Source organism: Mesorhizobium sp. L2C084A000 (genome assembly GCF_000502875.1).
Taxonomy (GTDB): Bacteria; Pseudomonadota; Alphaproteobacteria; order Rhizobiales; family Rhizobiaceae; genus Mesorhizobium.
Genome location: NZ_AYWX01000018.1, coordinates 1 through 57,671 on the forward strand (window position 1 = coordinate 1; position 57,671 = coordinate 57,671).

49 protein-coding genes and 1 pseudogene (1 of these 50 running past the window's edge) are annotated in these 57,671 nt (G+C 59.3%); 26 read left to right on the forward strand and 24 right to left on the reverse strand.

The features are described 5' to 3' along the window. Positions 1–282: 282 nt before the first annotated feature. From X735_RS1000000166895 to vsr, 6 genes are all read left to right on the forward strand, one after another. Entirely contained in the window at positions 283–1,656 is a 1,374-nt protein-coding gene (locus tag X735_RS1000000166895; RefSeq protein WP_023813671.1) for a hypothetical protein, read from the forward strand. Between the two features lie 266 nt (positions 1,657–1,922). Then, entirely contained in the window at positions 1,923–3,191 is a 1,269-nt protein-coding gene (locus X735_RS139365; RefSeq protein ID WP_023813672.1) for a DNA cytosine methyltransferase, read from the forward strand. A gap of 10 nt (positions 3,192–3,201) precedes the next feature. Continuing rightward, the gene (locus X735_RS139360) at positions 3,202–5,325 is read left to right on the forward strand and encodes an ATP-binding protein (RefSeq protein WP_023813673.1); all 2,124 of its coding nucleotides are present in this window, start codon (positions 3,202–3,204) and stop codon (positions 5,323–5,325) included. Continuing rightward, a complete protein-coding gene (locus tag X735_RS139355; protein WP_031213711.1) occupies positions 5,322–6,872 on the forward strand; it encodes a hypothetical protein in 1,551 nt (516 codons plus the stop codon). The genes X735_RS139360 and X735_RS139355 overlap by 4 nt, the downstream gene beginning before the upstream one ends. Then, positions 6,869–12,337, forward strand: coding sequence for a hypothetical protein (locus X735_RS139350; RefSeq protein WP_023813675.1), 5,469 nt, complete (start codon positions 6,869–6,871; stop codon positions 12,335–12,337). Before X735_RS139355 ends, X735_RS139350 begins: the two co-directional genes overlap by 4 nt. Positions 12,338–12,348: 11 nt before the next feature. Then, positions 12,349–12,876, forward strand: coding sequence for a DNA mismatch endonuclease Vsr (gene vsr / locus X735_RS1000000168155; RefSeq protein ID WP_081734971.1), 528 nt, complete (start codon positions 12,349–12,351; stop codon positions 12,874–12,876). A 325-nt stretch (positions 12,877–13,201) separates the two neighbouring features. Here vsr and X735_RS1000000166900 read toward each other — a convergent pair whose 3' ends face one another. From X735_RS1000000166900 to X735_RS139325, 10 genes and pseudogenes are all read right to left on the reverse strand, one after another. Then, positions 13,202–14,152, reverse strand: coding sequence for an HNH endonuclease signature motif containing protein (locus X735_RS1000000166900; RefSeq protein ID WP_023813677.1), 951 nt, complete (start codon positions 14,150–14,152; stop codon positions 13,202–13,204). Between the two features lie 472 nt (positions 14,153–14,624). Beyond that, positions 14,625–16,367, reverse strand: a complete 1,743-nt coding sequence (locus X735_RS139345; RefSeq protein ID WP_023813678.1) for a hypothetical protein — start codon at positions 16,365–16,367, stop codon at positions 14,625–14,627. Between the two features lie 97 nt (positions 16,368–16,464). After that, complete coding sequence (locus tag X735_RS139340) at positions 16,465–17,733, reverse strand: hypothetical protein (RefSeq protein WP_023813679.1); 1,269 nt, start codon at positions 17,731–17,733, stop codon at positions 16,465–16,467. Further along, entirely contained in the window at positions 17,700–17,963 is a 264-nt protein-coding gene (locus X735_RS1000000169410) for a hypothetical protein (RefSeq protein WP_196815353.1), read from the reverse strand. Before X735_RS1000000169410 ends, X735_RS139340 begins: the two co-directional genes overlap by 34 nt. Positions 17,964–17,997: 34 nt before the next feature. Continuing rightward, a pseudogene (locus X735_RS1000000170025) lies at positions 17,998–18,146 on the reverse strand (SOS response-associated peptidase); the annotation flags it as partial. A 70-nt stretch (positions 18,147–18,216) separates the two neighbouring features. After that, the gene (locus X735_RS1000000170030; RefSeq protein ID WP_023813680.1) at positions 18,217–18,381 is read right to left on the reverse strand and encodes a DUF982 domain-containing protein; all 165 of its coding nucleotides are present in this window, start codon (positions 18,379–18,381) and stop codon (positions 18,217–18,219) included. A 246-nt stretch (positions 18,382–18,627) separates the two neighbouring features. Then, entirely contained in the window at positions 18,628–19,155 is a 528-nt protein-coding gene (locus X735_RS139335; protein ID WP_023813682.1) for an AAA family ATPase, read from the reverse strand. A gap of 11 nt (positions 19,156–19,166) precedes the next feature. Beyond that, the gene (locus tag X735_RS1000000169010; protein WP_155930608.1) at positions 19,167–19,472 is read right to left on the reverse strand and encodes a hypothetical protein; all 306 of its coding nucleotides are present in this window, start codon (positions 19,470–19,472) and stop codon (positions 19,167–19,169) included. A 34-nt stretch (positions 19,473–19,506) separates the two neighbouring features. Further along, complete coding sequence (locus X735_RS139330) at positions 19,507–20,490, reverse strand: phosphoribosylaminoimidazolesuccinocarboxamide synthase (protein WP_155930609.1); 984 nt, start codon at positions 20,488–20,490, stop codon at positions 19,507–19,509. Between the two features lie 9 nt (positions 20,491–20,499). Continuing rightward, on the reverse strand, positions 20,500–21,798 hold the full coding sequence (locus tag X735_RS139325; protein WP_023813686.1) for a hypothetical protein: 1,299 nt from the start codon (positions 21,796–21,798) through the stop codon (positions 20,500–20,502). Positions 21,799–22,108: 310 nt separating this feature from the next. Between X735_RS139325 and X735_RS139320 the strand changes: the two genes are divergently transcribed. Beyond that, positions 22,109–23,389 (forward strand): hypothetical protein, encoded by a 1,281-nt coding sequence (locus X735_RS139320; protein ID WP_155930610.1) that lies wholly within the window; start codon positions 22,109–22,111, stop codon positions 23,387–23,389. Positions 23,390–23,406: 17 nt separating this feature from the next. Here X735_RS139320 and X735_RS139315 read toward each other — a convergent pair whose 3' ends face one another. Genes X735_RS139315 through X735_RS139305 form a run of 3 tightly spaced genes read right to left on the reverse strand, consistent with a single transcriptional unit; the run spans position 23,407 to position 26,873 of the window. Next, positions 23,407–24,600: a ferritin-like domain-containing protein gene (locus X735_RS139315; protein WP_023813688.1), complete on the reverse strand. Its 1,194-nt coding sequence runs from the start codon at positions 24,598–24,600 to the stop codon at positions 23,407–23,409. Between the two features lie 4 nt (positions 24,601–24,604). Continuing rightward, positions 24,605–26,287: a GMC family oxidoreductase gene (locus tag X735_RS139310; RefSeq protein WP_023813689.1), complete on the reverse strand. Its 1,683-nt coding sequence runs from the start codon at positions 26,285–26,287 to the stop codon at positions 24,605–24,607. Further along, positions 26,280–26,873, reverse strand: a complete 594-nt coding sequence (locus X735_RS139305) for a sugar dehydrogenase complex small subunit (protein ID WP_348625604.1) — start codon at positions 26,871–26,873, stop codon at positions 26,280–26,282. Before X735_RS139305 ends, X735_RS139310 begins: the two co-directional genes overlap by 8 nt. 89 nt (positions 26,874–26,962) lie before the next feature. Here X735_RS139305 and X735_RS139300 point away from each other — a divergent pair, with 89 nt between their 5' ends. Further along, the gene (locus X735_RS139300) at positions 26,963–27,850 is read left to right on the forward strand and encodes a carbon-nitrogen hydrolase family protein (protein ID WP_081734972.1); all 888 of its coding nucleotides are present in this window, start codon (positions 26,963–26,965) and stop codon (positions 27,848–27,850) included. Between the two features lie 218 nt (positions 27,851–28,068). Here X735_RS139300 and X735_RS1000000168165 read toward each other — a convergent pair whose 3' ends face one another. From X735_RS1000000168165 to X735_RS0135110, 6 genes are all read right to left on the reverse strand, one after another. Further along, entirely contained in the window at positions 28,069–29,055 is a 987-nt protein-coding gene (locus X735_RS1000000168165; RefSeq protein WP_023813692.1) for an SAM-dependent methyltransferase, read from the reverse strand. 7 nt (positions 29,056–29,062) lie between these two features. After that, positions 29,063–29,836 carry a class I SAM-dependent methyltransferase gene (locus X735_RS139295; RefSeq protein ID WP_023813693.1) on the reverse strand — a complete coding sequence of 258 codons (774 nt, stop codon included), beginning with the start codon at positions 29,834–29,836 and terminating at the stop codon, positions 29,063–29,065. Then, positions 29,833–30,600, reverse strand: a complete 768-nt coding sequence (locus X735_RS139290; protein WP_155930611.1) for a hypothetical protein — start codon at positions 30,598–30,600, stop codon at positions 29,833–29,835. The genes X735_RS139295 and X735_RS139290 overlap by 4 nt, the downstream gene beginning before the upstream one ends. Before the next feature lie 11 nt (positions 30,601–30,611). After that, positions 30,612–32,138, reverse strand: a complete 1,527-nt coding sequence (locus tag X735_RS139285) for a radical SAM protein (RefSeq protein ID WP_023813695.1) — start codon at positions 32,136–32,138, stop codon at positions 30,612–30,614. Between the two features lie 70 nt (positions 32,139–32,208). Further along, positions 32,209–32,442, reverse strand: a complete 234-nt coding sequence (locus X735_RS139280; protein ID WP_155930612.1) for a hypothetical protein — start codon at positions 32,440–32,442, stop codon at positions 32,209–32,211. Between the two features lie 47 nt (positions 32,443–32,489). Next, positions 32,490–33,872 carry a radical SAM protein gene (locus tag X735_RS0135110; RefSeq protein WP_081734979.1) on the reverse strand — a complete coding sequence of 461 codons (1,383 nt, stop codon included), beginning with the start codon at positions 33,870–33,872 and terminating at the stop codon, positions 32,490–32,492. A gap of 512 nt (positions 33,873–34,384) precedes the next feature. Here X735_RS0135110 and X735_RS139275 point away from each other — a divergent pair. After that, positions 34,385–35,221 carry a BTAD domain-containing putative transcriptional regulator gene (locus X735_RS139275; protein WP_196815354.1) on the forward strand — a complete coding sequence of 279 codons (837 nt, stop codon included), beginning with the start codon at positions 34,385–34,387 and terminating at the stop codon, positions 35,219–35,221. A 392-nt stretch (positions 35,222–35,613) separates the two neighbouring features. Here the strand turns inward: X735_RS139275 and X735_RS1000000169015 are convergent, their stop codons facing one another. The 4 genes from X735_RS1000000169015 to X735_RS139260 form a co-directional block, all read right to left on the reverse strand. Then, complete coding sequence (locus X735_RS1000000169015) at positions 35,614–35,988, reverse strand: hypothetical protein (protein ID WP_155930613.1); 375 nt, start codon at positions 35,986–35,988, stop codon at positions 35,614–35,616. Positions 35,989–36,105: 117 nt separating this feature from the next. After that, entirely contained in the window at positions 36,106–36,678 is a 573-nt protein-coding gene (locus X735_RS139265) for a nitrogen fixation protein NifQ (protein WP_245273297.1), read from the reverse strand. A 337-nt stretch (positions 36,679–37,015) separates the two neighbouring features. Then, on the reverse strand, positions 37,016–37,207 hold the full coding sequence (locus tag X735_RS1000000168170) for a ferredoxin (protein ID WP_023813701.1): 192 nt from the start codon (positions 37,205–37,207) through the stop codon (positions 37,016–37,018). A gap of 40 nt (positions 37,208–37,247) precedes the next feature. After that, complete coding sequence (locus tag X735_RS139260) at positions 37,248–38,465, reverse strand: cytochrome P450 (protein WP_031213718.1); 1,218 nt, start codon at positions 38,463–38,465, stop codon at positions 37,248–37,250. A 413-nt stretch (positions 38,466–38,878) separates the two neighbouring features. Here X735_RS139260 and X735_RS01000000166385 point away from each other — a divergent pair, with 413 nt between their 5' ends. Then, positions 38,879–39,268 carry a hypothetical protein gene (locus X735_RS01000000166385; RefSeq protein WP_023813703.1) on the forward strand — a complete coding sequence of 130 codons (390 nt, stop codon included), beginning with the start codon at positions 38,879–38,881 and terminating at the stop codon, positions 39,266–39,268. 52 nt (positions 39,269–39,320) lie between these two features. Here the strand turns inward: X735_RS01000000166385 and X735_RS139255 are convergent, their stop codons facing one another. Then, entirely contained in the window at positions 39,321–40,403 is a 1,083-nt protein-coding gene (locus tag X735_RS139255; RefSeq protein WP_023813704.1) for a hemin-degrading factor, read from the reverse strand. Positions 40,404–41,082: 679 nt separating this feature from the next. Between X735_RS139255 and X735_RS139250 the strand changes: the two genes are divergently transcribed. The 16 genes from X735_RS139250 to X735_RS139175 all read left to right on the forward strand — a co-directional run. Beyond that, on the forward strand, positions 41,083–41,403 hold the full coding sequence (locus tag X735_RS139250; protein WP_023766895.1) for an iron-sulfur cluster assembly accessory protein: 321 nt from the start codon (positions 41,083–41,085) through the stop codon (positions 41,401–41,403). A gap of 442 nt (positions 41,404–41,845) precedes the next feature. After that, positions 41,846–43,012 carry a cysteine desulfurase NifS gene (gene nifS / locus X735_RS139245; RefSeq protein WP_023813705.1) on the forward strand — a complete coding sequence of 389 codons (1,167 nt, stop codon included), beginning with the start codon at positions 41,846–41,848 and terminating at the stop codon, positions 43,010–43,012. Between the two features lie 25 nt (positions 43,013–43,037). Beyond that, positions 43,038–44,246 (forward strand): homocitrate synthase, encoded by a 1,209-nt coding sequence (nifV, locus tag X735_RS139240; protein WP_050592752.1) that lies wholly within the window; start codon positions 43,038–43,040, stop codon positions 44,244–44,246. Further along, positions 44,243–44,623 carry a nitrogenase stabilizing/protective protein NifW gene (gene nifW, locus X735_RS139235; RefSeq protein ID WP_023813707.1) on the forward strand — a complete coding sequence of 127 codons (381 nt, stop codon included), beginning with the start codon at positions 44,243–44,245 and terminating at the stop codon, positions 44,621–44,623. Before nifV ends, nifW begins: the two co-directional genes overlap by 4 nt. A 187-nt stretch (positions 44,624–44,810) precedes the next feature. Then, on the forward strand, positions 44,811–45,662 hold the full coding sequence (locus X735_RS139230; RefSeq protein ID WP_023813708.1) for an electron transfer flavoprotein subunit beta/FixA family protein: 852 nt from the start codon (positions 44,811–44,813) through the stop codon (positions 45,660–45,662). A gap of 17 nt (positions 45,663–45,679) precedes the next feature. Then, a complete protein-coding gene (locus X735_RS139225) occupies positions 45,680–46,789 on the forward strand; it encodes an electron transfer flavoprotein subunit alpha/FixB family protein (protein WP_023766900.1) in 1,110 nt (369 codons plus the stop codon). Positions 46,790–46,798: 9 nt separating this feature from the next. Further along, on the forward strand, positions 46,799–48,106 hold the full coding sequence (locus X735_RS139220; protein WP_023813709.1) for an FAD-binding protein: 1,308 nt from the start codon (positions 46,799–46,801) through the stop codon (positions 48,104–48,106). Between the two features lie 11 nt (positions 48,107–48,117). Continuing rightward, complete coding sequence (locus X735_RS139215; protein ID WP_031213720.1) at positions 48,118–48,417, forward strand: ferredoxin family protein; 300 nt, start codon at positions 48,118–48,120, stop codon at positions 48,415–48,417. A gap of 254 nt (positions 48,418–48,671) precedes the next feature. Beyond that, positions 48,672–50,360 (forward strand): nif-specific transcriptional activator NifA, encoded by a 1,689-nt coding sequence (gene nifA, locus X735_RS139210; protein ID WP_023813711.1) that lies wholly within the window; start codon positions 48,672–48,674, stop codon positions 50,358–50,360. Between the two features lie 239 nt (positions 50,361–50,599). Beyond that, positions 50,600–52,075, forward strand: coding sequence for a nitrogenase cofactor biosynthesis protein NifB (nifB, locus tag X735_RS139205; protein ID WP_023813713.1), 1,476 nt, complete (start codon positions 50,600–50,602; stop codon positions 52,073–52,075). A gap of 32 nt (positions 52,076–52,107) precedes the next feature. Further along, positions 52,108–52,302: a 4Fe-4S dicluster domain-containing protein gene (locus X735_RS139200; RefSeq protein WP_023672218.1), complete on the forward strand. Its 195-nt coding sequence runs from the start codon at positions 52,108–52,110 to the stop codon at positions 52,300–52,302. A gap of 95 nt (positions 52,303–52,397) precedes the next feature. Beyond that, positions 52,398–52,715, forward strand: coding sequence for a nitrogen fixation protein NifZ (locus tag X735_RS139195; RefSeq protein ID WP_023813714.1), 318 nt, complete (start codon positions 52,398–52,400; stop codon positions 52,713–52,715). After that, positions 52,712–52,924 carry a putative nitrogen fixation protein NifT gene (nifT, locus tag X735_RS139190; RefSeq protein WP_023813715.1) on the forward strand — a complete coding sequence of 71 codons (213 nt, stop codon included), beginning with the start codon at positions 52,712–52,714 and terminating at the stop codon, positions 52,922–52,924. The genes X735_RS139195 and nifT overlap by 4 nt, the downstream gene beginning before the upstream one ends. A gap of 33 nt (positions 52,925–52,957) precedes the next feature. After that, a complete protein-coding gene (locus X735_RS139185; protein ID WP_031213722.1) occupies positions 52,958–53,863 on the forward strand; it encodes an SIR2 family protein in 906 nt (301 codons plus the stop codon). A gap of 72 nt (positions 53,864–53,935) precedes the next feature. Beyond that, positions 53,936–55,780: an ABC transporter ATP-binding protein gene (locus tag X735_RS139180; RefSeq protein WP_031213724.1), complete on the forward strand. Its 1,845-nt coding sequence runs from the start codon at positions 53,936–53,938 to the stop codon at positions 55,778–55,780. A gap of 22 nt (positions 55,781–55,802) precedes the next feature. Then, positions 55,803–57,671, forward strand: the 5' portion of a protein-coding gene (locus tag X735_RS139175; protein WP_023813718.1) for an ABC transporter ATP-binding protein. The gene runs 24 nt beyond the window's last position; only the first 1,869 of its 1,893 coding nucleotides appear in the window; its start codon is at positions 55,803–55,805; its stop codon lies beyond the right edge, outside the window.

Genomic DNA, 57,671 nt, shown 5'->3' on the forward strand with positions numbered 1-57,671 from the left:
TCTCTTCATCAGTCCGTCCTTCAATCAAGGGCCGGACTCTAATCTCAGATGGAGGAAAAACTCAGTGGCAGGTCACAGGAAATCAGTGCCTGCTACACCCAGCGGTTTCGTTATTTCTGCACCGAGAGCGATGCACATGGCTCTAGAACTAATCATAAACGATCCGGCGTTAGTTGCGGCGTTCAGTGTGGAGCGCCGGCCCGCTGCTGGGTGCTATTGCTATGGTTGCTATAGGCAGATAGTCGAACGGGCGAGCCTGGCTTTTCACTGCAAGAGAAACAAATGGATGGACGCCTGACTGATCTCGATGCCCTGGCCTTGACGGTCCGCAATCCGTTCTCGCGAACCTATATCGACGAGGCTGTGAAGGCCTACCGGGCGGGAAGCTGCAAGGCCGCAATCGTCGCGGTCTGGGTGGCCGTGACCTTCGACATCATCGCCAAGATACGCGAGCTGGCGGGACAGGGCGACGCCCAGGCGATATCCTTCGTGAACGCCTGGGACACCAATGTACAAGCCAACAATGTGGAGAGGCTATTGGCTATGGAGCGCGAGCTTCTAACCAAGGCCGATACTGACTTCGGGTTCATCGACTCCATTGCAAGGAGACACTTTGAGCGCCTGCAAGCAGACCGGCATCTCTGCGCCCATCCCGCCTTTACCTCGGAGGGCGAGCTGTTTTCGCCAGAGCCAGAGCTGGTTCGCCTATATCTGGTGGAGGCGATCCGCAATTTACTGTCTCAGAGACCTGTGCAAGGGCGGACCCTGCTCGCGCTGTTCGATACCGAGTTCAGAAGCCTGGCATTCCCGACGCAACCCGTGGCGATTACTAGGTTTGTAAGGGAACGGTATCTCCAGCACGCGCGGCGCGGCGCGCCCGCCACATTGGCGACGGTGCTCGGCAAGGCGATGCTTCGTGCGGCCCCTGCGGGATGGGAGTCCAAGATCGGCCTTTTGCCGCACGCCCTGCAGGCAGTCCGCGAGGTTGATCGTGCAGCTTGGCTCGATTCGGTCGTGCCAGCGCTAGTGAACTTGATCGATACCGCTGACGATACGCAAATCTCCAACAGCTATGCGCTTCTCGCGGTTTTCACCGAGCTCCAAGCTGCGCTGCCGGGTCCAACGTTGGAGAAACTCTCAGCGTACCTTCAGAATCTAGCTCCCGGGGAAGCCGATGTCCGTCCCTTTGACGCAGTGCGGCTCCCCCGCTTTCGAGATCTAATGGTCGAGAAATTCGTCAGGAGCAGCGAGGCAGTTCAGGGCGCCGTCCTAACTCGGCTAGCCGCACCGGAGTTTTGGCCCACGGCCCTCGCTGTCTTTTCTAACTCGGGCTCCTATCGCGGCGCGGAGGCTCGATTCGAGCGCTACATTGCCCCTTATCAAGACACTGCAACGCCAGAGCAGATGGAGCAGGTCTTCGCGGCCGTGGGTATCAACCTCCATATCTATCATGCTGCAGAAGTGCCTTTTCAACTGGCAGACTTCGTCGGTCGCGTAGGGCGTCGGGAGTCTCTCTCGCAACAAAACCTCACAGCCCTGGTTGCCATGACCGACGCGAGCCCACGAAATCGCCGTGCTCCTTTTCGGCCGGTTTTCGAAATCTTCGAAACCGCGGGGTTGAGTGCGCCGCCGTTTACGCCCCAGGACGATGACTAGGGCGTAGCGGCCGGTGCAGTAGTTGGGATCTTGCGCGAACGGCGAGCTACGCACGCTTGCACCGAGGTAGAGCGGGAAACGGCGGGACGAGCGACACTTAAGGGTGCCAATGCCCTGGCTAGAGCCGCTTGTCATGGTTGTGGTGGGCCGGACCAGGCTTTTCTGATGGCAGCCGGCTTGCCTCTTGTGGTTACGTTTGGCAGAACGTCCCGCGAACGTTATTATACTTCCCAGGTCGAATCGGCGTTGGGGCTAGCGGGGGAAGTGTGCAGACCAACGTCAGAAGGCCGATCTTCATCGATGCCTTTGCCGGATGCGGCGGCCTCAGCCTTGGGCTGCTGAAGGCGGGCTGGAAGGGCTTGTTTGCGATCGAGAAGGACGCGTTCGCCTTCGAGACTTTGAAAACCAATCTGGCTAGCCCGGGCGCGCGCTACGCGTTTGCCTGGCCCGTCTGGCTTGAGACAAAACCGTGGACAATTGAATCACTGATGGATGCTCACGGTGAGCAACTCGCTGCCCTGCGTGGTCAAGTCGACCTTCTTGCCGGTGGCCCGCCTTGCCAGGGCTTTTCGAGCGCCGGCCGACGCAAGCCGGCGGACCCGCGGAACCAAATGGTCGAGCGATACATGGAGTTCGTAGACCTCGTCAGACCGCGGTTGGTGCTCATCGAGAACGTGCGTGGCATTACCTACGATTTTGTTGGGAGCGAGCCGGGTGAACGACGGAATTTCGCGGAGGAACTCGTCGCACGCCTGGAGAAGTCCTACCACGTTTACTCCGACACCATCCGCTGCTCCGCTTTCGGCGTGCCGCAGGAGCGCCCGCGCTTTTTCCTAGTCGGGATGCTCAAGTCCCAGTTTAAGCGGTTGGCCAAAGGGGAGGACCCTTTCGCACGGCTTCGCGCTTCGAAGGCGCACTTCCTTGGCGCACGGTCGCTTGCCTCGAAAGTTACCTCTCGGCAAGCCATATCGGATCTCGAGACAGTCAGCGCGGGGTTAAGCCCAAGCCCAGATAGCAAGGGGTACTTGGCAATTCGGACGTCCAAGCCACGGACGAGCTTCCAACGACTGATGAGGGATGGGCACGCCGGCCCACTGAGCGACACGCGGCTTGCGCGTCACCGGGATCATATAGTTGAGCGATTCGCGACGATAATCAAAGATTGCAAGGCGGCTGGCCGGCTTGGAGTACAGTTGAACCGGGCGATGCGCGAGAAGCATGGCATCAAGAAGATGGCCACACGAGTGCTGGATCCGTCATTGCCAGCGCCCACCATCACCAGCATGCCAGACGACCTCCTGCACTATTCCGAGCCGCGCACATTGACGGTGCGGGAGAATGCTCGGCTACAGACCTTCCCCGACTGGTTTGTCTTCAAGGGAAAATACACCACAGGCGGAGAACGGCGAGCCCGGGAGGTGCCCCGTTTCACGCAGGTGGCAAACGCGGTTCCCCCACTGGTCGCCGAGATGTGGGGAGAAGTCCTGCTTAAGTATGTCGGGGCCAAAGCCCGTGCAGAAAGGATGGCGGCGTAGCCGCTGATCTATGGACCTTGATTCAACCGCGGCGGCCGAAAGCGGACCGCCACCCTTCCCGGATGGGCTGCTGGACTGGGCGGGCAATCGCGGCGGCGGCGTCCGCCGCCTGTTCGATGCACGCAGCGGGCGACCAGGCGAAGAGGTCTTTGAGACGAACCTGCTCCACAGGCTTCGCGATTGGGTCAGCCGGCTATCGGCGGGGGAGGAGGGAGTTCCGCGCGTGGTGCTCCTGGTCGGCGGTCCCGGAAACGGCAAGACAGAGGCGGTCGAGGCTACGGTTGGGCAACTAGATGTCGCGCTTGGCTGCGCGGGGCGCCTAGCTGCTTCGCTCTCGGAATCCTATCACCCAAAATCAGGCATCGTGCCGCGCCTCATCACCGTCGACGCGGGCGCGCTTGCGTCGCCGCAGCGGGTGCTTCAGCTCGGCGTCGTGCAGGACGCCTCTGTCGGAGGGCATTCGGGCCGCACGGCCGCGATGCTGTTGGTAGAGGAGCTTGACCAAGCCATTTCAGCCACCGATTCCGCCTACCTTTGCTGTGTCAACCGGGGTGTGCTCGACGACGCGATGATCCACGCGATCGACACCAGCCTCGGTCGCTCCCAGGATCTTCTGGAGGAAATCGCCCGTGCCGTCAGCCTGGCACCTGACGCCCCGGCTTGCTGGCCGCTAGGTGGATTCCCGTCAGTTGCGGTCTGGCCAATGGATGCTGAATCTCTCATCGAGCCAACTGACAAAGGGGAGGAAGCGCCAGCTCGAAAGATACTTCGTCGAGCAGTCGAGCCCACCCTTTGGAGGGAAGAGGGAGCCTGCGCAGCTGGACCTGCCTGCCCGTTCTGCTCAAGCCGCCGGCTACTCGCGAGCCCCAGGGAAGCCGATTCTCTCCTCACAATGCTGCGTTGGTTCGAGCTCGGCACCAGTAAGCGTTGGACGTTTCGCGATCTGTTCTCTCTGGTCTCTTATTTGCTGGCGGGTAGCGGGTCGGGGCATGGAACACAGTCATCCGACCCCTGCACCTGGGCTGCAAGGATGATCGAGAGAGACATGGAGGCAGCGGTTGGGGGACGGCCAAAGCGCGAAAGCTCCGGCGCAATCTTCTGGCTCGTCGCCGCCCAATACCAACATGCCTTGTTCAACCGGTGGGACAAGCGGGCGGCCGCGTCATTACTCCGCGATATCCGTGAGCTCGGTCTGCACGATCAGAGTCCTACCGCCATGGGCCTCTACTATTTTCTGCAATCGCGCTCTGGCGGTCATGTCCCGGCGATGATCGCGCCCCTTCTCGATGGTCTAGTAGACTTGCTGGATCCTGCAATGGCGTCACCGGACGCTGAGGTTGCACTCTGGGGTGGCGCTGTCCGGTTCGGAGAGTTGGACACTCGCTTCAGCCGCTCCGTTCGCGAAGGCCTAGAGTTCGCTATCTCGCGGCGGGCTCTTTCGACCAACGAACGGCTGCTTCTAGAGCGCTTGGCCGCACTCGACGAACTCCTCTCCAATCCGAAGCTACGCCTGAAGAAGCCGACTGCCGCAACGCGGATCCAGCGACTTGTCCGTGACTTTTCTTGCCGGCTAGCCCGCCGGAGCATCGGCGCGCGCCAGGCCATCGTCCCTTCAGCGGTGACGCTGGAAACCTTCCAGAGGGTGGTTGCCGATGCCGATGGACACGGCCACGACCTGCGGGAGATTGCAAATCAGGTCGAGGACCTTCTGAACAATGGTCACAACTTCGATGTCTCGTTGACAACAACCTTCGGTCAGCCACTGCCGCCTGCCCGCCGAAGGGCAACGCTCGTCGTTGCGCGGCGGCGCGTGGCTCCGAGGTATGCGGCGCATGAAGGCCGACCACGGCCATCGATTTGTTTCTTGGATGTCGAACTGGGCGCGACTGCCCAGCCGGTCGCGCTCACTTACGAATTGTTTAAGGCCGTGAGTGAACTCGATGCTGGCTTGTCCCCAGCGTCCCTACCACGGGGTGTTCTTGCACTGCTTGACACGACTCGCGCCCGAATGTCCGGTTGGATCGTCCGGGATCGCGAGGTTCGCGAACGGCCACTGATCCTGCTCGGCGACGCGATGTCTATTGAGAGCCATCGCGGGCACTTCGTATCCACCAAGCGCGGAGCCCGTCGGTGAGCCTTTCAGAATTCAAGAGTTCGCCGTGGGCCCGATCACACCCTTCCTATCGCGGTGCGGCCTTGGCGATGAACCCGGCTCCGGAGTATGCAAACTCGGAAGTCTTGGTCGCGAGTCTCTATCGAACCATTAGTTCGTTCAGTGCTGAGGAAGAGATATCTATCAGCGAAGGCCGCGTCCCTATTCGCGGGCGCGAGCTCGAACGGTCGATCGTTCATTACAGGGACCACCGGGACCGGGGACGCAAGCCGAACAATGCCGCCCTAGACGGGGACAGCGTGCACGCGCTCCTTCACAATGTGCTTGAAAGCCCCAAACTTCCCAACCAATCTACGAAGAGGTTCCTGCAGGTTACACCTCTTGTGGGCGAGACGGCGTCCTTCTCTGGCTCGGCGCGGCTCGCGGGCAATCCATGGCCAGCGGGCGCCCTGGTGCGCCAGATGGTTTGGCTGGGTTCGGCCGATAGTGCGGCCGCGCAGGACATCTGGTCCCGTCTCTTTCATGCCCTGGGCGTTCACGACGACGACGACGTTTTCGCCCGGTTCCTGCGCGACGAGGTCTCCGCCTGGACCAGCGCCTCCTGGGGGATCAAACTCGCGATCCCCGATGGCGAGGAGGCCGCCTGCCTGCCGCATGGCGAGCTCGACGGCCTTGCCTCTCCGGCAAGACAGTTTTGCGAGGACCTGGACGCTGTCCTGGCGGCGAAATCTGTCATGACGCGCCGGCAGTGGACCAGCTTGCTCGAGGCCCTAATCCGAATCGCTGCGGTCGGCCATGTCGCGTGGGTGTGTGAGGTGCACCGCCAGATGTGGGAATGCGTACGGCAGGCCCTTGCCGGCGTCGACTTACCGGACGACCTCCGCGCTACGATCTACCCCCGCAGTTTTGGTTACCTGACCTATGGTATGGGGGCGGTCTCAGAACTCAAGGACCGAACATCTACCTACCTCGCCGCAAGGCTCGGCCTCAACGCCGTGCTGTGGAGCCTGGACGAGTGCGGTGTGGCGTTCCCGGACAAGCTGTCTTCCGCGGAAAGCGTGGCGGCGCTCTGCGCGCTCGTGAAGAAGAACCGCGGCACTCTGGCCGGGGTCAGCGACGACCTCGACGACCTCTCTGACCGCGAGGCGCGGACCCTGCTTTGCCGGAAGGGTGTTGGCTCGAACGTCATGGAGTTTGCTCGACACGTGCTCTACCAGCGCCAAGTAGCGAACTCCATTCTGCGCGGATATGATCAGGGATATGTCCTGCGCAAGCGCAGCGCTGCCAAGTCTAGCCCCTGGATCTGCGCTCCTGGCCCGGTGGCAATCCTGGTGCTCGTACACTGCTCGCTGGCAAAACTAGCGGGACCGCGGTCGGTCCACCGCTTGGCACAGCACATGGCTGCGTACGGCATAGTGGTCGACCATCGGAAGATCGATTCAAACGAGCTGGGAGCGCAGCTTCGGATGCTCGGCCTCGTACTGGACAGTCCCGACGCCGAGAGCGGAATGCTCCTTGTCCCACCGTTCCCGCAGGCGCGCCCACTTCGAGAAAGCCCCGGACGATGAGCCGTCTTGAAGCATGGTTGGCTTCTGTCGTGCAGGCTCGGCTGCAGGAAGCATCGGCCAGCGGACCGGCGACAGAGACGCGAGTCATCTTTCACGGGCCGCCCCTAGAGATCCTTGAGGGGGTTTTCTCGCTCCTGACCACGCCTGACGGGGGGCCAGGTCTTCCTGTGCTGCTCCAAGTGGCAGAGCTAGCGCTCGGCACGGGGAACCCGCCGAGCGGGGCCTCCGGCCCCTGCGACGAGGGCCACCTCCTGGACCTTCGCAACTCGCCGCAGGCCTCGAGCTACCTTGCGCTTGTCCCGCCAGGTCAGCATGCGATTCGCTCTGTCACCTCGACAACCGACGAATTCGGAATGTCGTCCGCAAGCAATGGTGCAAATGTTGCATTCGAAGACTGGTGGTCAGACCCATTCCTCCAGGCCGGCCTCGAGTACGCCTTCGCAGAATCAAAGCTTGATGGCAAACAACTCGAGGAGGGTCGGGAGATTGTCGCGCGTGCGTGTCGCGCCTTCGACGATGTCGACATGGAGCCCGGGAGTCGTCTCGCCGCGTGGCGCCTAGTGGCCCGCGTATTCGAGGCCTCGACGGATCCGCGTAACGCCGCTAGCCGCATCAGCTTGGCTTGCGGCGTGCCGCCTAGCGCTACTGGCCGGCTTGTCGCAGGTCAGCAGCACGCTAGCCTCGATGGCGTGGCGGCCGCCCTGTCGGATGGCTTTGCGACTGGCCTCTCTGTCGCGCGTGAGCAAGCCGACGACGTGCAGCGTGAGTGGATCGATGCCTTCCTCCTACACATCCGGTCTATATGCCATGTGCGAACCGCGCTCGATCGGTCACCGGAGGCGTTCTACGCGCCGCAGAGCAGCGGCGACCTACCCGCGCCACCGCCCTGGTGGGAAGGACTCACCGCCGAGGTGTGGGCGGAGCTCCTTGAAGATGAGCCCGAGATCGTGGGTGACATTCGCATCGAGTGTGCCAACCCCCTGCTTCCTCCGTCACGCGGCGTGCCGCTGGTCGTCGCGGAGCATGTAGGTATTGCGATCAGCGCGACCCGGGAGAATGGCGAAACTGTCGAGGTTGTGATCGAGCGCTCGCCGGGCCGTTCCAGCAACGGGTTCCCCATCAACGTGCCGGTCAACGGTCGTGAAGACCTTACCGACGCGACACCGCCGAGCCACCGGTCTCCCATACAGTACAAAGCCAGCGCCGAGGGCTTCCGCACAGCGTCGCTCAAAGTAATTTCTCTGGCGACGTGGGCGCCGGGCATCTTTGTTGCCTGCCGGAGCGCCCGAAAGGTGACCCCACCGAAGGCGCCTTCCCGGCGCACAAAAGGGGCCAACTGGGAGACGTCAATCACACTACCTGGCCCCGGTCGATACGAGCTTTTGGCCTTTCTCTCGCCAGATACATCGATTGAAGGTGCAGCCACAGGCTTGGCGGGGGGTGAGAGCACTGGAGATGAGAAGCAGTCCTTGCCGGCTCGGGAAGTCCAGGCCGGCCTGTATCAGGTCGAAGTGGAGGTCGACGGCTCATACCAGATAGACCTTCCCTTCAAGCGGACGGCGGTGGGAGGGCGCGAAGCGATTGAGACGTGCCGCATCTTCCTTTCCTGTGATGACGTGGTGGAAGAAGGCTGCAGCAGCGAGTTCGAGCGACTTATAATGGTCAATCGGCGGCAAATTGAGCCCTCCGGCGCCAAACCCGTGGTCCAGCTCAACCGAAACGCACGAACGAGCACCTTGCAAGGATGGCTCTTGCAGGGTGAGCATGTCGCGCAATCCTACCTGCCGATTGTGCTCGCCGAGGATTATGGCGACCACTGGGTGCAGCCAGCCTGGACCGAGGAGACCGGCCGGATCCTATCCGCCGGCCGCTACCACAAAGACCCCCGCCCGCCTGCCAGCCAGTTCAATCCGCCGCCAGCTTTCGTCGCCGCCCGCGTGGAGATCGCAAAACTAATTCGTGGCGGCGACGACCAGTCGCGCTTGATCGAGGCTGCGCCGCTCGGGGAATGGCTTCGTCACGATACTGCATTCCAAGCCGTCGTCGAGGACTACCTCGATGCTTATTCCCTGTGGCTGCGGGGTAGCCCTGAGGTTGCCCCCTGGAGCGACGTTGTGGCGATCGCGTCCCTCGAGCCGGGCGGACGGACCATCGCGCGGTCTCCTGACGCGGTGCTCCTATCGCCGCTTCATCCGCTCCGGCTGGCGTGGCATGCGCTCGCCCAGCGAGTCCTGGACGACGCGGCCCTGAGCGCAGAACCATGCCCAGCTGCCGGCATACTGGACCCAGGAGTCGTGCCAGACATCCTGCGGATGCCGCTGGTGTCGCCGGAAGGCGTCGACCTGATACCCTTCCTCGCGGTGGAATCCAACACTGACTACTGGTCTGTCCTTTGGAACGGGCGGCGCCTTCGGGAGCTCGCGGACCGCTCGAGGATGGATCCCTTCGGCGCGACGTTCGGCATCACGATCGGTGGAATATCTGCGGGGTTCAGTGCTGCGCAGGTTAGCAGGGCGCTTGACGACGTGTCTAACATCCTCTGCGCAAAGCCAGCTCTGAGCGTGGCGGTCAGCAGCGCTGGCGGTGCAACCGACGCTTGCAACGATGGCCTCGTGCAGTGGTCTTCCGAGCGGTACGCAGAATCCGACAAGCCGGCGCGGCTGGGCACGTCGGGGCCGCGCCGACTCGATGTCTATGACATGCGGGACGCTCCATCTCGTCCAGACGACGCTACGATCGCTAATCTCTCCGAGGACACGCTCAACAACGTGCGCTGGTTCTCCAACCCCTCTACGGCGATGAACCTGGATCTTGGTATCATCGCCCAGCTCGATTCCTCGGAGCCAGACACGGCAGAAACCCCAAGCCTGTCGGCGCTCGGTGCGGGTGGCCTGATCCGGCACCGTATCCGTCGCCAGCTCCCCGACGCGTTCCTGAGCGAGTCTCGACAATCGCGGCCCGCAGATCCTGTCGGGGATCCGCTTGCCGATAAGGTGTCTTCGTGCATTGCCCAACTCGAGAGCTCACTCACGCAGCCCGTGGGCTTACGCTTTGCGCCTAACATCCATGCGATTGGTGAGATGCTGGAGGAGCGGCAGGCGGACTTCGTTGCGGTGTCGTCGTCGGCGATCGACCCGGCCTGCTTCCTCGGGGGGTGGCTGCCACAATCCTACCTCTGGGACTACGACCTGCCCTCGTACTCGCAACGTGCCGGAGACACGAACGGCTACTACCTACTGTCGCGGGTCAAGCCTTCTGACCGGGATGCCCTGAAGCGAGTCCTTTCAAGGCTTCCTGGATGCGCAAGCTTGTCTGATAAGCAGGTCGAGGCCATCCTCCTCGAGGTCGCATGCCGTGGCATCCCCACCATCCGTGGGCTGTCAGGTGACGACACTGGCGCCACCGGCGATCTTGGACTCTTCATAGCCGCGCGAATGCTACAGGATCGATTTCGGACGGGACCGAATTCGGACAGCTTGGTCCCTGTCATTAGTGGATCAGTTGATGAGCCTTCCATCGCTCTTGTGGTGCCAGTCGACCCATTCCGCGGCTATCTTGACGACCTTTCGCGTGCGCTGAATCGTGATCGCTTGGAAGGCGGCTTCTCGCGACCAGACTTGTTGGTGGTGGGCATTACGCTCAGTCCAAACGGCGCACGTGTCCACCTCACGCCCGTCGAGGTCAAGTGCAGGTTGGGAACGGTCTTTCCGATCGGCGACGCTCGAGAAGCGCTAGGCCAGGCTAAGTCGCTTTCCAACCTGCTTGCCAGACTTGCAGCCCATGAGGGCAAGCTCTCTGCTTGGCGGCTAACCTACCAGCATCTACTCCTCTCAGTCATCGGCTTTGCGATGCGCGTCTACAGCCAGCATGAAGACCTTGCGGGATCCGGTGCAAATTGGTCCGCCCTTCACGAGCGCATTGCCTCTTCGATCCTCACAGACAGCAGCTGCGTCACAGTCGATATGCGGGGCCGGTTAATTGTTGTCGACGACTCGCCGATGAGCGATGCCGTCGACCGGGATGGCGATGGCTTCGAAGAGACAATTGTCATCGGAATCGGCGACGCTGGCCGCATTGTCGGCCTAGATGCACAGTCGCTTTACGAAAGTGTTCGGGCGAAAGTCGGCGACTGGGAACTTTCAGCGCGGGCACACGAGGACGTGCTGGCTGCGGGGCAAATCTCCGCAGATGCTGCGCCGCAGACAGCCTTAGCGCATACAGGGCCCGACCTAGACCTCGGTCTATCAAGCGACGGCGTTGGCGAAGACCCGATTAGTTCGCGCGGTCCTGAGGGGCGTGGCCTCGATACCAAGGCGACGGGCGGGGACTTGGTTGAGCCTGTCGATCGCGGTATTCAACTGCGAATTGGAACAACGGTTGATGGCTTCGAGAAGCGAGAGCTCTCGCTTTCCCTGTCCGACACAAGATTGAATCAGCTCAACATTGGCGTCGTCGGTGACCTTGGCACCGGGAAGACTCAATTGCTGAAGTCGCTTGTGCATCAGATCGCATCGTCTGCGCCAGCTAACCGAGGCATCCGGCCCCGATTGTTGATTTTCGACTACAAGAAGGATTACAGCAGCCCGGACTTTGTTGCAGCCACCGGCGCGATTGTCGTGAAGCCACAGCGGCTCCCTCTGAATCTTTTCGACGTGAGCAACATGGAGGATTCAATCGCGCCGTGGCTCGATCGTTTCAGGTTCTTTGCCGATGTCCTGGATAAGATCTATTCGGGTATCGGTCCAGTCCAGCGCGACAAGCTCAAGCGTGCTGTCCGTACCGCCTACGAGTCGTCGGCCGGGACCGCTCCCACTATCTACGATGTCCACGCGGCCTATTCAGACCTGCTGGAAGGCAAATCTGACTCGCCGATGGCAATTATCGACGACCTTGTAGACATGGAGGTCTTCGAGCGAGACCCCGCCAAGTGCATGCCCTTCGACCGCTTCCTCAACGGTATTGTAGTGGTGTCGCTCGACGCTTTCGGACAGGACGATCGCAGCAAGAACATGCTCGTGGCGGTGATGCTTAACATGTTCTATGAGAACATGTTAAAAACCCCCAAGCGGCCATTTTTGGGTAGCGATCCCCAGTTGCGAGCCATCGACTCGTACCTTCTGGTCGATGAGGCGGACAACATCATGCGGTACGAGTTCGACGTGCTGCGAAAGTTGCTGCTTCAGGGGCGCGAGTTTGGGTGCGGTGTTATTCTAGCATCGCAGTATCTCCGTCACTTCAAGGTGAACGCGACCGACTACCGGGAGCCGCTGCTCACCTGGTTCGTGCATAAGGTGCCCAATGTCACCGTCTCGGAGTTGTCCGCCCTGGGTCTCTCAAGTACGGCTGCGGAAATCGCCGAGCGAGTGAAGGGGTTGGCGAACCACCAGTGTCTCTATAAATCATTTGATTCCCCCGGGCACATCGTGCGTGGCTTGCCGTTCTACGAGCTGTTAGCCGACAAATAGCGGACAGAAGAATGGTGGACTTCCTATCGCCAGATGAGCGGTCCAAGAGAATGGCGCAGATACGTTCGTCGAACACATCGCCAGAACTGATCTTGCGCCGCGAGCTACACAGGCTCGGGCTACGATTCACGCTAGACAATAAGAGGTTGCCCGGGAAGCCAGATCTCGTCTTCCCTCGACATCGCGCAATCGTCTTTGTTCACGGGTGTTTCTGGCATCGCCATCCAGGGTGCAGCATCGCCACGACCCCGAAGTCCAACACATCCTTCTGGCAAGAGAAGTTTGACCGAAACGTCGCCAGGGACGACCGAGTAGCAGCCCGGCTTGAGGAACTTGGATGGCGGGTGTTCGTCGCTTGGGAATGCGGTGTCCAGTCGAGGGTGCGGGCGCGGGAAACGGCCGAGCGGTTAGTCCGACTAATTCGGACAGGTGACACGCAGGAATCCCAAGGGCGAGTCCTTGGCTTGAATCTTTTGGCTGAGAGTGCGGGTGCTGCCGATCTGCCACCTAAGGGCGCCAATGAAACGTCCGCTGGTTGATCAGTTCAAGCTAGAAGCTGACCGTCAGTTCGCGGCCATAGGAGCCGTCCAACACTTTTGGCACAGAATGCCGGCTGTTGGCGCAATCCGTCATCTCCACGCCTTGAAGCGACAAAACCGCCCCGAATGTTCTTATGAAAAGGAATGTCGACTAATTTTTCATGACAAGGTGATGCCCGTTTTTTTACTCCTTTTCGGAAGGGGCGCTACGGCGGGCCATCGTCGGGCACCGCAGTACCGGGGAAAATCGGGAAAGCCTCCAGCAGGCACTGGCCGTGGCCATTATTGCGTTGCCGGTGGTTGAAGCGGTCTGCGAACCGAATGATTACCGGATCACCGTTGCGGCTGAAGTCACCATACCGGGCGCTGCCATCAACGGATAGTCCCTGAGACGTGTTATCGACGCGATCGCATTTTGGCGAAGCGTTTCCCTGTTCGGATCATGATGGAGCTGCCGGTGGCAGTTCGGGCAGCAAGCAGCGGCATTGTCCACCGTATCGGGTCCGCCTTCTCCCAGAGGGCGGACGTGATGTACCTCGAGAAAGGGTTCCCCACCAGCACGGAGGAAAGGCGCAGCGTGGCTGCAGATTTCACAATGCCCATCCGCTTCGTTCAGCACCCATGCGATGACGTTTGGGTCGCGGACGAAACGAGACAGTGTGCTGCTGGCTTTCGGCGGTGCGGGCTGGCCTGCTGGTGGCTGAACGGTTCCCAGCTTTGCCGCCGCCCGAATGCGGGCCGTTGCCTGCGCTACCCGTTTCTGAAGCTCGTGAGGATCATCCGTGGGTTGTTCGTCCGTCGCCGGGGCTGTCGGTCGCCAGAGCACCCGCTCAATGGCGTTTACCGTCATTCCAGCTGCGCCGTGCCACTGCATGCGCAGCCGCATGCGCTTTGTCCGATTGCCCCGGTCGCTGCCGTCCGTCCGGCCAAATGCCGCGGAGGCGCGTCCGATCGAATGACGCAGTTCCCGCACATCTGTTGCAGATGACAAGGCAAGGGGCAGTGGGAACCTGTCGAGACTCACCCTACGATCCAGGTCTGGCAGTTTCATGGCTATGCTGCTGGCTACCTGCAGGTCGTCAAGCACCATGCCCAGTGCACCCATTCTGACCAAATGCAGCTCCAACGCCGGCGCATACTCGCTATTTCGAGCCGCATTCGGCCCGTGGTCAGATCCGCCACGGGATTCCACAATCAGGTCAAAACCATCCGAACGAAGTTCCACGGAATAAAGCGCGTCCAACTCCCGAGCGCTGTCATCAAAAGGCTTTAGCACTCTAGAATATCTCCTCTGCGGTCTCTGGCGCTAGTAGCGTCAGGCAAGGATACGCCTACTGCCGGTTTAAGTCGTGAAGCCGGGTTCCGTTTCATTTCCTCTTCGTTGTGATAGGCGGGCTCAGGCAGAGTTTTCGGTCCCACGTCCGAAATGTGGCACAATCTAGCCACCCCCCGGCCTTGAAGCGCAAAAAAACGCTCCGGTTAGACCGGGACGGTTATTGATTTATGATAGAATTGGTTGCGGGGATAGGATTTGGGTTTTTGTCCCGCGGCGTCGGCTCGCCTCCTTATCGATCTAACGATCGAGCGTCGCCGGTTTGGGATTGCGCTCGAGAACGACCGTGAGCATTTCCAAGAGGCCGTTCTGGAGAATAGTTCCTCCGTTGTTAGCGACGACGATCGAGCTCGCGGAAGCTGCGGCGGGGGCGCGGGTACATTGCAGGAAAAATCCAACGTGCTTGCTCGGCTCGCTACCGAACACGTGCGCTATGACCCCGCTTGCTCCGGAAAACTGGCCAGGAGAGCTTTGCACTGACGCCACCGCTAGTACGACTCGTGAAATCGAACTCGCCGCCGAAATGGCGCACGGCGTGGCTGCACATGGCAAGTGTTTTTGACGTGGCGGTCATTAGGGGAAGATCCTTATCGGCGCTATCGGTGAAGACGCGCATGATCATCACATCGTTTTCCAGCGTGGTCTCAATTCCGACATCACCGCCACTTGGCGTCATTTCTGCAATCCCGGTCACCGCTTGGAGCATCACTCCTCGTAGAGCCCGCTCATTCGTCTCAATCGTCTCTGTTGGGCCTTTCTCGTGTGAGAACGAAAGGTGAGCATGCCGCGAGGTATAAGCGAGGTGCCCTAAGACCTCTTCCAGCAACGAGTTTGGCTGAACCTTATCGGACCTCAAACGTGAGACATCTAGCAGTTCGCCGACATTAACAATGTCCCGAAGCAATGTCCTGAGCTGAGTCGACTGACCAAGTATGCCATCCAGCAGTTCTCCAAAAGGCGACTTGTTTTTTGGCTGATTGGACGCCTGCGAGAGGAGAAGTGCGATGCTGTTGATTGAGTTTATTGGGACAAGAAGATCGTTCCGAAGAGTGCCAATCATTCCCCAACTGGCTTCCTTGGCCCAGTATAGCGAGGTATCTACATTGTAGATCGGCATAGCATGCCCCCGCCAGGTATCCTTGGGAGATATGGCGTTCTTAGTAGATCGGGCGTACTCCGCCCTTCCGATCTCTGCAATCAGAGATCGTTCTCGCCGCTTGTAATCTTCCAAGAGCCTTTTGTACGGCGTCACGTCTTGGCTCAACCACAGTGATTGACGACCCGCCTGAAATTCAGTTACTCGCAAAGTGCGCCCGTCAGGAAGCGCAACTTCGTCAGGTACGACCTCGTCAGGCCCGTCGACCCTTGCCGAGAGGTTCTTCCGCAAAGCCGTGATATCCGCTCCAACCAACAGCTCAGGCGAATCGAGACCAAAGATCGACGCGAACGTCGTGTCGCAAGACACTACGCCTCGTTGGCTGTCAGAGACAGCGACCGAGCATCCGGTGCTGCTCCAAAGCGTTGTGACGACCTCGAGAGACGCAGGATCGGTAAATGGGGTTACTCTGGAGGGGGCGAGGTCCTTTGATAGCGCTTTGCGAGCCTGGGCGGCTCCTTCTTCAGTCAACGTGATGACAACTTCCCGACCCTCGTTATGCCGTCTGATCCATCCGGCAGAACCAAGATTCGCGAGGATTCGGGACAAATTGGCATCGCGCAACTTCGTTGCTTGAGCAATCGTTGTGCGCGTAGTCTTTCGGTTATGCTGAAGGAGCCCTGCTAGGATTGCACGGACGTGCTTGCGCCCCAGCAGCTCGTCGGCCGGGTGGAAGTTAGCAAAACGGTTCGACTGCTCCAAAAAATCGGCGAGGACGGTAAAGCGCTCGGCAAACGGCACGGAGCGGCTTCGGAGTAGCTGCCGTATTTTCAAAATGACGTCAGACCACGCGTTGAGGCTCTCTCCAGCTTCCCGGTTGGACACCGTGCCCCACACCAGGCTGCGAAAGGCTTCGTAGACCCGTTCTGGAAACGCCACATCGGCAGGCGAAAGTAGGTGCTCTCGAAGGCTCGCGAACGCCGCACTGGGCAGAACCGAGTTCGTCGCGATAGCCTCTAGGATCGAATTCGTCAAACTGGCGACTGTTGCGTTGCGGGTCATGGGTAAGCAAATCTCGGAAAGTGCAAAAAATCGCATGCAAACATTTCACAACCCTTTACATCGGAAACCTCCTCGTCATGTCAAGGTATGAAACAACCTAAAGTGAACAGACCGTCCATGGAACTGTTTTTTCCAGGTCCGCCAACGTTGGTACGGCGGGGTCGACCCTAGCCAGAACATACCCCAAGGGGTCGCTTGCCGTCGGTTTTGCGGCATAGAACTGTTGGACGACCATCGTTCGACTCTTCAGTTTTTCGAGAAGCTCGGTCGACCGTCGGATGTGGCCTTTCATCGTGCTCGCGCCACCGCAGGACGGCACGATGACGTAGTCCACATCGAGATTCGGGTACGGGGGGTCTTCCGCCAAGTTACAAAAATCCAGACAGATGCCGAACGCGACGACTGCCTGTTCGAGGACCAAGACAGGAAGATAGGTTCCATGTTCAATCGCTTCATGGGGGCCCTCGCCGTCAAGAAACTGAAACAACTTGCGGTGGGGCGGCTCTAGGGCATTGCCGTAGCCGTCCATGATCGCGGCGACATTGAACCAGCCGTCGTCGGTTTTCTCGTGGTGGCTTCCGACCACGAGAAAGCTCAACTCGCATTTCCAGCTACTGTCGCCAATACATCTCGCCACCTCATGCGCCGTCGGTTTGCTGACCGTCAATTCGGGATAAACGACGCCGATGCAGTCGACCGCCGATGCCATCGCGATTTGATCGCGTATGACATCGAGCTGTGACGGAGCTATCGCGTTCGTAACAATAAAACCGCCGTTAACATCCTCGATCGTCATCTGGAGATCCTTGAAAAGGCCGGCGCCCGACGACAAAGGCACGGCGCGGGCAGCCCGCGTTCGGCCGCGAGGGTCGTCGGCGAACACTAGGACCACCTCCAAATCGTCGACTTTTGTTGGGATGACGCGAGCATGTCTCAGCCCGCGCCGCCGAAATGAATCGCCAGTCTTGGCCGCGCGATGCAGAGGGTCACGCATCAGGATAAAGGCGGACTGTTTTGCATGACTCGCCATGCAATCGGATGCTCGGCGCACGGGCGAGCCGTCAGCGATGTCGTAGAGGAGATTTTCAAGAGCGCGCAACCGAACAGCGAGCCACCAAAGAAGCTTTTCCTTGTCCGCGCGCGTGCGCAGGGCGGCCGGTGGATCTGCGAAAATCTGATGCTGCTCCAATTCTGCAGCTTCACTCTGAAGCTTCGACTCGGGAAAGCCTCGGTACATGTCACGGACAAGCTTGGGTGCGGCATCAATTGCCAACCATAATCCATAGACCGCATTCCGGGTGCCTTCCAAGCCGTCCATCTGTCTGATGCTCTTCAGCATCTTGCGAACAACAGCAATCCAAGCCATTCACTTACGCCCATTTTTTTAGACAATTCTTCCCAGATTCTGTGAATAGTCGATCGCGTTGCCGCCGTCACGCGACGTTGCAGTTTCTGAATAGCTTTTCTGCCATTGATGATAGTCGAGCGCACCTGAATATTGCAGCCGGACAGATCGCGACCAGAGTGAAGCGCCACTTCTACAGGATTCCCTGGGCTCTGTGGCATCTCGTGCTCTTGCGAGGCTTGCGCTTGCATACGGTTTCCGCGATCCTGACATCATGCAACGTTCGCCTCTTGCGCGCATTATGGGCGCCGGATCACTGATGCGGACGTCGTCCGCCTGAGGCAGATCAAGTTCGGTTTGGTGGCTGGGGATTTTGAGCGCCAGCGACGCCATCATCCGACCCAGAGCACATGCTGTTCATAATCGTTGCACACCGGAGCCTCCGGAGCTGGGCGACCTGTTTACAGTAAGGCTATCGTGGGCACGATGAAAGCGGATCGGCGCTCAACCGAACGGATCCCGCTCGACGAGGATGTCTGCCTCCTTTGCGGCCTCAACGAAGGCTTTGCGGGCGTCGCGCGTTTCTTTCAGGCCCTCGAGCACGCCAAGGCAGGCTCTGCGGGCAGCGACATGTTTCTGGCCGGTTATCGCCGGCCATCGGTTCAGCAAGATGTCCGCCGCCTGGCTACTCGGTCTACGGTGTAGACGGTGTTCCTCGACCTGCCGAGCGCCACATGTAAAGGCTTTTCAAATCGCTGGTCTTGCACGCAACCCTCCCGAACCCGAACGCGACCCAATTCGAGATGAACCAATAGGTTCCCGAGCCTAGAGCGATCAGAAGAACCGAGGCGCGTCTGCGCGCGTCGGCCTCAACCTTCCCCATGTCCCTGTCATCGCCTCCGCTAACATATCGCATTAGCTTCCACGGCCGATTTCCCCGAAATACGACCTGAGTTTGTCAAGGCAATGATTGAGGTCGTTCATATCCGTTCGTATAGTCGGCCCCTCGCAAAGAAGCCTCCGATCCTTGTAGCGCACCAGGAAATCTTCATGCCATGCGGTGGCTTCAGGCTTTTCGTCTTTGCGCTGAGCCAGGCGTTGGAGTGTTGTCGGTAGATCGCACCAGAGCAGTGCCGTTGGCGTCCAGAGCCGCCAGCGGGCCCTGAAGAAATCGGCAGGTACCAGCGTAGCGATTGTCAGCCACCCCCGGTCCAATACTACCGGCCTGCCTGCGGCGCGATCCAGCGCTTCAGCAATGCCGCGCAATCCTGCATTCAGGACGCCTTCGCTGTCGCCGCTATTGTAAGCAAGCATCAGCGCCGCGCCATGCGAGTTGCCGAAAGGGCGCAAATATTGCGCCCCCACGCTGTCCGCCAGAAGCCTCGCCAAGGTCGTCTTGCCGGCTCCATCATGTCCGTCCAGCGCAATTACCCGATCAGTCAACCTGGAAGTCCCTAATAGGGCAACAGACGCACCAATTGCTGCTCGTCGTCGAGCTCGAGCCAGTAATGTCGGTGCGACGCCTTCTCAAGCACCGCTCGTGGTTCGCCAAGCAGTTCCATTTGCCCTTTTGGTGATACCCGCGATCCCGAATTACTGGGATCGGGCTGGAGCAGAACACTATCCTTTTGCATGGTCACAGCCACACGCGTTCCTTTGCCGGGTTCCATCCGCAAAGTTTTTCGCGCTGAGAGCGGAAGCGTCAGCACTCCACCGGGAGATATTTTCGAACTCCGGTTCTTAACGGTCATGATGGGCATCGCCAGCCTCCTCCTTCTCTTGTACGAATACTGACTATGAAGCGAATATGATCTGATACAGCTTCTCATATCGATCCAGAACGGCGGCCGGCTCTCCGCCCGACCGCCACTGGTCTTTGTCCAACGCCTCGCTATCGTCGGCGGCGCGGCTTCGCACCCGCATACAATCGGGACTAATCTCCCCGAAAATGACCGAGCCCGTGCGGTCGATGAAAAAACAAATGTCGATGAGTTGAAGCCCGCGTTCTGCAAACAACTCTTCTATCCACCCGAACGTGTCGCGCGCCAGTTGCTTGGCGCGCGCGCAATCGTCGATCCAGATGCTGGCATAGTCATCGGACAGCGGCTCGTCTGCCAAGCGTTTGCCATGTTCGTCTTCAAGCGGATTGCGCCAGTCAAAGCATACGACAGGCGTCTCGAAACGGCTCCAGCGCGCCAGCGGAGTTCCACCGAAAGCCGTCTCATGGGCCTCGGTGTAACGATAGCGATGCAGCGGGGAACCGATGTGGTATCGCTTGACGCGAACCTCGAGATTTCCAGGCGTCACGACATGCTCCGCGAGAAGAAGTCCTTGGTCACTGTCGACCAGGCCAAGGAATGCATTGGACAAATGCCGCGGGCCAGGTCGTCGGGTCATTGCGCGAAAAAGCTCGGCACAGAACTTCGTGCGTACGCGCTCGGTCCCCGGAACGATCCCGTATCGATTGTTGGTGAATGAATATACGGACGGCAGAAGCTTGGCGACGGCAATTCTGGGTGTGAGAAGGCGCACTTCCTTGCTCTCTCCGACCGCTAGAAGCTTCAGTTCGTTGAAGGTAACGGAAAGACTGCACAGAACCTGTTCGAGCATTGAGCAGGTACTGCCAACCAAGCATATGGGAATGACTTCGCCGGACGGGCCCTCGATGGTGAAACCATCCGGCACTCCATCTAGAAATCTGATGGGGAGTTCTAGATCCGCGCACTGATCGAGGAGCACCTCATATGCGTATCGAAAGGACGTTGCGGCTTTTGCCACGTTTGCTTCTCACTCACTTGGGCGCAGTATCCGAAAATCTTCGTCAAGGCGCCTCAGCGTCTGTTCTGTTGCAGTGGCGGCCGCAGCCAGAGCGTTTGCCGGACGCTCCGTCGCACGCTGCTGCTCATATGCAGTATCAAACCCGCATAGCTCAACCAACCACTGCTGAACCTTTTCTTTTGGCCAATACCTGCCAGCCGCACCGAAGGTTCCCTTTGCGATATTGGCAGGAATTTTCACAAAGTAACTATATAAATTTCGGCGATCGTTGCCATCTGAATTATTTTCCTTCAACGCGTGTCCGACCATGCCAAGTTGCTGGCGCAGGCGGACCATGCCGAAGCTGAGATTGCGCGCTAGAAGCAGTGGAGTCTGCTTGTGCGGCAATTCCACCTCGCCGAACAGGCAAAGGCCATAATCGGCGAGATTATCGCCCGAGAGGAGTTGCATATTCCACAGCTGCCGAGGAGTGTACACGCCAACGTTCAACTCCTTCCCGCCCCAGGTTGGGCAAGTGTTGGCCAGCTTTTGCAGGGTCACCGTTTCGTTGTCGACCACCAGCACCACGTCATAGTCGGCAAATTTCTCACTTAAGACGCTGGAGCCATACACGATGATCGCCTGCAATCCTTTCACGCTGTCCCGCAGATCAGCGAGGAAGCCGAAACGTTTCGTGCGCGGGTCCGAAGTATCGATTTGTTTGATGCTGGCTCGCTCAGCGGTCACAGAAGCGCCAAGTCGCTCGACCACCTGATCGAACAATTGCCGCAGGTCGAGCAGCCTTTGGACCTTTGAACGATCCGTTCGGGATGCCAACGCTGTTACAGCGTCGCAAAGCCCAATTTCCGCCAATTGCGGCATCTGCGCCTGAAGCAGGCCGGCTTGCCAAAGCTTGTCATACTTGCTCCCGATCGTTCCATCGGACGCCCTGTCTTGCACGATGGCGGCCGACATTGTGACGGACGCTAGGAACAGGACTGACTGAATCCAGAATCGTGTTTGTTCGCCGGTGTCTGCCATCAAACCATCTGAGCCGGGATAAGCCATTCTCATGCTGGCGGCGGCTGGGCGCGGATGCACGGCCTCGAAGAAGCGAGGCTGAAACAGAGATGACCAGGACAGCGTCTGAGGTGAAATGCAGCGAGAATTTGCCAGACCCTGTTGCCAGGCCCATCGATGGATGTCGATCAGATCGGCCTCGCAATAGTCGTTGCCGAGGAGAATAAAATCAACAGTGAATGGCTGCGCCCTCCAGGACGGCGGATGCTCCACACGATGCACGTCCACTACCGCTTTAGGAGTCGGCATCTGCACTCAATTGGTTGGGTACCAGTTGTCAACGGCGGAAGCGTAGGCGTTTCCGCCGCTGAAAGCCAGCCGACACGCGCGGCAATCGGATGTAGAGGACCCAAGAATCCAAGTATCGAGACATAGGCCAATCACGCCGTCTCAGCGCAGCCAAATCTGATGCCTGCATATCCTTGGGTCACCGTTGCCGGCTCTAACCGACGTCATCTGTTGGAAGCTAGTTGCTCTCTGAATGCTCTGCAGCCATCTGCAGATTCCCTCTCGAGTATCAATTACTAATTTCAGCCGTAGGAGGTTGCGGCTCTTCCGATTGCTGGCCGAACAACATGAGAGTGACGACCTCCCTTTGCTTGCCAAAATTTCAGCCTTGAAATTAAGACTCATTCTCCGAGAGAAACGACTTGAAAATCAAGCATATTGGTCTCACTCTCCTTTCGTGTTTATGGGGGTGGCGATGGGCTATGTTGAGATACAAGGAGAGGTCGATGTTTTTCAATATTGGCCTCATGGAGTATCTGACGTCGACACTTTGAAATTTATCCCAGATTTGACAACCGCGAGGTACTTTTCGGATAGCGCGCCAGCTAAGGTTGGAACGTACTTCGAACACGGCGGCACCTTCCAGCCGGACGACAACGAGCCGGGTGTAGAACGATTCAAGCCAATTCTTCGCAGAAGCGGCGGAGGTTCATTGTCAGTTCGTCTGCAAGGCATCGACGCGCCGGAGACTCACTATGCCCCAAACTTTCGCGAGGGTATGTTCGATGGCGACTACGCCAAATGGATCGCCAAACACATGTCGCGGCAGATGTCGTACCGGCAACCCTACGGCAAGCTGTGTACGGATTTCTTTGCGAACGGATTGCGTTCGAAGCTCGGCATAGGTCCGTATGATCCCGCGAACGCTGAAGTCAAGGTCACAGCAAAGCTCAAGATACTGGCCGACAGCATCAACGGTGCTGCAGATGTTTTCGGTAGGGTTGTTGGATATGTAGCGATTTCGCACAACGGGCAGGACGTCGTCTTGAACGATGCTGCTCTGTCGGAGGGGTTCGCATTCTGCTCTTTCTACGGAACCATGACGTTGCACGAGATGCAGCGTCTCGCCGATCTTTTCTCCGCCCACGGATCGGACGGTGCACGAAGATCCCAGTTGAGGAGCAATGTTTCAAACCATTTGCGTGACTTCGAGCCAGGGCTGTGCACGACAAAATCCATGCGTGACACCGATCTAGACGATAACGGTGTCAATTCAATTCGAGGAACGGATTCCTTCCGCTCGAAGTGCTTCGATCCGAAGCTGTTTCGGCGCTGCGTAGATTGGATCGGACGACGAGAAGCGCTTAACGATGCCAGCTCATTGCTCGACTACATGCGCACCAACGACGAGGAGGTGGTGCTGTTAAGTGACTTCGCCGCCGCGAATGGCGACTGGACCCAAGCGCGAAAGTTCTCAATGGGCTCTCTTATCGGCCGCGACGGCGCCTTTCGCTACAAGCCAGGCGACGTCGTCTTCGAAGCCCGTCCGATCACTATCGTCGACGATCAGCGGCGGCCTCTGCCTGACAGCTTCCTGGCGCCTTATCCTTAAGTCGGGTTTGCCGGAGGTCATCTAGCTGACGCTAAGGCACCCGCAATCTGCTTCAGGTTTGCCTCGGCTACCCCGAGTTGGCCAGGCGCATGTCCCGAGGTGGCGAGCTCTGCCGCAGTTTCGGCGAGCTCGTGAGCGCACTCAGCCGCAACGGCAAGTGCAATACTTTCGGCAGCGGGAAGCGTGACATGACGTGTCAGCCCGAAGGCAGCGCCCGCATGCGAGCCGTCGCCTCGGCCCGATGAAAGCTTGGCGAGCGCTTCGCCAAGTGGCTTGATTACCGTCGTCATCGCGTTGATTGCAGTATCGCAAAACAACTCCGCGACCTTGCTCGCCGGGCCCGACGCAAAGGCATGCTGCAGCAATCGCAGCATCAGCGAGTAAACGTCGTCGAACAGATCACCGAGTTGGCTCGCGAATGGGTCTCTGATCAGATTGATCTTTCCATGGGCGTTCCAGTCGCCCCGGATTCGGGGCACCGGATTTTCAAGGACCGGTCGCGCAGGTTCGAAGGCGGGGTCGCGTTCTTTCTCTGTTACAAGCGAAGCCAATGTCCGTTGAAAGACAGCAAAATGGGAGTCTCCTCGGTCGTAGTCAGTCCCCTCACCTTGCTCCGTAATCATGTCTATCGCAGCGAGGGCCGAGACCCTGTCTTTGATCGGAATGATGTTGGGGAAGTGGGTGATGTCAGGCCCCATCTCGCCTTGGGTGCCTTGAAAGAAAAGCTGGTCCTCCGGCAAGTTAAGAATCTGCTCGCGGATGAGCGCATAAAGCTCGCCGACCGATCGATATTCTGTCGGCTCGTCATCGTCGGTTCGCGCATCGACAGGAAGGATGAGTTGGTCGGCCGGCGTTTCGTATGACACAAAGCGACGGAGCGCGGACGGGCCAAAGCGCTCCAGAGCAAGCGGCAGATGGAAGCCGTAGTACGAACGGCGTTGCGGGAAATTCGGTCGCAGATAGTACGGCGATCCGCCCACGGCCGCTAGGATGTTCCACGCTTGGGCAAGATGGAGCATCTCTTCTGCTGCGACCATGTAAATTTCTGAGGCCCAAAGCCTTACGGCCTGAAGCTGCTTCCAGCTCAACCCACCCTCGTCGAGGTCTTGCTTGATCGAGAACGCGGCGAACAGATAGGAGCATGCTAGGCCGTGTTCTAGTTCGCATGCCTCGGTGAGCAGGCTTAAGAGGCGTGATCGGCTTGCCTGCATGAATCTACGATCCCCTTTGCAGCAACGAGGAAATCTTCGATGCCGCCCGCAGCGCCAAGGCTGCGACGGTCAAGGTTGGGTTGGCTGTTCCACCAGTGGGAAAGGTGGAAGCGCCGACGATAAAGAGGTTGTCGTGTTCATGAGCGCGGCAGTGCTGGTTTACGACCGAGCTACCTGCATCAGTTCCCATCCGCGTTGTACCGATGATGTGACCTGCGCCGGAATAGGTATCTTTGGGTTGAGGTTTGCGATCAGAATCTGGGATCTCGAGGCGATCGAAAATGCTCGAGATTAGTGCCGCGGCCTTTTCGAAGGCCAAGCGGTTGTAATCTTCCAGGTGCAGGGAAAGCTGAGCGCGTGGCATGCCAAACGAATCGGATACTGCGTCAGCAAGTGTCACTCGATTGTGGGCGGAAGGCAGCATCTCGGTGGAATAGCTTATTCGGAACTGCCGGATCAGCCGATCACCTAACGCGACCCTCAATCGAGATCCGATCAAGCCTTCCACAAGCTTTTGTTCAAGAGCCGCAAACGGAGTCTCCACCCGGCCCATTCCGTCGTTACCGATCGAGAGCCGGAAGGCGGCGTGCGACGCCCGAAACGTACCGTCGCGAAACGTATCGACGCCGACTGTGGTTGGTGGCCCGCGATAGGGGAAAAGCGGCTGCGGAACGACAGCAGCCATCTGGCCCTGGAGGTGATCCATTAGGTTGCGGCCGACCTGACCGCTACCGTTTGCCACGCCGGTGGGCGCCGCGTCACTGTCGCTCGAGATCAACAGGAGGCGGGGTGTTTCGATTGAGTGAGCTGCAATGACGTAAATGTCGGCCCGGAGACGTCTCTCGTCCCGCCGTCCCTGTTCGTCCCACCGGGTATAGCGCAAAGCACTGACGCGTCTGGTCATGCTATCCAGCTCGATCCGCGTCACGACCGCCTGTGTGCGCAGAACCGCACCAGCGGTCGTTGCCTTGCTGACATGCACAGTGGCATCGTACTTCGCGCCAATTGGACATATGGGAACGCAGGACGAATTTCCGGCGCAGGCCGGCCGGCCGTCATACGGTCGTGAGTTTCGGGCCTGGGGCGTGGTCAACACGCGGACATCGGCTCCCTCGAAGGTCAAACCCTCGACGGCCTTCGCAACGAAGATATCGCCGTAAGCCGGCCATATCTTGCTCATTGGGAAGGCTCGGCTACGGTATGCTCCGTGCAGGCCATTGAGCTCCGCATGATCACCGGCAACACCGAGTTCGGTCTCGGCTTCACAATACCACGGCTCCAGGTCGTCGTAATCGATCGGCCAATCGACACCCACCCCATAGGAGGTCGCCAATCGGAAATCCGCCGGCACATGACGCGGCATGTTTCCAAGCATGTGCCACGTCGAACCGCCGACCCGGCGCAGATACGTACTTTTGAAAGGCGAAGGCCCCAACTGGATGTAGTCCTTTTCAGAATCGGGGCTCCAGACCGGAGACGAAGGCTGGTTGTCGGCATATGGGGAACGTGGCGTTTTGATTGCCGCAAGCGAATAGTCGGCCACGAGATCCTGCCGGTTCCTGCCCGCCGGCCCGGCCTCGAGCATCACGACGCGGTAGTTGGCGGCGGCCAAACGGTAGGCAATGAGGGCGCCAGCAACACCGGCGCCCACAACGGCGACGTCGCAGCGGTCAAGATCATCAGACATCTGGAGCGTACCTCCAGTGGCCAAAATAGCCGCCGGAGAGGCCAGGCGGATGGGCTCGCGCCGCGCGCCAGATCAATCCTCCGAAATACGCCTCTTCACTAACAAATGCGGCATCGACGCCATTCTCGGCTGAAAGGCGCCCGGCATACCAGACATGTGCGAGCCGTCGTGCCGCATGGCCGACCTCCGGCTGTTGCTTGATCGTGGCCATCAAGGCCGCCTCTGGATCGGCATTGGCCTTCGCTTCATCGACAGCGATCGCGAGGCTGGCGAGTTCTGAAGCCCAATCAGGCTTCGAGGACATGATCGTGGCGTAGAGCTGTTCAAGCTCCCCGCCGATATCGGAGTAGCCGGTCACAAACTTCGACATTTCTAGAAATGTCGCCACGCTCTTTCTATCTCCCAGATACCATAATTTCCTACTCCCTACCTTTTGCCTCAAGCAAGCCGTACGCTCCGATTGTCGGTCCTCATCTATGACATAGAGGCACGGTCTAGATGGCACTAGCCACCGCGGCAGGCACTCCAAGTGCTGAACCGAACGAGCTAAGACTGACGCGGTTTTGTTACTTCTGATATTACGCACTCCTACAGCCAAGTCTACTGGATAGGCGGGCGTTCCCTTGATATCCTAGGAGACAAAATAGAAAAAGACGCTGTCTCAGAGGGGAACTGATGACACGAATTGCATTTTTCTTCCTTGTCTATCTCTGCCTTTTGGGTAGCCAGCTCCGGGCCGACGAGCCACGCCCGCCGGTGCGAGTGGCCGTGGTTCAGCTCAACTCTTCCAAGGTGGGAGACTTCGGCGCGATGTTAGGTTACGCGAAGGCTGCGAAGGACCAGGGTGCCGAGATTGTAGTCTATCCGGAAGAGGCGGTTTTTGGCTGGCTCAACCCAAAGGTTTTTTATGAAGCGCAGCCAATTCCCGGTCAGGCGCAGGCCGCCTTCGCGGCCATTGCGAAGCAAGCAGGTGTTTGGGTTGCGACTGGCCTCGCAGAGAGAGGCCCACAGATCGCCTCCAATCCGACCATCTACGAAGTCTTTGATTCCGGCATACTAATAGATTCGGAGGGCCGGTTAGTCCTGCATTACCGCCAGCACAATGTTATCAAAAATGCCTTCAGTGAGTGTCCGATCAAGTATGGATCACAAGGATGCAGCTACACACCGGGTCCGCTCAGCGATGTTGAAGTCGTAGAGACCCCGTTTGGTCGCATAAGCATGCTAGTATGTGCCGATGCATATACCTTCGACACGTCGACGTTAGATGCCCTGAAATCGCTGAGGCCAAAACTCGTCATTATTCCTTGGGGCGTTACGGCGGGATCGGCGGCAGAGTGCGGCAAGACTGGGTTCAATGCGACTGGCTTCGCAGCGCAGGCGGCGGCATATCTCGGATCGGCCTACGTTGTCGGTGCAAATTCAGTGGGATCACGTCCCTACGGCCGGTTTCTTCCTTCCTGGTACTGCGGGACCAGTGGCTATGCGACCCCCCGGGGAAAGGTGGGGGGCGTTGCCGACGACGAGCAAGAAATGGCAATTTTTGATATCCCGCTTCAATAGAGCGAGATCAGCAGACCCGATTTCCCTGACGTGGGCGAATTCGAGCGTAGAGGGATGAGGTTGTTCCTGATCATCGCCGTTCGGCGATCTTGTCCAGAAGCGAACTCACCAGGCGACGCCGGCAGGTGGCTCCAGGGAAATCTTTCCCTTCGTCGACCGTAGTCAAGGGCGATTTTTCAACGGCACCGGCGCCTGGCATGGACCGGAGTGGCCCAGCGTCACAAAATGTGGGGGGTGCGTAGCAATATCTCAACATCTTCCTTGCTATAGGCGGGCCAGCGAAACGGGAGGGTGCCGAAAAACCGGCGGAGCATTCCTAAGGACCTGGAAGTCCCCACACCTTCACCCGAGGGACGAGCCACTCCGTAGTAATCTTGCATGACTTCGGACACCCAAGAAGGTTCGATTGTCTTTTGTCGGGGGCCAAAAGCGTCCATCCATGGTTTGATGTCCAAAACGGGCGAGCCGTCGATGGCGTCGAGCCCTCGCACCGTAAGCGAGGTGCCATTCCGCGCCAATATCTCACAACGTGAGACGCCCAACCAGTTGGGGCGATCCTTCACCCTCTGGGAGAGCACGCCAATTGGAGGCAGGTGGGCGAGGCCGCGTGGCGACCGCAGGTTGAGGCTCAGCGGCTTGCCAGCCACCCTGTGGAAGGAAAAGACCACCTCTGCATGCGAGAAGCCTTCTAGCCCTTCGAGGCTGTGGCTGGGGACGACTGAGGTATTAAGTTCCAATTCCGATACTACATCGCCCCAAAAATCATCCGAAAGGTCTGCGCGGTCATTACGCACAAAGGCAACGGGTGTAAGTGTAATGGGCACTGCGCCCTTTTCGTTCCCGGGCCAAATATTGCCCCGTGCGAGAAGTTGGCCCGCCTCGACCCGGTCGAGTACGATGAAATTGCTGTCGGAGGGACATTCCAGACCGCGCGCCAGTTCGTTGGAAACGAGTTGGATCAGCGCCTTGGCCTGCGCTTCGCTATAGGAAGATTTGCAGCGAATTCGCACCAGCGGACCGGCAAGGTCGTTCGCTGGCACGTCTTGCCACCCGGGGCGCCAATAGTTGCCTTGAGCGACGGGGTGCCACATGGCCCAGCAATGATCTTTCGGAATCTCGAGGAGTTCGGTGACGGCGGCGCAGAGGGACGCGAGAAGGCCATTGGGTGGGGTCTGTCTCGGGTGGTGGATGTCGATAATGGGCATAGCGGCCTCATGGTTTGAAGGCGACATAGAGTGCCGTGCGGATGGGCATCCGGAAGCCAGACGTGTCATGCCAAATCCCGAGCGCGGCAAGTTCCCGAGCGGTAGCTTTTGCGAGCATACTTTCGATCTCACGGCGGGCGCCGTCATCGGTTTCGGCAATCTGACACCAGCGTTCAATTGTGACGCCCGTTTCGCTTTCACTGAGCCCGCCCTGCACCTCTTCGATTGAAAGGCCTGCTGCCCGTAGAAAGCGGCACCATTCGATCTGGGTATAGCTTCGACCATGCGTGGGATCGTGCAGTACTTCGAGGCTGTGGTTGAGTGCGTCCGCGGTTGGATAGAACGCGCCTTCGAGATCAACGATCGCGCAATGACCGCCTGGGGCCAACACGCGGGCGATTTCGGCAACTGCCTTCGCGGGATCGGAGAAATGATGCGGAGCGAGACGCGACAGGACAAGGTCAAAGCTACTGTCCTCGAAGGGCAGGTCCTCTGCACTTCCGTCTACCGTTGCGATCTCCAGGCCCAAGCTCCCGGCGCGATCGGCAACGGCCACTAGCATAGAAGGCGATGGATCGCAGAAAGTCACGTGCGAGGCATGCGGCGAAAGAGTAAAACCGAAATGGCCGGCGCCGCATGCAAGATCGAGCAGTCTGAGATCCGAGCGATCCGCGAACCGCTCCTTGACATAGGCCATGGAGGCGCTAGCGCGATGCACTTCGCTAGTGACGTAGTTCGATGCAATTCCGTCAAAGCGTTTGGCCGCAGCTTGCGGATTCATAAACGTATCTCCTCAGTGTTGCGTGCTTCTGAATCGGGAGGGGTCGCGAGCCCGAGTCGGTGGAGCACGATTGGCAACAATAGTGCGACCGCCTCGCGGTGGTTCGGGCCGATGCTGCCCGCCATTTCGAGGCCGTGGCCGGCGCCAGCCAAAATGTGAAGCGCACTGAGCGTACTTGGCCCGGTGACCAGATTATTTCGCGAACGCGGCCCATATTCGCGAGGGCCCTCGATATCGCGGAGTGTCTCGCCATCTTGCCCAAGATAGCCTACGTGATCTCGACCTCCGTAAATTAGATCCACGCTGCGGATGCGGCCTACCGGGGCGACGGGATTCTCAATGACACCGCTGATCAGAAAGAGAGCGTCGATTTGACTCGCCGTGTGGCGCTGGGCAGCGAGCGCCAGTGCGCTCTGTGTGCCGAGCGAGATTGCCAAGACGGCGACAGGACGAGTGTGTTCCTCTAGTAGAGCCTTGCTCGCCAGATCTGTCCGAAGTGCGATCAGAGCCTCATCGGTGTTGGTCAGGCCATCTTCACGTAGGGGGAGCCGGGGATTAATACAGACGACTCCGTGCACCGCCAGCGCCTCTGTTAGCGCGCGCATTAGCCACGCGTCAGGAGTAGTCCCGTTCATATCGCGTGTTTTGCCCGATGACAGCAGGACAACCATTGCGCGGGCTTCACAATCCAGTGCGCTTTTCAGCACTGGCCAGTCTGCCAGCCAGCCAAGTCCTTGCTGATGTGAACTGACAGATTTCCCCATCAGGCCATGCCTCAACGCTTGCATGCCACAGCGTCGGCATCGCCAATCGTCTTGTGCAGGTAGTGACTGATGATTTCCTCATGAACTGTCTCACCATCAAGCGTTGGGCGGACGGAGCGGCCATCAGCAGACATTTCCAGAAACCCGGTTTGGAGGAGGTGCCCGAGCACAGTTGAATAGGGCTCCACGTGCAGTAGATCGACTGCATATTGGGACTTGAAGCGCGCCAGCTCAATCGGTTGATTCGCCTTGAAGGCAAAGCCCAGGACGGTAGCAACCGTCTGACGCGCATCAAGGTGCCGTCCGAAAGACAGAGGAGGTTCCGTAGCCCCGTCGCGCATATGCTGAAGATAGGCCGCAATATCCTGAATGTTATGTGTCTGGACTACCTCGTGGCGGCTTCCCGAAAGCCAGCCATAAGCTCCGGGCCCGAAGGCAATCATGGTGTCGAAATGCTGCCATTTGTTGCGTGAGACCTGTGGGATATTGCCATCGGGATAGGTCCCCAACTTGCTCCACCAGCCGCAGGGGCTTGGGTGATAGTTATTAGCAAGGAGAACGTCAGTGATCGCGTCGCGCATCGCGTAAGTCTGGGCCAGAGTGGGGAAGAGGCCCTCGCTGGCCATGTGAGTGATAACCTGCGCGTTATTCCAAGCCGATTTGTTACCGATGCCCATTTCATGACGGAGCGCATTGCGAAAACGATAGATCGTGATGGTTGGCACACCGCGCGCGACGAGTTCCTCGATATCGGTGACCACGGTTTCGACGTCCTGGTGCGGCAGGCCGAACATCATATCGACGTTGAACGGCTTCCCGGTGGCGGCGAGCTTATCGATGGCGCGAAGTGAATCTGCAGCATCGTGCTTGCGGCCAGTGAAACTTGTTACTCGGTCGTTGAGTGACTGGACGCCGAGGCTGAATCGGTTGAACCCAATACGCGCTGCATCTGCAGCCTCAGCCTCGAGAAAGTTGTCCGGATTCCCCTCGAGCGTGATTTCCGCGTTTGGGGCAAGCGCGTAATGTTCGCGAACATGAGTCAGGACACGCTCAAGATGCCATACTCGCAGGAGAGACGCAGTACCTCCACCTAGATATAGCGACTGGATATCGGCCCGGCCAAGCCAATCACATCGGTCAAGATAGAGAGTGGATTCTGCGATTAGAAGGTTGGTCCAGAGATTGAGTGCCGCACCGCCGTCGTCGCGTGGGGCCAGTCTCTTCACATAATTGCAGAACTTGCATACGTAGTCGCAGAGGGGCACGTGGAAGTAGAGGTGCGCGGGCTTGTCCGCGCCATCATGGGTCCTTATCTCGCGAAGCGTCCGTTCCGCCGAGAGTTTGTTCCCCGTTTGAGAAGTAACGTTGATGTTGTATTCTTCTTGACCCTGCCGGAGTTCCGGGTGTGCGTCTAGAATTTCAAGTGCGCCGTGTCGTGGCCTACTCAGTGCGCGGGCACGGCGGGGTGCCTTGTGCTCATCCCATCGTAAATCGCGGTCCAACGACTGAATGTCGATGGATATGGCCTCGTTCATCATGTCGCTCTCCTGAACTCTGGTTGATGAGCAGGCTCCCCCCGAACACCATGGCTCGGGGGGAGGAAAGGCGCTAACGTGCGGCGGTCGCGGCCCCTACGACTGAGAGGACGATTCCCTCCTTACCTGGACTGAGCGTGAGTGTGTGAAGGTTGCCCGCCTTCAGGGCGCTGGCCGCACCCACCATAGCGAGCGTGATACCATCCTCGGCCATGTCGAGGTTGATCCGGGAGATGCGATTGCCTTTTGATGCACTCACTCTTACGCCTTCGGCCGGAAGCGTTTTGAAGACTTGTTTTTCAGTCATGGTCTCGTTCTCCATTCTGAGTGTCGGGATGCACGAACCGATTCCGCTTAGGCATTCTCGGCATGTGCGACTTGGCCCTGGGAGGGGTCGACCGGACGTCGCGCCGCTTTCAGCGAGAGCTTGTAGCCACTACGGCGGCGCTCCTCCCAGTAGGCATTCGAGCGGAGCATGAACTCGCGCAGGTATTCGGTCGCGCCGCAGCCGGTCTCGGAACCTGAAACGTTCAGCGCGAGGGGCGGGCAGCGGAACTGGCACCAGATGCCGTTTGCCTTGACCGCGCATGTTGAGCAGGATTCGTAGTCGTCAAAGGTGATTTTTCGGAAGTTATCGAAGTCCTCTTCCCAGATCTGGTGGAATGGCTTTTCGGTGATGCTCGACCCCTGGTGGATACCGTTGCTCATGCAGTTGGAGCATGGATAGACCTTGCCTTGGCTGTTAACGTAAACCACTGAACGTCCGCACTTCTCTTGGTTGGTCGCGCGTTCTAGGCGCTGACAGAACTTGATGGTTTCAACCCCACGAATCTCGGCCGTCGATTGCAAACCACCAGGTTCCCCAGATATGTCGCGCGCTTTGTGAACTTGCCCGGGCGTGATCGTGGCCGGTGACAGCTGATACTTGTCCATACAACGTCGATAAATGTCGAAAACTTGGTCGATAGCTTCCCTCTCAAGAAGGATATGAGGATTGAGAAGGGCGCGTCCGATCGGGTGCGTTTCGAGCCATTGGGGGCGCGGAAATTCATTTTCGGCGCACCAGTCGAAGATCTCTTCGACATCTTCCAGGTTTCGTCGATGGACAGAAATTGCAGTGCGCAACACATGGCCACACTCGGTCATCCAGCCATAGATGTCGCGCAGCTTTGGGAAGTCCATCTTGCCTCTGATCGTGCGCTCCGGGTGCGCAGTGTCGAAACTGATGAAGAAGGATTGTCCCGACGGAATCGCTTGCAGCTTTTCGCGGGTGATGAGGGTTCCATTCGTGAAAATCTGCGTCGAGAAGGACTTGGTCCGGGCGTGTTGGATGATGCGCACGGCATCCTTGTGGGCGAAGACCTCGCCTCCCGTGAGAAATACTTGGAGTACTCCCATTTCGTCGAAGGTATCAAGGATGCCGAGAATTGCGTCGGTGCCGATCTCGGCTTGGCGCTTCGGGCCGGACCATGCGTAACAGTGTTCGCATGTCAGATTGCAAAGGTTGGTGATCTCAACAAAGGCGATAGCTGGAGCGGACAGATGGAATTGTTCGATATCGACCCAAGGCTCGCGCAATAGGTAAGCGTTAAAGTCCACGCTTTCCGCGTCGGTCACTCCAGCGTTGATGTCGTGGATGATGTCAGCCAGCTGCGGGTGAAAGAAATCCACGCGACCATCAGGCAAGAGCGCGACAACGCTCGCGAGATTTTCTTGGAACGGTATCCTATTTCCCATCGAGTCCTCCTTTCGGACGCGGCGCATAGTAATCGCCTCTACGACGCAGGCTGGCTCAGCTCTTCGACATTAAATGCCGTGTCTTGGAGCTCTATGGCCACGGCCACGGCCTGAGCTGAGCAGGCGATGGGGCAATCACTAAGCGCTGTCAGGGATTTCGAGCGAAATTGCTTCGGCTTCAAAGGCAGGGATGATGTGTACATGGACGGCCTTCAAACGCACACAGCTTGCGAGGAACGGCGGAAAACTCAGTGCTTTCAAAGGCAGACGAATAATCGGATGTGATGCCGACGTCCTGAGAGTTCGCTGATTGTTTGCGAATGGGACACTTAGGGGAGGGCCGATACCCCCTGCACACTGAGGAGTCCGTTGCTTTTTCGTGTGCGTTGGGTGATGATGAGGAGACTATTAGAAGTAGTCTAAACGAGCACAGAATACTTCTTCCAGAATAATGACCTATCAACGACGTCAATGCCGACACGAGTTCATTCCTAGCGATGGATTTGAGCGTAATGGTTTCGCTGATCGCACTCGGTGGTCTTGTAGTTGGCGATGTCGACTTAGGTCACAGAATTTCTCTCAGCCCCAAGGAGGGAGAGCTTTTTGCCTTCATTCTGACCCGCAACGGGCATCGAGTTAAGAAGGCACGGATTTTTTCTGATTTCTGGCCCGACAGAACGGACGGTGATGCTCGACAGGTCCTCAATACTTGCATTTGCGAAATTCGAAAGAAGCTGAGCCGCTTCGAGGAGAAGGTGAAGATCGGAAGTCTGGACGTCACTCGCGACGAGGTGACCTTTGTCGGCGAGGCGTGGGTAGATTCTGTGACGTTTTCCGCTGCCGTCACGTCCTTTTTGTCGAAGGCCAACGCGTCAGTCTTCGATGAATTGGGCGATCTCGAGCTTAGTAGAGCATACGACGTGCTCTCATCATATAAAGGCTCCTTCTTGGAGGGGTACGACACGGGATGGATCAGCCCGGAGCGGACAAGACTTGAAGAGTTGTACTTGCAAGGCAACCGGATGTGCACGCGCCTTTTCGCGAAACTTGCGAGAATAGAGCCGGCGATCGAGAGCGCGCGAAAGATATTGGAGGTTGACCAATTCCACGAAGGTGCGCATTGCGACCTAATCCGCCTTCTCGCGCTTAATGGGCAGCGCGCTGCGGCACTTCGGCAATACAACTACTATTCCGATATCCTCCACGATGAACTTGGTATCGAACCCCTGAAAGAGGCAGCGATCCTAAGGGAAAAGATTGTGACTGGTCGCCTATTCGCCGATTTCGACACAGAATTGCGCAAGGTGGGAGAAGCCTTGTGTCCGTCAAATGCCGTGGCGGAAGCTTGAGTGGAGCTCCGAATTAGGACACGCAAGGTCATAAAGGTTGGCGTCTTGACGGAACGGCGGTCGGCGATTCGAACGTGTGGCCTTGGCCCTCGGAGGACGGCGCTCTAATCCAGCCGAACGACGGGTGCATCTTGCTTACGCAATGCCTACGCGGAATTTCCGCGACTGTATAAACCCTCGCGTAAGTCATTGATCTTCTAAGTTCTTTTTTCGCTCCATTTCGTCACCCTTCGACTTGACACGAGCCTTCGGAGGGCATCAGCTAGCCTCTGTTCCAAATTGAAAAATTTTGGACTAAGCCGCGTGCCTCCGATAGCAGAAGAACGCCTCTTCGATAGTGGGTGTTGCGATGTAGCGGTCTCCCGACTCGACCCCCCGAATAAGCGGTTCGATCATGCTTGCATCACTGTATGTCCAGGGCCGTCAACTTCCTTCATGAGCGCGCGAAATTCAGCTGGAGGCGCAAGGCAGAAAGTTCGAAAAGCTTCCAGGAACCCCAGCGCGCGCCCTGCCGGAACCTGACCGAAAATGGTGGCGAGCCGGCAGCAATCGATGGCGACGCCGGAGACAATCTGGCCGCCCCATGGGTGAGCGAGGCGACACTGTGCACCAGCGCGAACAATGACGGCGGTGAACCGCGGCCGCTCAGGCGCCGCAACCGCCAGGCAGGCGAGCAGCAACGGCCCGGAGCACACCAGTTGCTCGGCGGCGATGGTGCGGGTCGCATCCCGCACCGCCATCATGACGGCGCCCGCCGAAGCGAGCATGGCGGGTAGTCGGACAGCATGCACAGCATTCAATCCCGGAAGGGGGCAGTCGACATTCGACAACAGACATATGGGGCGGCGCGAGCTCTGACGCTGTACAATTGACGAAAGCGGCTCTCAATCCGAGGCGACGCCGTTCTTGATCCGTGTGAGGCGGCTTTCGCCTTCCTCCGGGCCGAAGCAGCTCTCGAAATCATTGCATTCCCGGCAACTGGGCGCGCTGCACAGCGAAAAACCTTCGGCCTCGCAGACCTTGCGGTAAAAGTATTTCTTCCATTTCATGTTTTGGGTGTTGCCGGCCGCCAGCGTCGGAAAATGAGAGGCGAGCAGGCGGCCGAGGTCGGTTCGATTAAAAAGGCCAAGGTCCTGCCAGAGGTGGTCATTGCGCATGGCACGCCGGGCGATGATCCTGGCGAAGCGGGCGCTCGCCTTGTCGCCCGGCCGGGCATGCGCCAGCAGCAGTCCGCGCAGAAGTTGTTCCTCCAGATCCGGCTCGGGCTCGCTCACCTCTTTCAAGGCAAACGCGTTGATAGGAATAGCAGGGAAACAGCGGGCCAGGACATCGCGCAGCTCGGCGCGCGAAAGTCCGGTTGCCTCCGTCGCCGTTGCCTCGCCGGCCTCGATCTCCTCGAGCGCACGTGAAAGCACACAGGCAAGCACATGCTGGTCGAACCTCCTCTCCAGCTCGATGTGCGGCCATTGGCCGGTGCTGAGCCGGGCATAGTGTTGGGCAAATCTGGTGCCGTTCACCTGGTTTGTCCTATCAAGTCATGCAGCGACCCGGCCGGCCGCAACTGGGTGGGGGAGTTCTTCGGGTAGAGGCAGTCGCGGATCGCCTCTCGGTCGAGTAGTTCGGCAATTTTCGTCTGGTCCACTCGGCTCTGTCGCAGATTCTGTCATTGGAAGGAGGCGTTTCGCGAACCCCGGCCCTTGGACGTGGACCGTGCGGGACAGAGGTCGCGTGCTGAGTGCGGCCACATGGTTCAAGCCGCGAGACTCACGGTTGAATGACGTCTGATTCAGAGCGTCAGCGAGTGAGTTCCAGCGCACGTTCAGGACAGGATCGCGCGCCTCGCGATGCAGGCAGTTCCTCCCCTTCCGCAACTTCAATGTCACTAGGCAGGATGTAGCCCTCCTCATCAAGCTTGAAGATGTCCGGCGCTTGCGCCGCGCATCGCGCGTGACCCTGGCATTTGGCCTTTTGGACGATGATGCGCATGGCGCTGCCTCCATTGTCGGTGCCCCGGCTCGGGGCGGGCCTAAGACCAGTCCAGGATCAAATTCTCGATCCCGAACACATGGCCGCCAGAGGTTATCGGTGCCGTACCCTGCTTGATCCTGAAAGCTGGGATGCGCGCCAGCCACTCCTCCAGGCCAATGACAATCTCCCGCCGGGCAAGGTGTGAGCCAAGGCAACGGTGGGGACCATAGCCAAAGGCGGCGTGGCGGTTGTCCTCCCGCTCCAAATCGATCGTGTTGGGACATGCGAATTCCGCAGGGTCACGATTGGCAATCATCGTGGCGCAGGAAACATAGTCCCCCTTCCGGATCGGCGCGCCTTCGAAGTCGATATCTTTCGTGGCCACGCGGATCAACTGAATGGGCGGATAGGCCCGCAGCAATTCTTCGGTTGCGAGCGGGATGCGGTCCGGTTCGCTCCGCAGCAATTGCTGATCTTTGAGGTTGCGTGCGAGGTACGCCAAGTCAAAGCCTATAGCTGCTGCGACCGTGTCGAGCCCAGCGACGAAGACAAGCACGCCGATGCCGCGGACTTGGGTGTCCGTCAGCCGGCGGCCCTCGACCTGTGCCTGCACGATAAAGGTCATGAAATCGTCAACCGCCTCCTGGCGGCGCATGGCTGCAAGTTCGTCGATGAATGCCACGATTGTCCGGGCAGCCACAGGTCGTTCCTTATCGTCGCCGTGGAGCAGATCTTTTCCCCAGCCGACGAATGTATCGAGTCGGTCATCAGGCAACCCCAGAAAGCGAAGAAAGGTGCTCACCGCGAAAGGAAAGGCAAAATCCTTCATCACGTCGCAGCTTGTGCCCGACGCGGCGATCCTTTCGATCAGCTCGACCGCCCGTTCGCGGACAGCCGGTTCCAAAGCCAACACCCGCTTTGGCGAAAGCAGCGGATTGAGCAGTGAGCGAAAGACGCCATGGGCCGGTGGATCGAGCTCAAGCGGGATCGTCGGCCAGTTTTCACCCAGTATGGAGGAGAAGATGCTGCGATGGCTGGAAAAAGTCTCTGCGTCCTGCAGCACCTTCCGCTGGTCCGCGGCACGGGTGATGACCCAGGTACCCCGGCCATCTTGCGTGTTGTAGCGGGAGTAAAAGATCGGAGGCCCGTCATGTACGCGAGCGACAGCTGCGTGTGGATCCCCGTTGAGTGTTGGTGGCATCCCTGGCGATGTAAACAGGCTGAAATCCCTCACCATTTCGGGCGGGACATGATCTGGAACGGGGTTGGTCGCCATCTTGCTTTCTCTACATTGGCGTTCATGGCTCGATTGAGATTGCACCGCTGTTGATAAAATCGATTTCCGTATGGGTGCGTCTCGGGTCGGGCGCGTTCGAGATCTGTCGCCCGATCAGCCCACTGCCAGCGCGATGAGATCGGTTGCGAAGTCAATCAGAAGGGCATCTCCGCCGCGCTGCCGTCAGAAGCAAAGCCGCCGCTTATCCCGTTAGGGTTGAGAGGCGATCAATCACCTCTGAGATCGTGACGCACTGCTGACACCCCGCTGGCCAAATTGTCAAAGCAAGTCGCGTGCCGGATAGGCGTGCCCCTGGCCTGTACCAAGCGACGCCAGCCTGAACTGGGCCGCCGCCGCTAAGTTGATGATCACCTGTCCATCATTCTTAGGACAACGTCCGACAACCGACATCCGTGGTCGGTTTTGTCGAGTCCGCGACATCGGGCTGTTCGGCCTGGCTGCTGCTGCACAGCCTTCCGGTCGACGAGCGAGGAGATCGCCTCGCACGGCCCGGATTGAGCAACGATGCGATCCAGCGCAAGGATCGGGTGCGATCCGACAAGACCCGACGGCGTTTGATCGGGAATATCAACAAGATCGAGCCGCGCTTCGGTTCGGCGATGATGGCGTATGCGTTTTATCGCTCGCAGGCGCTGCAAGGATTTTCGGTCAGACGGCGATGCACTCGTGCGCAGCAGTCCGGCCGCGACGAGCTTGACTGTATCGATGCGGTCTGTTCCGGCGTGCACACCCAACCGTCCGTATGCGCTTATGGAGGCAAGCCTTTCCGCACATGGAGCTAAATTCCTCGCGAGCCGCTGTCGGAACGTGCTGCCGAGTCCTATGGCGGCCGGTTCAATCCGAGGGCCTGTCGGCACTCTCCACATCCGGACCGGGAACACATGGCAGACTCTCGGCCAGAAACCGCCAGTCGCTGCCCTCGCGTTCGCCTTCCTTGCGCCTGCCGAAGAACTGGATGATCATCTTGCCGTCCGCGCCATAGGCTTCAATGGACGTGACGTGACCGTCCCTCGTCGGCTTGCGCACGGCCCAGACCTCGCGGATGCGATGGGTCCTCAGATGCAGATGGAAGGTCTCGTCGAGCACATTGATCCGCGGCCCGATCTGCTTGACCGACTTGATCGGGCCGGAATGGATCTGGATGCAACCACGATTGCCGACAAAGCACATGATCGGCATCTCGTCTTCGGCCGCCTGTTGGAACAGGGCGCCAACGGCATCATTGTCGAGCAGCCAGGCGTTATCCTCGTCGGCCGTACGCATAGCCTGGCAGCGGCTGAGCTTCAGTGTCTTCAACATATGGTAGAACTGATGCACGTCGCTTAGCCGGCCCCAGTGCTCGCGTAGGTCGTCGACCGTGGCGGCGTGGTCTGGACTCACCGTGTTATCGCGCGCCCCGCTCGCCTCGAGCAATATGATCGGCTCCTGATCGGAGGATACAAGCTCTGCCGTCAGATCCTGATAGGCCTGCAGGTTCGAGGCGGGCCTGAGATGAGCTTTGTGCATCGCCTCGCCGGTGGCATCAAAGAATTGCAGGCTGCGGCGGATCTCGGCTCCCTCGCGCTTCTCGACGGCGAAGCCATACGCCCACGCTTTCGGGAAGATGCGCAGGTTGATCCCGTCGCCGAGCAATATGGCATGCTGGTTGCCGGTGACCACTTTGCCGTACACGCCGATCTTTTGGTGCACGGCACTATCGTTGCTGGTGACTGCCATCACCTCGCCGACCGCTTCGAGGCCGGTCAGCAGATCATCAACGCGCGGCTCGATGCGCACCGCGCCATGACCACAATGCGCCGCGACCAACTCGACTTCCGAAATGCCCAATCGAGCGGCGAGATCATGCTCCCGGATCTTCGGATTGTCTTTGCACGCCCGCCGGATTTCGTCCGGCGACGGTTTCTCGCGTTGGTCCATGCTTACCTCTGTTTCTACCGACGTGTGAGGATCATCTGCCCTGCCCGGGAATCTTCAGCCGATGAGGCGCGCCGAAATGCTCGATCCTGATCTGCTGCTGGCCCATGAACAAGGTGTCTGGACAGCGTGCGCACGGCGTCGCACCCGTGCGAAAACCGGCGGCAGGCACATGCCAATGGCATCCATCGAGCCGGTCGGCCGCTACTGGGCGGTGGGTGAGCGAGTGTGGGTGTTGTCGCAATCGGCCAAGCGGGCATTCGGATGCCACGGGCGGCGCTGCTTTGCCAAACAACGCGTGTCTGACCCGGTCCTGACATGTTGCTCCCCTGCTTCGCCCCATCCATCGCGCGGGCACCCACGGCATGGTTGTGGATCGGCATGCTCTTGCCGTCTCGCCAAACGGAGCTTCAAAAACCGTGCCAACTGCGCCGAAGCAAGCTCAGAAGAAGTTCTGTACTTGGTGATGTGAGTTCAACCGGGAACTCAGGCCCAACATCCCTGGTGGCGGGACCGGACAAACCGACAGTACGTGTCGGTTTGCCGACACCTTCGCTGCAATGCACTCACAAGAAGCACGGCAGTGTCAGAGATGCCGCGCTGTGTTGAAACGTTTTTTCGCTTTGGCACGGTGCATGCGACGTGATGCGCAAGCAGGTCCCGGACTGAGGAGAATGGAGCCATGATTACGCTCACCGACAACGCTGTTGCTGCCTTCAAGACTGCTCTTTCCCGCGCCAGCGAGCCGGCGGAAGGTTTTCGCATCATGGTCGAGGCCGGCGGCTGCGCCGGCTTCAAATACTTAATGGGCCTGGAGAGCGTGTCGCGCGAGGGCGACGCGATCACTGGCACAAATGGGATCAAGCTGTTCGTGGACGCGGGTTCCCAACCACATGTCGCCGGCATGACCGTTGACTTCCTCACGGGGCTCGAATCTTCCGGTTTTGTATTCGACAACCCCAATGCGCGCGAAAAGTGCGGCTGCGGCAAGTCCTTCAGTTAAACGCCCGAAGCGCCTGTGCAGCCGACAGACTGATTTTGCGGCAGAGGAGACTTATATGGCCGGCACAACAGATGTCCCCGTCCTAAAGAACAAGGTAAGGTCAAAGCCGATCTCGGGACAGCCATTCGCTTCCAGTAGGATGCAAAGAACGTCGCCTCCCGAAACAGCTCGGGTCCTGGTGTCACCCGAGCTGCTTGCGGACAATCGCGCCGCTGCGCCAAATTCGGCTCATCGATAACGTTATCGCGTTCGGGCGTCCTTACCTGCGGGCTGACGGCGGCCACTGCGAACATGTCCATCTCGACGGAGATCCGGTCTGCGTCAAACACTCCGGGCGTCTGCGCGGGCTGCCAGTTCAGGCCCATTATCATCAACGGCATGCGCCAGAGGCTCAACGAGTCGGTCCGCGCCGCGTCATTCTGGTCAACTGAGGATCGCACCTATGAAGCCTGTCTACCTCGACAACAACGCAACCACACGGGTCGATCCTGCGGTCCTGCAAGCGATGTTGCCGTTCTTTAGGGATCAATTCGCCAACCCTTCGTCGGCGCACGCTCTTGGCGCCTCAGTCAGTGCGGCGGTGAGAAAGGCGCGGAGGCAGTTGCAAGCGCTGATCGGCGCGGAGTTCGACGATGAGATCACCTTCACCTCGGGTGGGACAGAAAGCGACAATGCAGCGCTTCTTTCAGCGCTCGAGGCGGCGCCCAACCGAACCGAGATCGTTACGTCCGCGGTCGAGCATCCCGCCGTGCTGACGCTTTGCGCGCATCTTGAGAAGACCCGCCGCGTCAAGGTGCACAGGATCCCGGTGGATTGCCGTGGCCGGCTCGACCTCGACGCCTATATGGCCGCCCTCACCCCACAGGTGGCAATCGTTTCCATAATGTGGGCGAACAACGAGACTGGTGTGATCTTCCCCGTGGCCAGGCTTGCCGAGTTGGCCAAGGAAGTGGGCGCCCTATTCCATACCGATGCTGTGCAGGCGGTCGGCAAGCTTCCGATGGACCTGAAGTCGACCTCAATCGACATGCTGTCGCTCTCCGGCCACAAGCTGCACGGGCCAAAAGGGATCGGTGCGCTTTTCGTAAAACGTGGCGTGAACTTCCATTCGCTGATCAAGGGGGGCCACCAAGAACACAACCGGCGTGCCGGCACCGAGAATACGCCGGGCATAGCCGGGCTCGGGACGGCGGCCGAACTCGCCTTGAAATTCATGGACGACGAGACCACACGGGTAAAGTCGCTCCGCGATCGTCTGGAGGGCGGGATCCTCCAGCGCATCCCAGGCACCTGTGTCACTGGTGATCCCCTGCAACGGTTGCCCAACACCGCAAACATCTCCTTCGAACATGTCGACAGTGATGGAATTCCACTTCTCCTCAGCCGCATTGGCATCGCGTGTTCCTCTGGCTCGGCCTGCACCTCCGGCTCTCTGGAACCAAGCCATGTCCTAAGCGCGATGAAAACGCCGCACGCGGCAGTCCGCTTCTCCTTGGCGCGGGACAACAGCGAAGAGGATATCGACCGGGTGCTCGAGGTCATGCCGGCAATCGTGGGGAAGCTGCGCAGCTTTTTCGGTTCTGGGCCGGGTAATCCGGTCTATGCGTGAGCGGCAGAAGAACAGGCTACCGGTCATGACCCGTCATGTCTCTCTCAACGATACGACCTTGCGCGATGGCGAGCAGGCACCGGGCGTCGCCTTTACCACGACGGAAAAGCTGGAGATCGCCGAGTCTCTTGCGGCGGCCGGCGTGACAGAGATCGAGATCGGCACGCCGGTCATGGGGGTCGACGAGATCGAAACAATTCGCGCTGTGGTCGCGCGGCGTCTTCCGGTTCGGCTCATGGCCTGGTGCCGGATGACGTCGTTGGATCTCGATGCAGCGATCGAGAGCGGGGTCCAAGCGGTCAATTTGTCGCTGCCTGCGTCGGACATCCAACTTGCCGCCAAGCTCGGCCTCGACAAGGCGGGAGCGCTCCAGGTCATCGATCATATGGTCAGGCGCGCCGCCGCCGCCGGCTTCTTCGTCGCGGTGGGGTGCGAGGATGCCTCGCGGGCCAATCGGGATCATCTCGCCCGCGTCATCGAGACGGCCGCACGCGCCGGCGCAAGCCGCGTGAGGCTGGCCGACACAGTCGGTGTTCTCGACCCGTTTTCAACCTTCGAACTTGTCGCCCAGCTCGTGGTGCAGTCTCCAATCGACCTTGAATTTCATGCGCACAACGATCTCGGACTTGCTGGCGCCAACACGCTAGCCGCGATCCGCGCAGGCGCGCGCCATGCCTCCGTCACCGTCCTGGGGCTCGGCGAGCGTGCGGGCAATGCCGCGCTGGAAGAGGTGGCCGCCGCGATGGCGGTCTTCGGCGGCGCAGATACCGGCATCGAGCTGACCGCATTGCCCAGCCTCGCCGCCCAGGTGGCTTGGGCCGCCCGCCGGCAGACCGCGGCCACTAAGCCGGTCGTCGGCGCCGATGTTTTCACCCACGAATCCGGCATTCACGTCGCAGGGCTGCTGAAGGACTCGCGTACTTATCAGGGGCTTGATCCGGCTCTCGTGGGCCGCTGCCGGCGGATCGTCATCGGCAAGCATTCCGGCGCCACTGCGATTGCCCATGTGCTGAGCGAAAGCGGTCGCGATCTCGACCCGGATCTGGCAGCCGCGATGGTGGCCCGCGTCCGGCGCGAGGCGGCCGAGACCAAATCGACGGTCACTGCAACTCAACTGGTCGAGCTCTACGATAAAATGTGCAGCGAGGCGTCCGTCTTCGAGCTGTGCGGGTCCAGGTCAGCCGTGCGCGCGCGCGCAAAGGCCACAGTTTTGCGACCAGGGAGAATGCAATGAATTGTTCCGCTGACAGCCGCTCCATCGATGTCACAGACATCCTCGCACGACTGAAGCGCCTGTCGGCTGCGGAGGAGTTCTTCTCAGTCCTTGGCGTCTCCTATGACCCGAAGGTGCTGAATGTCTCGCGGCTCCATATAATGAAGCGCGTGGGCCAATACCTTGCCGAAGAAGATTTCTCCGGTCTGCCCGACCAGGTGATTGCCGCGAGGGTGCGCGCGACGCTCGAACGCGCTTACGAAGACTTTGCGATTTCCTCGCCGCTCACGCATCGGGTCTTCAAGGTGCTCAAAGACCACGATCCGAACAAACCTGCCGCGCCGGGTCACACCTTTGTCCCGTTCGACTCGGTGCTGAAGCGGTTCGGACGGGAATGACCGCCGACAAGGGTTGCGACGCGACAATGTCGAGCAGCCGACAAATCCGGTCATCACCACAGCCCCCTCAGAAGCAACCAGCCGAAGTTGTGGGAAAGGGGGCAGCGCAAGAGCCTTGGCACGAATTATGCGGGTCAAGGAGATAACCGCAATGCCCGCACCCGATAGGAGCCTAGAGAAACCGCCAATGCACATCGTAATCTGCATCAAGCAGGTGCCGGACTCGGCACAGATAAGGGTCCATCCGGTGACGAACACGATCATGCGCCAGGGTGTTCCGACCATCATCAACCCTTACGACCTGTTCGCCCTCGAAGAAGCGCTCAGACTGCGCGATGCCTATGGCGGCGAAGTCACTGTGCTCACCATGGGTCCGCCCATGGCAGAGGACGCGCTGCGCAAGGCGCTCGGCTACGGCGCCGACCGAGCGGTGCTCTTGACCGACCGCTATTTTGCCGGCTCCGACACGCTGGCGACCTCGTTCGCCCTTTCACAGGCAATCGCGAAGGTCGGCGAAACGTTCGGCACGCCAGACCTCGTCTTCACCGGCAAGCAGACGATCGATGGCGACACCGCCCAGGTCGGGCCCGGCATCGCCAAGCGCCTCGGACTCCTGCAACTGACCTATGTTGCGAAGATCCCCTCTATTGACCTTGCTGCAGGCGAGATCAAGGTCGAGCGCCGCTCCGAAGGCGGCACACAGATGCTGAAGAGCAGGCTGCCTTGCCTCATCACCATGCTGGAAGGCACAAACGAGATCCGCCGGGGCTCGATCCACGACGCCTTGTGCGCCGCGCGCAGCGAGGTCTTGAAATGGAGTGCGGCCGACGCCGGCATTGAGGATCTCACCAAATGCGGCCTGCGCGGCTCACCGACCGTCGTCAAGCGTGTTTTCGCCCCTCCTGCTCGAGCTGAAAAGGCGGCACTAATCGACACCGCCGAGAAGGCCTTGCGCGATGTCGCTGACGAACTCATCACCGCAATCTTCACCCGCCAGCCGGCGCTGGAACATGAGCTCGCCTTTAACGGCGGCGCGTGACGGCAAGGAGCAAAACGATGTCGACCGCGAACCGAGAAACCCCTCGCCCTGCCGCCGGCCGCGCCGGCATAAAGAAGGAACTGCCCGCCCATTTCAAGGACTACCGGCACGTCTGGGTCTTCATCGAGCTCGAACGCGGCCAGGTCCATCCCGTATCATTCGAGCTGCTCGGCGAAGGCCGCAAATTAGCAGACAAGCTTCAGGTCCAGCTTGCAGGCGTCGTGCTCGGACCGCCGGGAGAGGCCGTCGGGAACGCCGTTGCCGAAGCATTCGCTTATGGTGCTGACCTTGTCTACATCGCCGAGGCGCCCCTGCTCGCCGACTATCGGAACGAGCCTTTCACCAAGGCGATGACGGATCTGGTCGATACCCACAAACCCGAAATCCTTCTTCTCGGTGCCACCACACTCGGCAGGGATCTTGCCGGCTCCGTGGCGACGACCTTGCAGACAGGGCTCACGGCCGACTGCACCGAACTCGATGTGGATACCGACAGTTCGCTCGCCGCCACGCGTCCGACTTTCGGCGGTTCCTTGTTGTGCACGATCTATACGCTCAATTTCCGCCCTCAGATGGCGACAGTGCGGCCAAGAGTCATGCCCATGCCGCAGCGGACGGATAAACCGGTCGGGCGTGTCATCCGGCACAAGCTCTCGCTTGCCGAGGACGAGATCGCTACCAAAGTCCTTGGCTTCCTGCCGGACAATCAGTCGGCAAAGGCAAACCTTGCCTATGCCGACGTCGTGGTTGCGGGAGGTCTTGGTCTTGGCGCGGCGGAGAACCTGCAGCTTGTGAAGAACCTCGCGCGAGCAATCGGCGCCGAGCATGGCTGTTCGCGCCCGTTAGTCCAGAAGAGCTGGATGCCAGCTGATCGGCAGATCGGCCAAACTGGCAAGACCATCCGGCCGAAGCTTTACATAGCGGCCGGGATTTCCGGCGCCGTCCAGCATCGGGTTGGCGTCGAGGGGGCGGATCTCATCGTGGCCATCAACACCGACCCGAACGCGCCGATTTTCGATTTCGCTCACCTCGGAATCGTCACCGACGCGATCCGCTTCCTGCCCGCACTGACGGAAGCCTTCACCCGGCGGCTGTCGCCCCACAGTCGCGATAAGCTTGCGAGCTAAGGGACGGACATGATCGAGGAAAACTTCGACGCCATTGTTGTTGGGGCAGGCATGTCCGGAAACGCAGCTGCTTACACCATGGCCAGCCATGGCCTGAAGGTGCTGCAGTTGGAGCGCGGTGAATATCCGGGCTCCAAGAATGTCCAAGGTGCCATCATGTACGCGAACATGCTGGAGAAGATCATCCCGGATTTCAGGGACGATGCGCCTCTCGAGCGGCATTTGGTTGAACAGCGGCTTTGGGTGATGGACGACACATCCCATACCGGGATTCACTATCGGTCGGACGACTTCAATGAGGCCAAGCCCAACCGATACACAATCATCCGTGCCCAGTTCGACAAATGGTTTTCGCGTAAGGTGCGCGAGGCCGGCGCGACGGTTCTGTGCGAGACGACCGTGACGGAGCTCATCCGTGACGCCAAGGACAGGGTGGTCGGCGTCCGCACAGATCGGGCCGGCGGAGCCATCTACGCGAACGTGGTCGTTCTCGCAGAAGGTGTCTGCGGACTGCTTGGCACGCGAGCCGGCCTGCGCCAGATGCCGAAGCCACAAACCGTGGCGCTCGCCGTTAAGGAAATGCATTTCCTGCCCGAAGAGGTCATTGAGCAGCGGTTCGGCGTCAAGGGCGATGAAGGCTGCGTGATCGAGGCGGTGGGCACGACCTCCCGCAGCATGGCCGGGCTCGGCTTCCTCTACACCAACAAGGAGTCGATCTCACTGGGCATTGGCTGCCTCGTCTCCGATTTTGCCGCGATGGTCGAGAGCCCCTACGTTCTCCTTGATGCCTTAAAGAGCCATCCTTCGATCCGGCCGCTGATCGCCGGCTCGGAAGTGAAAGAATATTCCGCACACCTCATTCCCGAAGGCGGCTACAAGGCTATTCCGCAGCTGTTTGGCGATGGTTGGGTCGTGGTCGGCGATGCCGCGCAACTGAACAACGCCATTCATCGCGAGGGTTCGAACCTCGCCATGACCTCCGGCCGCATCGCGGCTGAGGCAATCATCGAGGTCAACAGCCGCAACGCTCCTATGACCAAACGAAATCTCGCTCTTTACAAAGCCATGCTGGACAAGTCCTTCGTGGTCAAGGACCTAAAGAAATACAAAGATATGCCGGCCTTGCTCCACACCAATTCCTGCAATTACTTCACAACTTATCCGCGGTTGATGTCGCAAGCCGCGCAGAACTTCATGCGTGTCGACGGCACGCCGAAGATCGAGAAGGAAAAGGCGACCACGGCGGCCTTCATCAAGGCGCGCTCGCGTTGGGGGCTGGTCAGCGACGCGGTCCGCCTTGCATTGGCGTGGCGCTGAAGGGAGACGAAATGACGATCGCAGTGACAAAGTCACGTGTCGAGGACAAGCTTTACCAGAACCGCTACTTGGTGGATTCCGGCCGCCCGCATATCAAAGTGCGACCGCACGAGAGGCCAAGCGCGAACTTGCTCGCGCTTACCCACGTCTGCCCGGCGAAATGTTATGAGTTGAACGACGAAGGTCAAGTGGAGATCACTGCTGACGGCTGCATGGAGTGCGGCACCTGCCGGATTTTGTGTGAGACCAGTGGCGAGATCGAGTGGAACTATCCACGCGGCGGTTTCGGAGTCCTCTTCAAATTCGGATGACCGACGCACGCACGTATTAAGAGGGTTGATCTTGATACAGTTTAGGTCTCGCCCAACGCCAAGTCTATTTTCTTTGCTTCGATCGTCGCTTTGACGAAGAGAAGCTCGTGAATACCATGCTTTCAGAATTCAGATAAAAAAGGAGGAGCACTCTGGACGACAACCCCTGAGGTGTTTCCATGACCCACGGACCGCAAGATCGGGTCGACGAGGTTGGACCTCGGGAGACCCGCCCTGAACCGCCCATCAAAAGCATGCCCCAATCAGATATCGCGCTCAGAGGACTCTACGAGATATCGAAGGTGCTGACCGCCCCCAGCGAGCTGGAGATTACGCTCGCCAATGTCGTGAACGTCCTGCCTCCATTTCTGCAGATGCGTCACGGAGCAATCGTCGTCCTGGACGCTGAAGGAGAGCTGGAGATTGCCGCGACTGCCGGCAATACCCACGTACGTCAATCAGGCACTCGCCGCGTCATACCACAGGCCGTAACAGATCAAATCGTCGCTACGGGGACGCCGCTCTTCATACCGGACGTGCGCAAGTCCCAACTATTTCAGGCTGACCTTCAAACGTCTTCGAGCATCGGAACCATCCCAATTGCCTTTATCGGTATCCCGCTAAAGGCTGATCATGATATCCTTGGGACATTGTCGATCGACCGCGCCGGAGACGGCGCCACCGACTTTCGCGACGACGAGGACATTTATTTCCTGACGATGGTCGCCAACCTTGTCGGCCGGACCATCCGCCTCCATCGCGCCCTGAGTACAGATCGTCAGCGGTGTGGCCATGAGCAATCGGGACCGGAGAAATCGCCCAACGAGGGGAGGACCTACGACCCTGCCCGGAATGCGGATGCCAAAATCGACGGGATCATCGGGGAAAGCCCCGCACTCAAGCAGGTGCTCGAAACCGTCTCGGTCGTAGCAGGGACCAATTCCACCGTGCTTCTGCGGGGTGAAAGCGGCACCGGCAAGGAATTCTTTGCGCAGGCCATCCATAAGCTCTCACGTCGGAGGAAGAAGTCTTTCGTCAAATTGAACTGCGCCGCACTGTCTGAAAGTGTTCTGGAGTCAGAACTGTTTGGGCATGAAAAGGGCGCTTTCACGGGTGCTATCTCCCAGCGCGCCGGTCGTTTTGAATTGGCAAATGAGGGAACGCTGCTACTTGATGAAATCGGCGAGATTTCGCCGGCCTTTCAAGCCAAGCTGTTGCGTGTCTTGCAGGAAGGCGAGTTGGAGCGAGTCGGCGGCACCAAAACGCTACAGGTCAACGTGCGCCTCATATGCGCCACCAACAAGGACCTCGAGACGGCCGTCATAAAAGGGGAGTTCAGGGCCGACCTTTATTACCGCATCAATGTCGTGCCAATTATCCTGCCTCCGCTCAGAGAGCGAACCGGCGATATTCCACGCCTTGCGAACGCCTTCCTCAACCGGTTCAACAAGGAGAACGATCGCGCACTAGCCTTCGCGGCGCCGGCGCTTGACCTGATCTCGCAATGTTACTTCCCTGGTAACGTCCGCGAGCTGGAGAACTGCGTCCAAAGGACGGCCACACTTGCGCGCTCAAGGACGATCACTCCATCCGATTTCGCCTGTAAGAAGGGCCAGTGCCTTTCCTGGCTCCTCTGGAAGCGAGCCGACCGCTCGAATGGCGGCAATGCCATCGACGATCTCGCACGGGTCAACGCAGCGCCGGTCGGATTGCGGCTGCCGGCCAGTTGCATCGGTGCCTCCGCAGGCAAGATATCTCCCTTTACGGCAGGCGATCCGAACGATCCCACTTGTCCCCCGCGTCGGGCGGAACGCGACCGGGTGATCGACGCGATGGACAAGGCCGGTTGGGTTCAGGCCAGGGCGGCTCGTATCCTCGGCCTCACGCCGCGGCAAGTCGGCTACGCCCTGCGCCGGCATGGTATCGTGGTGAAGAAATTCTAGACGTCGTGATGACGTCAACCGTAAGCAGCCCGGAGTGGTCTCGTTCACACTTTGCGCGCCCAAGGCTGGTAGCCTCGCGACCCTATTTGCGTGTCCACTGTCGTAAGCCCGACAAAGGTGTGTCGGAGCAATCCGAAGGAATCTGACACGACAAGCCTATTCGTGAACCGAAACAGCTCTTTGAGCTGGCATAGCTCTTGCGCTTTGAACTGCGACATCACGCAGCAACGGAGCCGTTCATGTCTGCACCGGCAATTTCGCTTGAGAGCCTCAGCACGACATTCGGTGACCAGTTGCTTGGCACCATGAAACCCGGTGGCTGCGCGTCATCCTGCGGCTCGTCGACAAAGCCCGACGACACGGATCCGGCTGTCTGGGAGAAGATCAAGGATCACCCCTGCTTTTCAGAAGAGGCGCATCACTATTTCGCGCGCATGCACGTCGCGGTGGCGCCGGGCTGCAACATCCAGTGCAACTACTGCAATCGCAAATATGACTGCGCCAACGAAAGCCGGCCTGGGGTGGCCTCTGAAAAGCTGACGCCCGACCAGGCGCTACGCAAGGTGATCGCGGTCGCCAACGAGGTGCCGCAGCTTTCCGTGCTCGGCATCGCCGGACCGGGCGATGCCTGTTACGACTGGAAGAAGACGAAGGCAACCTTCGCGCGGGTCGCCAGGGAAATCCCAGACATCAAGTTTTGCATCTCCACGAATGGGCTGGCGCTGCCGGACCGTGTCGATGAGCTTGCCGACATGAACGTCGATCACGTGACGATCACCATCAACATGGTCGACCCTAAGATTGGTGCAAAGATCTATCCTTGGATCTTTTACGACCATCGCCGTTACGTCGGCATCGAAGCAGCCCGGATCCTGCATGAGCGACAGATGTTTGGCCTGGAGATGCTGACCGCGCGCGGCATCCTCACCAAAATCAACTCGGTGGTGATCCCGGGCGTGAACGATGAGCATCTGATCGAGGTGAATAGATGGGTCAAGGAGCGAGGCGCGTTCCTGCACAACCTCATGCCGCTGATTTCGGACCCGGCACACGGCACGCATTACGGACTGAGCGGGCAGCGCGGCCCAAACGCAATGGAGATGAAAGCTCTTCAGGATCGTGTCGAAGGCGGCGCCCAGTTGATGCGCCACTGCCGGCAGTGCCGGGCAGATGCCGTCGGCATGCTTGGCGAGGATCGTGGCCAAGAATTCACGGCCGACCGGATTCCCGGCGAGGTCACCTACGATGCCAGCAAGCGTAACGCCTATCGGGAGCTGGTCGCGCAGGAGCGCCGTGATCACGTGGCGGCCAGAAGTGAAGCGATCGGATTGGTCAAGGCAGCGAGGCCCGGCAAATCCGTCCTCTTCGCGGTGGCGACCAAGGGCGGCGGCCGCGTCAACGAACATTTCGGCCATGCGAAGGAATTCCAGGTTTACGAAGCCTCGCCGAGAGGCATCAGCTTTGTCGGGCATCGCAAGGTCGAGCAGTATTGTCTCGGCGGCCGGAGCGCAGAGGCCACCCTCGATGGCGTCATCGCAGCGCTGGAAGGCGTAGACATCGTGCTGTGCGCCAAGATTGGAAATTGCCCGCAGGATCAGCTCGCGGAGGCTGGAATCCAAGCGACCGATGCTTATGCCCATGACTATATCGAGACGGCAATCAGCGCGATTTACACCGCCACGTCAGGGGCCCCCGCACTCGCGGCGACGGCCTGAGCTGTCTCATTTCATTCGGACCAGGAGTTAAAATGGCTTTCAAGATCATCGCATCCCAATGCACCCAATGCGGCGCCTGCGAATTCGAATGTCCTTCCGGCGCGATCAAGTTCAAAGGCGAGAGCTACGTGATCGAGTCACAGAAGTGCACCGAATGCGAGGGGGTCTTCGATGCGCAGCAATGTGCCTCGGTATGCCCGGTGCCGAAGACCTGCGTTCCTGCGTGACCACATGGCTGCCGACATGGTTGGGGCTGCCTACGCAGGACGCCTGGAACGCCTTGTTCACAACCTGCAGCCGCAAGAGAAATCAGGGAACGGACATGTCGCTCAGACGCGAAGAGGAGATCGAAATCCGCAGGCCGCCACGATTCATGCCGGGAGAGCGGGTACGTGCTACTCGCCACATAAAGAATGACGGCACCTATCCTGGCAGGGAGATCGGCGAAAATCTCGTGCGCAAGGGCGACGAGGGATATGTGCGCGACATCGGCACCTTTCTCCAGCAGTTTTTCATCTATGCGGTCGAGTGGATCGACCGTGGCACCGTCGTCGGCATGCGAGCGCGTGAACTGATGAGCCTCGAGAAAGCCGAGTCCTGCAGTGCTGAAAGCAATTCCAATGAAGGGACGGCCAGATGAAAGTCATGATCCGCAGGACCGATGCTGGCTTGTCGGCGTATGTCCCCAAAAAAGACCTCGAAGAGCCGATCATCAAGCTCGAGAAGGAAGAGTTGTGGGGCGGAACTATCACGCTCCGGAACGGGTGGCGGCTCGTCTTACCCGATCTCCCACGGGATACGCGTCTGCCGATCACTGTCGAGGCAAGGAAGGTTTCCGAAGAGGACTGATGCTGCCGCTAAGTGCGTCGCGAGGAAACGAGCATGAATACGATCCTGACATCGGGCCACCTTGTCATAGTGCGGGACAGTTTTGCCGATAAGCTGCTTGACCTGGCGAAGGCAGCGCTCGCCGCCGATGAGGTGATCCCCTATCTCGGTCCGGGTCTTCTTGGGTTCAACTGTGCGGAACCGCCTGTGCCGCATACTCCGGAGGTCGTTGCCGCGGCACTCAATGCACGGGCGCCCGCCCCTTCCAGGATCCGCACCAATATGTGGTCGGTTGCGCAGTTCATCGAACAGCGCCGGCATCGCCGGACGCTTCAAGCTTGGATGACCGAGATATTCGCAGCGCCGGTGAGGCCAACCCTCCTCCACGCCTGGCTCGCAAGGCTGCCGCTCTCCCTCATCATCGACAGCTGGTATGACAGCGCGATGCGCACGGCTCTCGTGGAGACCGGCCGAACGGACGTCGTTGAGATACAAGGCGTCACGCGGGCGAACGAAATCGGCAACATTTGGACAAAAACCTACGATTTGTCCGGGAGGGAGCTCGACGCCCGATCGGGGGCAAAGACGGTCCTCTATGCACCTCACGGGAGTAGTAGGCCCTCGCAAAACTTTCTCGTCGCAGATTCCGACTATGTCGAAGTCCTGACCGAAATTGATATCCAGACACCTATTCCTGACGTGGTGAAGGAACGGCGCATCACCCGTGGATTTTTCTTCGTTGGCTGCCGCTTCAACGATCAGATGCTGCGCACCTACGCCAGACAGATCATGAAGCGCTCCCGCGGTCCCTATTGCACCGTAATGGACGCGGAAACCCTGACCAGAAACGAAGCGCGTTTCCTTGCGGCAAGCGGAATCACGGTGATCGACATGCCACTTAGTCAAGCGGCGGCTCGGCTTCTGGGAACGGGCAAGGCTGCAGGTTGTGGACAGGATTAAAATGGCGGTCGCCTTTGATGATGCGTCCTTCGGCTTTCCTCGAAGGCGCAAAATGCAGTCGGGAATACACCCGTGAACAGTGATGCTGTCGGCAGCGCAACGAACGCTCTGAATTCGTTGACCCATGTTGAAGCGGCGCGCTGGGGCCGGGATTTGAGTACGCTGTTGCGCATAACGCGCATGAATTTTCGGCATCCCTGGCAGGTCGCCTTCGCTATGGGCTCGACGATCATGGCGGCAATCCTCCAGTTGCTCATTCCCCAGCTTCTCGGCCGGGCTGTCGACCAGGCCCAGACAGCCATCGGGGGCGGTGTCGCCGGGAGCGCGGCGGGACAAGCGCTCTGGACCCCGGCTCTCCTGCTGCTCGCCGTCAGCGCGCTACGCGGCCTTTTCACGATGGCGCAGAACTATTTTGCCGAAGCCGTCGGGCATCATGTCGCGTACGAACTGCGGCTCGCCTACTACGACAAGATCCAGCGTCTCAGCTTTTCCTTTCACGATCGGGTCCATTCAGGCGATCTGATCACCATCGGAATGCTCGATCTCCAAGGCGTGCGGATGTATTTTTCCACCGCGCTCGTTCGCGTGGTCCTGCTCACCATGCTGATCGGGATCGGCGCCTACATGATGATCTCGATCGATCTCATGCTCGGCCTGGTCGCGCTGAGCTTCGTGCCTTTTGTCGCCTGGCGCTCATCGACCACACAGCTTAGGCTGCGCGCCACCTGGCTCGACCTCTATGAGCGCCTTTCGGTACTAAGCCGCGTGATGAAGGAAAATCTCGCAGGCATCCGCGTGGTCCGCGCTTTTGCGGCTCAATCCTATGAGATGCTGAAGTTCGACCGCGCTTCCAAGACCGCGCTCGGCCTCGCCAACGATCTCGTTGACATCTACGTACCCAGCACGTCGGCGATGACCTTGTCCTTCTTTTTCGCAATGGGATTGGTGCTTTGGATCGGTGGCAACAAGCTCATCGCTGGCGAGATCAGCGTCGGAACGATGGCGACCTTCCTGACCTTCATGACCATCCTGCAAATGCCAGTCCGCCAGATCGGCCTCATGGTCAATGCCTTTGCCCGCGCTTCCAGCTGCGGTTCGCGGCTTTTCGGTCTCCTCGATCAGGAGATCACGATCAGGGATGCTCTCGAGGCCAGACCGCTTGAGATAAGCGACGGCACTCTGCGCTTCCACAATGTCTCATTTGCGTACCCCAATGTCGAAAACCGCGCCATTCTGAAGAACCTCAGCTTTGAGGCCCGGAGAGGCGAGACGATCGCGATCGTCGGTCCGCAGGGTTCCGGCAAATCGACGATGGCTCATCTGATCCCCCGCTTTTACGACGTGACCGGTGGCGCCATCACGTTGGACGGCCAGGACATACGCAATGTCACCCTCGAGAGCCTTCGCAAGGCGGTTGCCGTTGTACAGCAGGATGCGTTCCTGTTCACCACCACGATTGAGAACAACATCGCTTATGGCGACCCCTGGGCGAAGAGACAGCGAATTGAACGCGCTGGCGAATTCGCCCAGCTCCACAACTACATCCTCGGGCTCCCAGCAGGGTATGAGACGGTCGTGGGCGAACGCGGCGTCTCTCTCTCTGGCGGCCAGCGCCAGCGTCTCACGATTGCTCGCACCATGATGCTGCGCCCCTCTGTCGTCGTTTTCGACGACTCGATGGCCGCGATCGATGCCGGCACCGAGCAGCGCATTCGCGCGGCGACGCGGCGCTTCGCCAAGGATCGGGTGACGATCATCATCGCGCACCGGCTGAGTGCGCTTCTGCATGCCGATCAGATCCTTTTTGTCGATAACGGCGAAATCGTAGAACGCGGCACGCATGAAGAGCTTCTGGCGAAGCGGGGACGCTACAGGGCCCTTTACGATCTCCAGGCGCGCCCAGGTGATAGCATATGACCCAGTATGGGGGCGCCCGCTGATGGACCAGGGCCCCGGCGAACTCGAAGCCGAACGTGACGACGGCAGACGCCCTCCGCGCGCGGTCGTCGGCTCGCACCGGATCGAGGAGGAGATGTTCGGCCGGGCTTTCGACAAGAGCATCCTCCGCCGGATCTGGGGCTTCGTCCATCCCTATCGGGCAAAGGTATTTGTCACGATTGTCGCGATGTTGATCTTCACCGGGACGCAGCTTCTCATCCCCTTGATCATCCGCTACGCGATCGACCAGGGCATGAACCCGGTAGCGAGCGATCGCTCAGCCCAGCTTGCGGCCGTCGGCGCGTTCCTTTCGGCGATTTTGGTCAATTTCGCCGCCGGTTACATGCAGGAAACCTTGGATGGGAAAATTGCCGAAACTGTCCTGTTCGACATCCGCCGCGCCATGTTTGGCCATCTGCAAAAGGTTTCGCTCTCGTTCATGGACAAGACTGAGGTCGGACGTCTGATGTCGCGCCTGCAAGGCGACGTTAACTCCATACAGGAGTTCCTGGAAACCTCGGTATATTCCCTAGGCGATGTTGCGCTTCTCTTCGGCATCGTTTTCGTAATGCTGTGGCTCGACTTTCGCCTCGGCCTCCTGACGCTGTCGGTTCTGCCGATCCTGGTGATCGTCCGCATTGTCTGGCTGCCGCGTGCCCGCGACGCCTTCATGGCTGCACACGAAACCAATTCAGTCGTCAATGGCGCGCTGGCCGAAGCCATTCACGGCGTGCGGACCATACAGTCGATGGATCGCCAGCAGGTGAATTTCATTCTTTTCGACGACCGGGCCCATGCCAACCTCAGGACCCAACTGATCGCTGCCAGATATGCACTGGTCATGGTGCCTATCGTCGATGGCCTGACGGGCCTCGCCTTGGCCGCCGTTATTGTGGTCGGCGGCTCGATGGTCGTGAATAGCCGTATAGATGTGGGCGTGTTGGTAGCCTACCTGTTTTACATCCAGCGCTTCTTTGACCCGATCCGCTCACTCACCCTGCAATATTCGATCATGCAGCGCGCCATGGCCTCAGGCAAGCGCCTGACCGATGTGCTCGATGTCAAGATCGATGTTCAGGACAAACCCAATGCCGAGGTGCTTTCGCCCGAAATGGACGGCTCGGTTGAGTTTAGGGACGTCACATTCGGCTACGATCCGAACCGTTCGGTTCTGAAAAATGTCTCCTTCAGGGTCAACCCCGGCGAGACGGTCGCACTGGTCGGACCGAGCGGTTCTGGCAAATCGAGTGCGATGGCCCTGGTCCACCGCTTCTATGATGTTCAGCAGGGTCAGGTGCTGGTCGGCGGGCATGATGTGCGCGACCTCACCCAAGAATCGCTCGGCCGCCAGGTCGCCATGGTGCTGCAGGAGCCATTCCTGTTCACCGGGACGGTCTTCGAGAACATTCGATACCAGAAGACGGAAGCCACGCGCGACAAGGTGATGGAGGCGGCGACGGCGGTCGGCGCGCATGACTTCGTCATGAGCCTCGCCGACGGGTATGAGACCCAACTTGGCGAACGCGGCGACAACTTATCTCTTGGCCAGCGCCAGCTTATCAGTTTCGCCCGGGCCCTCGTCGCTGACGCCAAGATCCTCGTGCTCGACGAAGCTACCGCCAACATCGACAGCTACACGGAATTGCAGATTCAGAAGGCTCTGATCAAGCTGCTTGAAGGGCGGACTGGCCTCGTCATCGCCCACCGCCTCGCCACGATCCGGGGGGCCGACCGCATCATCGTGCTTCAGAATGGCCAAGTTGTTGCGACTGGCAACCACGATGAGCTAATAGCCATGGGCGGCCTGTATTCCAAACTCTACTATCTCAACTATGCCTCCTTCGACGACATCCCCGAACACGAGACCACC

Coding starts and splice junctions, on each gene's coding strand:
- X735_RS1000000166895 (WP_023813671.1), top strand. CDS start 283: ATGGATGGACGCCTGACTGATCTCGATGCCCTGGCCTTGACGGTCCGC.
- X735_RS139360 (WP_023813673.1), top strand. CDS start 3,202: ATGGACCTTGATTCAACCGCGGCGGCCGAAAGCGGACCGCCACCCTTC.
- X735_RS139350 (WP_023813675.1), top strand. CDS start 6,869: ATGAGCCGTCTTGAAGCATGGTTGGCTTCTGTCGTGCAGGCTCGGCTG.
- vsr (WP_081734971.1), top strand. CDS start 12,349: ATGGTGGACTTCCTATCGCCAGATGAGCGGTCCAAGAGAATGGCGCAG.
- X735_RS139345 (WP_023813678.1), bottom strand. CDS start 16,367: ATGACCCGCAACGCAACAGTCGCCAGTTTGACGAATTCGATCCTAGAG.
- X735_RS139340 (WP_023813679.1), bottom strand. CDS start 17,733: ATGGCTTGGATTGCTGTTGTTCGCAAGATGCTGAAGAGCATCAGACAG.
- X735_RS1000000169410 (WP_196815353.1), bottom strand. CDS start 17,963: ATGCAAGCGCAAGCCTCGCAAGAGCACGAGATGCCACAGAGCCCAGGG.
- X735_RS1000000169010 (WP_155930608.1), bottom strand. CDS start 19,472: ATGCCCATCATGACCGTTAAGAACCGGAGTTCGAAAATATCTCCCGGT.
- X735_RS139325 (WP_023813686.1), bottom strand. CDS start 21,798: ATGCCGACTCCTAAAGCGGTAGTGGACGTGCATCGTGTGGAGCATCCG.
- X735_RS139315 (WP_023813688.1), bottom strand. CDS start 24,600: ATGCAGGCAAGCCGATCACGCCTCTTAAGCCTGCTCACCGAGGCATGC.
- X735_RS139310 (WP_023813689.1), bottom strand. CDS start 26,287: ATGTCTGATGATCTTGACCGCTGCGACGTCGCCGTTGTGGGCGCCGGT.
- X735_RS139300 (WP_081734972.1), top strand. CDS start 26,963: ATGACACGAATTGCATTTTTCTTCCTTGTCTATCTCTGCCTTTTGGGT.
- X735_RS1000000168165 (WP_023813692.1), bottom strand. CDS start 29,055: ATGCCCATTATCGACATCCACCACCCGAGACAGACCCCACCCAATGGC.
- X735_RS139295 (WP_023813693.1), bottom strand. CDS start 29,836: ATGAATCCGCAAGCTGCGGCCAAACGCTTTGACGGAATTGCATCGAAC.
- X735_RS139290 (WP_155930611.1), bottom strand. CDS start 30,600: ATGGGGAAATCTGTCAGTTCACATCAGCAAGGACTTGGCTGGCTGGCA.
- X735_RS139285 (WP_023813695.1), bottom strand. CDS start 32,138: ATGATGAACGAGGCCATATCCATCGACATTCAGTCGTTGGACCGCGAT.
- X735_RS139280 (WP_155930612.1), bottom strand. CDS start 32,442: ATGACTGAAAAACAAGTCTTCAAAACGCTTCCGGCCGAAGGCGTAAGA.
- X735_RS0135110 (WP_081734979.1), bottom strand. CDS start 33,872: ATGGGAAATAGGATACCGTTCCAAGAAAATCTCGCGAGCGTTGTCGCG.
- X735_RS139275 (WP_196815354.1), top strand. CDS start 34,385: ATGGTTTCGCTGATCGCACTCGGTGGTCTTGTAGTTGGCGATGTCGAC.
- X735_RS1000000169015 (WP_155930613.1), bottom strand. CDS start 35,988: ATGCTCGCTTCGGCGGGCGCCGTCATGATGGCGGTGCGGGATGCGACC.
- X735_RS1000000168170 (WP_023813701.1), bottom strand. CDS start 37,207: ATGCGCATCATCGTCCAAAAGGCCAAATGCCAGGGTCACGCGCGATGC.
- X735_RS139260 (WP_031213718.1), bottom strand. CDS start 38,465: ATGGCGACCAACCCCGTTCCAGATCATGTCCCGCCCGAAATGGTGAGG.
- X735_RS139255 (WP_023813704.1), bottom strand. CDS start 40,403: ATGGACCAACGCGAGAAACCGTCGCCGGACGAAATCCGGCGGGCGTGC.
- X735_RS139250 (WP_023766895.1), top strand. CDS start 41,083: ATGATTACGCTCACCGACAACGCTGTTGCTGCCTTCAAGACTGCTCTT.
- nifS (WP_023813705.1), top strand. CDS start 41,846: ATGAAGCCTGTCTACCTCGACAACAACGCAACCACACGGGTCGATCCT.
- nifV (WP_050592752.1), top strand. CDS start 43,038: ATGACCCGTCATGTCTCTCTCAACGATACGACCTTGCGCGATGGCGAG.
- nifW (WP_023813707.1), top strand. CDS start 44,243: ATGAATTGTTCCGCTGACAGCCGCTCCATCGATGTCACAGACATCCTC.
- X735_RS139230 (WP_023813708.1), top strand. CDS start 44,811: ATGCACATCGTAATCTGCATCAAGCAGGTGCCGGACTCGGCACAGATA.
- X735_RS139225 (WP_023766900.1), top strand. CDS start 45,680: ATGTCGACCGCGAACCGAGAAACCCCTCGCCCTGCCGCCGGCCGCGCC.
- X735_RS139220 (WP_023813709.1), top strand. CDS start 46,799: ATGATCGAGGAAAACTTCGACGCCATTGTTGTTGGGGCAGGCATGTCC.
- X735_RS139215 (WP_031213720.1), top strand. CDS start 48,118: ATGACGATCGCAGTGACAAAGTCACGTGTCGAGGACAAGCTTTACCAG.
- nifA (WP_023813711.1), top strand. CDS start 48,672: ATGCCCCAATCAGATATCGCGCTCAGAGGACTCTACGAGATATCGAAG.
- nifB (WP_023813713.1), top strand. CDS start 50,600: ATGTCTGCACCGGCAATTTCGCTTGAGAGCCTCAGCACGACATTCGGT.
- X735_RS139200 (WP_023672218.1), top strand. CDS start 52,108: ATGGCTTTCAAGATCATCGCATCCCAATGCACCCAATGCGGCGCCTGC.
- X735_RS139195 (WP_023813714.1), top strand. CDS start 52,398: ATGTCGCTCAGACGCGAAGAGGAGATCGAAATCCGCAGGCCGCCACGA.
- nifT (WP_023813715.1), top strand. CDS start 52,712: ATGAAAGTCATGATCCGCAGGACCGATGCTGGCTTGTCGGCGTATGTC.
- X735_RS139185 (WP_031213722.1), top strand. CDS start 52,958: ATGAATACGATCCTGACATCGGGCCACCTTGTCATAGTGCGGGACAGT.